Source organism: Brevibacterium metallidurans (assembly GCF_037101285.1).
Classification (GTDB): Bacteria; Actinomycetota; Actinomycetes; order Actinomycetales; family Brevibacteriaceae; genus Brevibacterium; species Brevibacterium metallidurans.
In genome coordinates, this window is the sequence record NZ_BAAAAF010000001.1 from 513326 (window position 1) to 569363 (window position 56038).

Genomic DNA, 56038 nt, shown 5'->3' on the forward strand with positions numbered 1-56038 from the left:
GGCGGTGCCCCCGGCCCCGGCCCCGATCGCCGAACCGGAGCCCTCGGAGACCGATCTTGAGGCCCTGACCTCGCGGTTCGCTGCTGCCGAGCGTCCTGCACTCGTCGTCGGCGGGGACGGCTGGCACGGTGGGGAGGGTCGCGCGCTGCTCGCGGCGGCCGCCTCGGCGGGGATCCCCGTGTTCGCCGATTGGCGTGCCTACGACGCTGTGCCGCACACGGGTCCCGCGTGGGCGGACTGGCTCGGGTACGGTCGGGCGGATGCGGTGGCGACCGGGTTCGCCGATGCGGATCTCCTCGTCTTCGTCGGCGCCTCCCGCTCCGATGTCCTCAGCGACGGATATTCGAAGGGCTTCGACGCCGAGACCGTGCTCGTCTCCCTCGACCCTGAGGCCTCCCAGCACGCCGGGCGCATCGACCAGCAGATATTGGCCTCCCCGCGGACCTTCGCCCGCGCGTTCGCCGCCCTCGACGCCTCTGACCTGCGCGGATCACGCACCGATGCGTGGATGGCGGGGCGCGCGGACGCGCAGACCCGGTTCGCCGCGCACCGCGCCGATGCCTCGGTGAGTCCCCTCGCCGAGGCGGCGGCTGGCTCCCGTGCCGAGTCCCGAGCCGACGCCGGCGTGGACTCCTCTGTCGCCGAGGCGGCTGTCGGCGAGACTCGACCCGGCGTCGATCTCGGGGTGGCGTTCGGGATCCTCGACGACCGCCTCGGCGGGGAGGCGATCCTCACGTACGGGGCCGGCAACGCGACGATCTGGGGCCACCGATTCGTCCGGCACGAGACTCCTGCGAGCCTCGTCGGGGCGCGCAACGGGGCGATGGGTCTCGCGGTGCCCGCCGCGGTCGCCGCGTCGCTGGCCTTCCCGGAGCGTCGGGCGGTCGCGATCTGCGGTGACGGGGACTTCCTCATGAATGGGCAGGAACTCGCGACGGCGTTCGCCCACGGTGCGACGCCCCTGGTGATCGTCGTCGACAACGGCGTGTACGGGACGATCGTCCAGCATCAGATCAACCACTATCCCGGGCGGCCGTCGGGGACGCGGATGGTCAATCCGGACTTCGCGACGTGGATGTCGTCGTTCTCCGGGCCGCGGCGCAGCGCGGCTCCGGACGATGGCGTCGGACGCGCAACGAGCACCATCCCCGGTGGTGGGCCAGTCGTCGCCGGTGGTGGGCCAGTCGTCGCCGGTGGTGGGCCAGTCGTCGCCGGCGGTGAGCCGGTCGTCGCCGGCGGTGGGACGGTCGTCGGCCACGGCGAACGCGTCGAGCGGACGGAGGACTTCGCCGCCGCTCTCGACCGCGCACTCGCCGCCGATGGTCCCGCACTCATCCACGTCCTCATCGACCCCGAGACCATGCCGCCGGCACCCGACGAGACCGGCTGATCCCGGCGCTGCGCGGCTGATTCGACAGCAGCCGACCGCTGCGGGGCGACCCCCAGCAGCCGCTTCCTGAGCCGGCTCCACCCCACCCACTGACTTTCACCTCCGACCCACCTGCGACACCGCAACCGCGGCGCACGACACTCCCCACCGATTCCCCATCACCCAGACTCCCGCAGACTCCGAAAGGACCCACGATGACCGAGACTCCCGCTTCCCGGACCGGCGTCCCCACGCCGCGAGCAGACACCCCCGCCCCGGCGAACGGCTCCGCAGCCCCCACCTCTGCGAATGACGGGGGAAGCGCCACCTCAGCGATCGCCGATGTCTCCTCCCAGTCCACCAGCGACGCCTCCGCGCTGACCGACGCCGACGCCTCCTCCCGAACCGAACACGACGCCGACTCTCAGTCCGAGCGCGAGGCCGACTTCCTCGCCGACTGGGCCGTCCACTCCCGCTTCGGCGCGGTCGAGGGCACGAACGGAGTCGACAGACAGGCGGCGAGCATCGCCGACGGCGAGCAGCGGAAATGGTTCGCCCGGCTCCTCGAGGATCATGGCTTCACCGTGCACCGGGATGCGATCGGCAATCAGTTCGGCCTCCTCGAACTCGTGCCCGGGGCGCCGTACGTCCTCACCGGCTCGCACATGGATTCGCAGCCGACGGCGGGGCGCTTCGACGGGGCGTACGGGGTGATGGCGAGCGCGCACGCGTGCTTCACGATCGCCGATGAGCTGCGCGCCGACCCCTCGCAGGCGAGGTTCAACCTCGCCGTCGTCAACTGGTTCAACGAGGAGGGCTCGCGATTCAAGCCCTCGATGATGGGCAGCAACGTCTTCACCGGCAAGGCCGACCTCGAGGCAGCACTCGCGACGACCGACCCGCACGGCGTCACCGTCGCCGAGGCGCTCGACGCCCTCGGTGAGCGCGGTGACTTCACTGCCCCGGAGATCGCCTCGTACGCCGAGATCCACGTCCAGCAGGGCCGGAGCATGGAGGAGGAGGGCGTGACGATCGGCCTGGTCAATGCGACGTGGGCCGCGCACAAGTTCGAGTTCCGCGTCCACGGCGCGCAGGCGCACAGCGGGTCGACGCTCATGGCCGACCGTCGCGATGCGCTGCTCGGGGCGGCGAGGCTCGTCGTCGCGGCCCGTGACCTCGTCGACGAGTTCGAGCCCGGAGCGCTGCACACCGCGTGCGGTGAACTCAACGTCTACCCGAATTCGCCGGTCGTCGTCGCGAGCGAGGTCGAACTCCTTCTCGATCTCCGCTCCCCCAGCGCCGAGGTGATCGCCTCCGCCCATGCCTCCCTCATGGCCACGGTCGCCGAGGTCTCCGAGGAGGTCGGGGTCGACATCGAGATCACCGCCGAGCACAGCTGGGATCAGAACCCCTACGCCGAGGACGGCGTCGCGCTGGCCCGGGCGGTCGCCGATGACCTCGGGCTCACCTCGGCGACGGTGATGACGGTGGCCGGCCACGACTCGACGAACATGAAGGACACGGTGCCCACGGTCATGCTCTTCGTGCCGAGCGTCGGCGGGGTCTCGCACAACCTGGAGGAGTTCACGAAGGACGAGGACCTGCTCTCCGGCCTCCACCACCTCACCGAGGTGGTCCGACGGTTGGCGGGCGGGGCGCTCGCAGGGTGAGAGGCGCGGGGTGCTCAGTCCTTGCGAGGGTCAGTCGGTCAGCCGTCCCACGGGTTGAGCAGCGTCGCACCGGTGCGCTCGAAGTCAGCAGTGTTCCTCGTGACGAGCGTGAGCGAATGCTCGAGCGCCGTGGCCGCGATGAGACTGTCCATGTCAGGCATCGGATCGGGGACGTGAAGCTGCGACGCCCGCAATGCGACCGCCTCATCGATCGAGAGCACTCGTCCGGCGAAGGACTCCCGCACCTGGTGGTCGAACCAGTGGCGCAGCACAGCACCGGCCTGCGGGTCTTTGCGCTCCTTCAGTCGGACCCCGACATCGATCTCGAGCAGGGTGATCGCGCTGATCGCGAGATCGCGGATCCGCTGTGCGCTCAGCCAATCCGTCACCGGTGAGGGTCCCTTCCGGCGCGCATCGCTGATGATGTTCGTGTCGAGGAGGTACTTCACAGCGTCGGGACCCGCAAAGACGAACCTGAGCGCGCCGGCAGGTCAAGGTCGACGTCGTCGCCTTCGATGACGAGTCGTTCCCCCATGAGCTCATCTGCCGCGACCAGCTCGTCATAGTCATCGGCCGTGAGCAGCACGTGCGAACGTCGCCCGTGGTCGGTGATGATCACCGGCCCATCCTTCGCTGCGCGCTTCGCGGCCGAGACGTCGCGGTTGAATTCCCGACTCGACATCGTCGTCATCGCAGCCTCCACGTCTTGTACCTACTGTCACTACATTCTAGCGTCGGCGGTCCGATGCCGAAAGGTCGGCCACCGCGCGGTTCTCATCCGCCTGGTATGGATGCAAACACCGCATACGGATGAGAACCGCGCGGTGGATGTCCCAGAGCCGCACACTTGTCCGTTGCGTGGGGACATCGTGTTCGCGGTCGGTGGCACGCTCCGCACCGCGGCGCCCACCTCGTCGCCGGCGACTCATCGGCGGCCGACTCGCAGCAACCCCCGACTTCCGTGCTCGGGACGGCCTACCGCACGACTTCGCGGTGCGAGCCGTCGAGGCGCCTCGTCCACCCACGCGAGTCGAGGTGCTCGAGCAGAGGGATGACGACGCGCCGCGTCGTCCCCAGCGCCTGCCTGGCCTGGCTCGTCGTGAACGGCTGGTCGAGGCCGGCGAGCAGCCGCATCGCCTGGGCCGGGGTCCGCGGTGAGACGACGACACCGTCGCCGAGGCGCAGCACCCGTCCCGCCTTCTCGGCGACCGCGAGCTCCCGCGCTCCCAGGCGCAATGCCCGGAGGTCGTCGGCCTCGGGGGCATCGAACGGGTCGGCACCCAGACGCCGTTCGACCTCGGCGACACCCGCCTCCGCGGGACCGAGATCGGCCGTGTGACCGGGCGGGCGGACGACGCCGTCAGCGGTCTCGAGACCGGCACGACGGATCACCTCGGCGACGAGCGCGCCGATGCCGGTTCCGCTGCTCGGGGAACCGGAATCCCGAGCCGCCCCACCCGTGGCCAGCCGCGCAGTGTCGGCACCGGCCGACTGGCCACTCGATCGCACAGAGCCACTCGATCGCGCGGAACTGCCCGATCCTGAACTGCCACGACCGCGCCCGCCCGGCAGCGGCGGATCCGTCCGCCGCAGAGCCTCGACCACGGCTTTGATCGGCACACCTGCGGCCATCGGCTGCGCGGCCAGCTGCTTCGCCACGGTGTCCTGAGCCACGCTCACCCACGCTGCGAGCGCCGGCTCATGCACGAACCACCCGCCCAGCGTCGAAACCCCGGTAGGCAGCTCACCCGACACCGTCAGACCGAACCGGTCGAGAACCGCGCGCTCGACGGCTCCACGCCTGGCCACCTCGGCGAGGACATCCCCGGTCACCGGACGCGCAGCCAACGACTGAGCCCGCCTGGCACCATCGCCGCGGCGACGCAGTTCCGGCGGATCGAGGTCGAGGACGACGACCCCGGCGAAGACGTTGCGGCTGCCGGGATTGCGCAGCACGATCCGGTCGCCGATCTGCAGCGGCAGCGAGCGCTCGAGGGTCAGCCGGGCGTGCTCGGCGTCGAAGGGCCGCAGGCGCACGGGCACGGCGGCCGTGCCGATGTGGAGCATGAGCTCATGGACGCCGTCGTCGAGTCCCTCCCCCATCGTCCGGCGGACGTCGATCGTGTCGACGAGCGGCCACGCATCCGGGGTGATGAGCGCGTCACCTCGGTGGATGTCATCGGCGGAGACCTCGCGGAGGTTGACGGCCACACGTGCGGTCGGGGTGACCTCCGCGGCGGAGGACTCCCGGCTCTGCATCCCGCGGATCCCGGTGACGACGTCGACGGAGTCCCCGACGATGCCCACCCGGTCGCCGACCCTGAGGGTTCCCGCGGTGAGTGTGCCGGTGACGACGGTGCCCGCGCCGGTGATCGAGAACGCGCGGTCGATCCACAGCCGCACGCGCGCGTCGGCGTCCGGGGCGGGAGCTGCGGCGGTGACGGCGTCGAGGGTCGCGACGAGGTCGTCCATCCCCTCACCGGTGGTCGCGGAGACCGTGACGATCGGCGCCTCGGCGAGCGGTGTGCCCTGCAGCTCGGCTCTCACCTGGGCTTCCGTCTCAGCGAGGGTGTCGGGGGCGAGGTCGGCGCGGGTGATGACGACGAGTCCGCGGTCGATCCCGAGGGCCGTGATCGCGTCCCGGTGATCGCTCGACTGCGCCTGCCACCCCTTGTCCGCGGCGATGACGAAGCACACGATCGGCGCCGGCCCGACACCCGCGAGCATGTTGGCAAGGAACCGCTCGTGCCCGGGAACGTCGACGAACGCGAGTTCCCGCCCCGACGGCAGGGTCGTCCACGCGAACCCGAGATCGATCGTCAGCCCGCGCTTCCGCTCCTCCTCCCACCGATCCGGTTCCATCCCGGTCAGGGCTCTGACCAGGGTCGACTTCCCATGATCGACGTGCCCGGCCGTCGCGACGACGTACATCAGGCGCTTTCGCCGAGGTTGTCGTCCGACCCCGCGGACGCGTCGGTGGGTCCGGCGTCGGTGCGTGCAACTTCGGTGGGTGCGGCATCGGGTCGTCCGGCGCCGGGTTGCCGATCGCCCCCGCCGAGGCGGTCAGCGGCGGCCCGGATCGCCTCCGCAATGGCCGTATCGGACGACTCCGGCACGCAGCGGAGATCGATGAGGCACACGCCCTGGTGGACGCGGCCGACGACTGCCGGATCGCCGAGGCGCAGGGGTGCCGCGAACTCTGCGGGCAGTTCGAGCGCCCACCCGGGCAACGGCACGCCGGGGGCACCTCCGCCGCCGACGCGACCGTCGTGGGCCACGACCGTTCCGCCGACCGCCTCGGCGAGGGCATCGGTGCGTTCCCGCAGGTGAGCAGGGTCGATGTGGAGGGAGTCGTGGACGGGATTCGAGGCACAGGTGATCGTCGCCTCGAGCGCGGCGAGCGTGAGTTTGTCGGTGCGCATCGCCCGAGCGAGCGGGTGCCGCGCGATCCGCTGCACGGCCTCGGCCCGGCCGAGGATGAGCCCGGCCTGCGGTCCACCGAGGAGTTTGTCGCCGGAGACGATGACGACATCGGCCCCGGAGCGCAGGGCCGTGTCGATGTCGGGTTCGTACGGGAGGGCCGGGTCCGGGGTGAGAAGTCCGCTGCCGAGGTCGGCGATGAGCGGAAGCTCGTGTTCGTCGGCGAGCGCGCGGAGTTCGGCGAGATCGACCGCGGCGGTGAAGCCCTCGACGCGGAAGTTGCTCGTGTGGACCTTGACCAGGCTCGCGGTCGCCGGACCGATCGCCGCGGCATAGTCGTCGAGGTGGGTGCGGTTCGTCGTGCCGACCTCGCGGAGGACAGCGCCGGTGGTGACCATGAGATCGGGCAGCCGGAAGCCCGCCCCGATCTCGACGAGTTCGCCACGGCTGATGACGACCTCGGTGGGAGTCGCCGACGACGAATCGCCAGCACTGCCGCCGGCACTTGCCGTTCCGCCGCCGGGGACACCCGGCGAGCCGCCGCCCCCACTTCCCCGCAGTGCGGTGACCGCGAGCAGCAGCGCTGCCGCACCGTTGCCCACAATGAGCGCATCCTCGGCGGCGGGGCAGGCCCGCAGGAGCGCCTCCTTCGCGCCGATACCGCGCTTGCTCCGCTTCCCGGACTCGAGGTCCATCTCGACGTCGACATACCCGGCCGCCGCGACGACCGCGTCGACCGCCGCAGGTGAGAGCGGTGCGCGACCAAGGTTTGTGTGGACGATGATGCCCGTGGCGTTGAGCACCGGGGTCAGGGAGGAGGCCTGCCGGTCGGTCACGGCCGCGATGACGGTGGGGGTCACCTCGGCGACGGGGATCTCCCCTCTGCGTGCGCGGGACTGGGCGTCGGCGATGAGGGCACGGATCGTCGCCTCGCCGAGGCGGTCGCGGGCGTCGGCGACCTCGGGAAGGGCGAGGAGATAGTCGGTGCGCGGAATGGACCGGCGCGGATCGGTGTCGACCATGGCTGCCTCCTCCTGTGTGTCCCGGGACGTCTGTGCCGCTGGACGTCTGTGCCGGCGAGCGAGTGCGCCGACACGGACGCCCATGCCGGCAAGCACCCATGCCGACAAACATCCGTACCGGCAGGCATCCATGTCGGCCGAGCATGTGGCGGAGGCGGACGGGAATCGAACCCGCCAGACCGAGATGCTCGGTCTCACCGGTTTTGAAGACCGGGGGGCCCACCAGGACGCCAGACGCCTCCGGATCGAACTCTACCGCGTGGGGCGGACTCGATCGTTCACCGCCTGCGCCGAGGCAGGGCGCACTGCCGACTCGAACGACCCTCGTTCTGAGCCGAGTTCAGCGCAAGGGGCGTTGACTGAGGTGAGCGGCGGCAATAGCGTGGTCACCACGGCCGTGACCGCCCGGCGCGACCGCACTTGGCTCCCGCTACCCGAGGCAGGCCCGATGCGCGCAGAACTCTTCGTCCCTCCGCTCGCCTTCCACGCCGAAGGTCCCGTGTGGTGGCCCGACGACGGCTCACCCGTCGCGCATACGCTGCGCTATGTCGACATGCTCGCCGGCCGGATCCTCACCGTCGACCCCGACGCGTTCACCGTCGGCCCCGACGCGTTCGCCGCCGGCTCCCGTGACGCCTCCACCGAGGCGGCCCCCACCCCGGTCACGCCCGACATGGTCGCGGCCCTCGACGTCCCCGGGCCCGTCGCCGCATGCCTGCGCCCGCGCCGAGGAGGCGGCATCGCCGTCCTCACCGAGCACGGGCTCAGCGTCTCCGACGACCCGGCAGGCGGTGAGTGGACTCCCCTCGTCGAACTGCTCACCGATCCCGACATCCGCCTCAACGAGGGCGGCTGCGACCCGGCCGGTCGGTTCCTCGCCGGCACGATGCGCTACGACCAGCGCGAGAACGGGGCGACGCTCTTCCAGATCAGCGGCGACGGCGCCGTGTCGACCGTGTTCGACGACGTCACGATCTCCAACGGCATCGCCTGGTCGAGATCGGGCGACCGCGCCTACTACAACGACACCCCGACACGCAGCACTTGGGTCCTCGACTGGAGTGAGGACGCTGGGCTGTCGCAACCGCGCCGGCTCTTCACCCTCGACCCCGATGACCCGGCCGGCGGTCCCGACGGCCTGTGCCTCGACGCCGAGGACAATGTGTGGACCGCGATCTACGGCGGCTCCCGCGTCGAATGCCGTGACGTGGCCGGAACCCTTCTCGAGGTCGTCGACCTGCCCGTCACCAATGTCACTGCCTGCACCTTCGGGGGTCCTGACCTGCGCACCCTCTTCATCACGACGAGTCAGGAAGACCTCACCCCCGGCGCCCAACCCGAGGCCGGAGCTGTCTTCGCAGCCGAACCCGGAGTCACGGGAGTGCCGGTGACCCCGTTCGCCGGTTAGGACCCACCACGCTCAGCACCCCAGCGCCATCCCCACCGAAAGGACCATGATGAGAGCACTGACCATCGAACCGGGCACGAAGGACTCTCTCGCCGTCACCGAGGTGCCGGTCCCCGAACCTGCCGACGACGAACTCCTCGTCACCGGCCTCGCCATCGGGGTGTGCGGCACGGACCGCGAACTCAACGGCGGACTCTACGGCTGGGCCCCTCCCGGTGAGGACCTACTCGTCATCGGCCACGAGTCCCTCGGCCGGGTCGAGGCGGCCCCGGAAGGGTCGGGTTTCGCCGTCGGCGACCTCATCGCCGGGGTCGTCCGACGTCCCGATCCGGTGCCGTGTCCGGCATGCGCCCACGGCGAGTTCGACATGTGCCGCAACGGCGAATACACCGAACGCGGCATCAAGGAGCTCAACGGCTTCGGCTCCGAGCAGTGGGTCGTCAAGCAGGACTTCGCGATCAAGCTCGATCCCGCGCTGGGACAGACCGGTGTCCTCATGGAACCGACCTCGGTCGTCGCGAAGGCCTGGGACGAGGTGTTCAAGGTCGGTGGGCGCGCCTTCTTCGACCCGCAATCCGTCGTCATCGTCGGCGGCGGCACGATCGGCCTGCTTGCCGCCCTCCTCGGTGGGCAGCGCGGACTCGAGGTCCACGTCGTCAACTCCTCGCAGAAGGCGAACAAGGAGAAGCTCGTCACCGACCTCGGCGGGCATTTCCACGTCGGCGACCTGCCGCAGGTCCTCGCCGAGGTGCGCCCCGACATCGTCCTCGACACCACCGGAGATTCGGGAACGCTGGCCGACATCCTCGAATCAGTCATCCCCTACCAGGTCGTCTGCCTGCTCGGCATGCACGATCCGCAGGATCCCACCGGCCTCGACCTCGCGACGATCGGCAAGCAGATCGTCCTCGACAACGTCGCGATCGTCGGGTCCGTCAACGCGAACGTCCGCCACTGGCAGCAGGCCGCCGAGGCGCTCGCGGCCGCCGACGGACAGTGGCTGTCCTCGCTCATCACCCGCACCGTGCCGCTGACCAGGGCGCTCGAGGCCTTCGACCACGAGCGCGGGGACATCAAGGTCGTCATCGACCTCCAGGCCTGAGCGTCGGGCACCCGGCCCCATCCCGGGCGCCCGGCACAGGCCCGGGCGCCCCGCATCCCCCGAAGCCAACGGGTCACCCACCCCAGCCGACCCCTCAACCGCACCTTTGGAGCACCACCATGAACACCTCGGCGACATCCCCGTCCCAGAAGGACTGGTCGCTGCGCTGCCGCGCCATCCGGGCCCTCTACGCGCTCGTCGGCGTCATCCTCATCGGCCTCGGGGCGGCGATCCTCGAGACCGGCGGCGTCGGCGTCGACCCCTACACCGCGCTCAACATCGGCATCAGCGAGACGATCGGGTGGAGCCTGGGGGCGTATCAGCTGCTGAGCAACGCGATCCTCTTCATCCCCGTGCTCATCTTCGCCCGCAGCTACATCGGCGTCGGCACGCTCATCAACATGACGCTCACCGGGTTCTTCATCCAAGTGTTCGCGGGCCTGCTCGCACCGCTGGCCGTCGCTCCCGGCAACCATGCGATGGCCGCCCTGTTCTTCGCGATCGGCATCCTCGTCTTCGCGTTCGGGGCCAGCGGGTACATCTCCGCGGGCGTCGGCACCGCCCCCTACGATGCGATCGCGCCGATCATCGTCGACCGCACCGGGTGGAAGTACCAGCGTGTGCGCGTCCCCCAGGACCTCATCGTCCTCGTCGGCGCCCTCCTCGTCTCCGGGCCGGTGGGCGTGGGCACGATCATGACCGCGTTCTTCGTCGGCCCGCTCATCGCGTTCTTCTCCGCCCACATCAACGAACCCCTCGTCGACCGGCTGACGAAGGGCCTCGGGGCACCACCGCCCACCCTGACGCCGGAGCCCCCGGAGACCCGACGAAGCTGCTGTGAGCAGCCGTCCCCCGCGGACGGACGGCGATCCCGCTGGGGAAGAGCAGTCGTTCGCCGAGGTGGGGCCCGGTTCCGTGGAGTCCGTTCCCTCAGTCGATGCCGAGTCGGGCGAAGGCATTGCGGAAGATCGTCAGCTCACCGAGGCCGGGCAGCTTCTGCACGCGCTTGTCGAGCTTGTCGACCTCGTCGCTCTGGCCGCGGAAGAGGTAGGACATCACATGCTTGACCTCGGCGTCGTCCATCATGCCCGAGCCCACCGGCTTCCACAGCTTGCCCAGCGCGAGCTGCACGATCTTCTGCGCCCGCGGGTTGTCCTCGAGGCGCTCTCTGGCCTGGGTCGAGTAGAAGGCGACGTGGCGCGTCTCCTGCTTCGCGATCCGCTCGAGCAGCGGTGAGAGCACGGGGTGGTCCTGCATCGCCGCCATCCGCCGGTACCCTGCCGTGGCCGAGAGCTCGTTGGCCGCACCCCAGGCCATGTGCACGGCGATGAAGTCGGAGCCGACCATGTTCGCCACCAGCGACTGCTTGGCCGGTCCGAGCGCGAGCTTCCAGCCCAGGCCCGCGCGCTTGGCCTTGATCTCGTCGTAGTCGACGTGGATGCCGTGCTTCTGAAGCACCGCGGCGAGCGCCTCACCGTGCCAGAACTCCTCCCGGTTCCACATCGTCATGAACGCCGCCGGGGCGTCTTCGCGATGGGAAGGGGTGACGAGCAGCTCCCGGACGAAGCACGTCGTGTGGTATTCGACGTCGCACATGTACCGCACCGAGCGCAGCGTGTCCGCATCGAGGGGCATATCGTCGAAGAGGTCGAAATCGAGGTCGGACCATCTCACCGCCTCAGACGTCTCGGCATAGCCGTCGAAGTCAAACGCCATTCCCACTCCCCACTCGTACCGCGGACCCCAGCCCGCGCAGAACTCCACTGCTGCCGCCTCGGCGCCGTGCGCGCGCCCGGCGCCGCATGTGCCCCGTGACCCGGCGTCGCGCGCGCAGCGCCGCCCGCACTTGGACCACCGAGGGCTGCGGGTCCCCGGGCAGCAGACCGCCGATCTCGGCGTCGGAGGCTGTCAGCGCCCGCCGGTCGGCCCCGTCTGAGAAGAGACTCGCGAGAGCGGCCGTCTCCTCGGGATCGGGCACGCCGACGACCCGCAGCGGTGCCCACGGCCACCCGAGGTGGGCGCGGGCGAGAACGGCTTCGCGCCGCGATCGGGTGATGCGGGCCGCCGCCTCGGTGCGGAAGAACCGGACGATCTCATCGCGCCGGTCGACCACCTCGGTGAGGACGCGGGACGCCTCCCCGGTCAGCCGGGGCAGCAGTGCCCGCTCGGCGACCTGCAGCGCCCCTTCCTGGAGCGCCAGCCGGGCCATGTGACCTGCGGTGATGGGCTCCTTCACGGCACCCCCGAGCACCGGCGCGACGATCGGCAGGCCACGTTCGACCCAGACCCCGCGCAGCCTCGTCGACAGGGACCGCACCCGGGGAGCGGATCGGTCGAGTCCACTGGAGTCGAGGAGATCGCGCAGCGCCCGGGCCAGCCAGTAGCGTTCGTAGCCCCACGCGGTGACGAACGCGGTGATGCGCGCTTCGTTCGCCGTCCACGAGGCGAGCATCGCCCGGGTCTCCGCGAGGGCGGAGTTCTCCAGCCGCCAGAGGAACCCGAGGTCACGGGCCGTCTCAGCGGACAGGTCGAGGCTCGCGGCATCGACGACGATCCGCCCTCTGGCCTGCGCGAGGTAGCCCGGGACGTCGAAGTCGGTGACGAGCACCGTCGGATGGTCGGCGGCGGAGAACAGCCGCCCGTCGACATGCCCCGGCGGATGCTCGACATCGGTCGCCCTGCGTATCTCGCGCATCACCATTCGAGCACCTTCCATCGCCGCTTCAGGGCGAGTCCGTAGAGGCCGAGGTCAGGGGTGACGGCGATCGGTTCGCCGACGAGTTCGAGCCACGCCGCATCGGCCAGCGAATCCCCGTAGCCGGTCGACTTCCCCAGGTCCGCGCCGATCCCGCTCGCATACTTGCGCAGCCAGTTCGCGCGGGCCTCGTCGACGAGCGGCGGTGTTGCGAGGTAGCCGGAGAGGACTCCCGAGTCCGTGACGTCCATGCGGGTGGCGACCACCTCGTCGAAGAGGTCGGCAAGCGGTTCGACGAGGACTTCGAGGGCGCCGGTGACGAGGACCGTGCGGTGTCCGGCCGCGCGGTGTTCGTCGATGAGAGTGCGCGCCTGCGGGCGGATCGAGCTGCGGATGCGCTCACCGAGCCCGCCCGCGATGACCTCGCGCAGCTGCTCGATGCGGTACCCCCTGTACCGGCGATTGACCATGCGGATGAGCTCCGACCGGTCACGGGATTCGGCCCGCAGCAGGCCCGGGACGATCCCGGCGATGCCGGCCAGGGCGGCCGGCCAGCGGTGGGGCGGCTGGGTCGCGCGGACCACGGACGCGTACTGCCGGACGATGTTCGTCGAGATCACCGTGCCGTCGAGGTCGAAGACGGCGAGCGCATCCGGGGCCGGAGCGATCGGCGAGGGACCGGTCTGCCGGGCGGAGGTGCGGCTGCGCTTCCGGGCGTAGCTGCGGGTCAGCTCCGTCACGGCCGGCAGGTGGATGTCCTTGAAGTACCGCTCCCAGTCGATCTCGGTGACGTCGAAGCGACGCGGATGCCCAGGCGGCAGCTGCGCCTGCAGGGCCCGGGTCGCGGCGTCGTCGAAGACCATCTCCGTCTTCGTGTACGCACGGTAGAGGTCGGCGAACTGCCGCAGCGACCGCAGCCCCGAGTCGATGCGGCCCAGCCGCGCGGCCCACTGCCGGGTGCGGCGCGAGGAGGGCAGCCGGTCGACGATGCTGCGACCCGCCCGTGTGCTCAGCTCCTTGAGTCGGATCCGCTGTTCGATGAGCTCGGAGTTCGGGAAGCTCCACTCCGGCACTTCTGTGGGCTGGCCGTCGGGATCGGGCAGCGGTCGGTCGAGGAAGTACTCGCGCACGGTGCTCACCATGTGGTGGAACGGGAGCGGATTGCTCGTCCCGGACACGACATGGAAGTACTCCGCCCCCGCCTCGGCGGTGGTGGGTTCGCCCCTCACCGGACGATCACGGTCGACGAGGGCGAGGATGACGTTGACGACGAAGTCGACGGGAATGATGTCGAGCACGGTGTCCGCGTGGCCGGGGAACTCGGAGAGGCTGCCGTTCGCGTAGGCCATGATGAGCGGATCGGCGACCTTGAAGCCGTCGATCCATCCCGGCCGCGGGTGCCGCAGCGCGGATTCGATGATCGACGGGCGGACGAAGGAGACGCGGTGGCCGGTCTCGGCCCATTCCTCCTCGGCGACGCGTTCGGCCATCGCCTTGGTCAGCGTGTAGACATCCGTCCAGCCCAGCGATTCGGCGCGGGTGCGTCCGAAGTCGACGAGGCGGTCCTCGACGTGCTTCTGCCGAGCGGCCTCGGCGGCTGCGGCGACGGCCTTCGGGCCCATCCGCGAACTCTGCGCCCGGGCGCTGCGGAGGAAGGCACGGAGGTTCTCCGGGGTCCGCGATTCGGCTTCGACGCGCTCGCGCGCGAGCTTCGCGGCCGTGTGCTCGGCGCGGTGATCGACGGTGTGGGTCAGCCGGCGTTCGAGGGCCACGCCCTTCGAGATCCCGCCGACGTAGGCGGTGGAGACGTGGATGACGTGCGGGTCCTGGCCGGTCTCGAGCAGCGCCCGGTAGAGGTTCTCGACCCCGCCGACGTTCGTCTCGAAGGCCTCGTCGATGGGGGCATCGAACGACACGCTCGAGGCGGAGTGGATGACGGTGCCCACGGACTCCGGCAGCGGCGGCAGCGCGGAGAGATCACCTTCGAGGACCTCGACTCGCGACCGCACCGCCGCGGCGACGGCGTCCTCACCGGCCCGGGCGATCCAGGCGGCGAACACTGGTCTGGTCAGGAGCCTCTCCACCCGGTCACGTCCCGTCTGCGTCCCCCGGGGACGCACGAGAACGGTGACGGTGTCCTCCGGTCGGCTCTCGAGCAGAGCCTGGAGGACCGCCTGACCGAGGAATCCGGTCGCACCGGTGAGAAGAATGCGGCTCGGTGTCATCTGCTGCCTATCGGGTCGTGCGGAAACGGTTTCGGAGTCTGATTCGGAGCCGGTGCCGAATCGGATGGGACGGCGAAGGAAGTCATTGCCCGGTCACCTGCGAGTATGACCCGGGTCACTGTATGGTGACAAGTATGCATGCTGCTCTCATCACCGGCGGGACCGCCGGGATCGGCGCCGCGTTCGCGCGCGCCTTCGCCGCCCGGGGCGTCGACCTCGTCCTCGTCGCCCGCAACCGGGCCAGGCTCGAGGAGTTCGCGGAGGAGCTGCGCGCGAGCACGGGGATCGACGTCGAGACCATCGTCGCCGACCTCTCCGACCGTGCCGCGCAGGCCGAGGTGGCCGCCCGCATCGAGTCCCCCGGGTCGAGGCGCCCGATCGACATCCTTGTCAGCAACGCCGGATTCTCCGTCCGTTCGAGCCTGCTCGACCCCGACCTGCGGCAGCACGATCGCGGCTTCGAGGTCATGCAGCGGGCGATGCTCGTCCTCGGCGGTGCGGCCGCCCGCGCGATGAGCCTGCGCGGGCGCGGGTGGATCATCAACGTGTGCTCCGTGAGCGCCGGACTCACCCAGAGCAACTACACCGCGATCAAGGCGTGGGCGCAGAACTACTCCGAATCCCTGTCCGTGCAGACGGCCGGGACCGGGGTGCAGGTGACCGCGCTCGTGCCCGGATGGGTGCGCACCGAGTTCCATTCGCGCGCCGGCATCGCCGGCACCTCGATCCCCGATCTCCTCTGGCTCGACCCCGACGACCTCGTCGAGGAGTGTCTGCGCGACGTCGCGCGCGGGCGGACCGTGAGCGTCCCCCAGCTGCGCTGGAAGGTCATCGTCTCCGCCCTGCGCGCCGCTCCCCGCCCGATCATCCACCGCCTCTCGCACCTGCTCACCTCACGGCGGAACCGGGAGGGCTGACCCGTGGGCCTGCGTCTGCCCCTGCGGTCGGGACCGCTGAGATCGCTGCTGAGTTCACTGCTGAGATCAGCACGGAGTTCAGCACGGAGGATTTCCTTCGCCGAGGAGGCATCCGGATCCGCTGTCGGCTCCGAACAGCGGGTGATGACCTCCGAAACGTCCCATTCCCCGCAGCCGGTGTCGACGGCGAAGTACCGCTCCCGACCCCGTGCCCTGCTGCGCGCCCTCCTGCAGCGTGTCCTCTTCCGCGCCCTCGTCGTCTCGACGATCACTCCGACGGTGGTCACCGAACCGCGGGTCCGCGGTCTCAACGAGGGCTTCCTCGTCATCGCGAACCACACGTCGCATCTCGACGCGCCGCTCATCGCCCAGAGCCTGCCCCGCTCTCAGGCCCGCTTCCTCTCCACCGGGGTCGCCTTCGACTACTTCTTCACCGCCTGGCCTCGACGGCTCTTCGTCCGCAGTCTGTTCAACGCCTTCCCCGTGCACCGCGAAGGCCCCCGCGGCAGTTCGGACGTGCCCCGGGCGCTCCTGCGCGCCGGCGTGCCCGTCCTCCTTTTCCCCGAGGGCGGTCGGCAGCGGGACCGCGTCATCGCCGACTTCAAGGTCGGTGCGGTCAAACTCGCCGTCGATGCGGGAGTGCCCATCGTTCCCGCGGCCGTCGTCGGCGGATTCGAGGCGATGCCCAAGGGCGCCCGCTGGCCGGTGCCGGGTCGGCCCCCGGTGCGCGTCATCCTCGGCGAGCCCGTCATCCCCCGGCCTGGGGAATCGCTGCCTGCGCTCACCGCCCGCGTCCAGTGCCTCGTCGAGGATCTCTTCGACTCCGGGGCGGACGCCATCGGGGTGCCACGCCTGGCTCACCGGCACGAGCGGCTCGCCCCGGGCCAGGAGCCGCACACCTCCACCCGGGCTCCGGAACAGACCGCGCACCACCATCGCACGACCGTCCCGATCCCCCGACAGCATCGGCCGCGGACTCGGGACCGCCTCGGCGAGGATCGAGAGCACACCACGGATGAGAGGATGAGGAATTGAGCGCACCCCTGAGTGTCGACGAGGTCAGGCGGCACCGCTGGTGGGGCTGGGGCGCCGAGGGCGTCGAGTTCCGCTGGGAGACGAAGCCGGCGTTCGCGGCGATCGCGAAGGAGAAGGTCGGCCTCGACCTGTGGAATGCTCCGCGCCCGCGCACCCCGGATCTCGCCGAGGTCGAGGTTCCCGCGTCCCGGCTGCCCGCCCCGCTGCACAGCGCCCTCGCCGAGGCGGTCGGTGCGGACAATGTCAGCACCGACGACGAGCTGCGCGTCATCCATTCCTTCGGACGGTCCCTGCCCGACCTCTATCGGGTGCGCAACGGGATCATGCCCAGGCTCACCGATGTCGTCGTCCATCCCGGCAGTGAGGACGAGGTCGCAGCGGTCCTCGACATCGTCCTCGACCACGATCTCGTGCTCATTCCCTACGGCGGCGGCTCGTGCATCTCCGGATCGGTCACCCCGGATCCGGACGAGGAGCGGCCGATCGTCTCGCTCAACCTCGGGCGGATGCGTCGGGTCCTCGAGGTCGACGAGTACTCGGGCCTGGCCCGGGTCGAATCCGGTGCCTATGGCCCTGACCTCGAGGAACAGCTAAATGTCCGCGGATGGACGATGGGACACTTCCCGGACTCGTTCAGCTATTCGACGCTCGGCGGGTGGGCTGCGACCCGGTCGTCGGGAATGCAGTCGGACAAGTACGGCGACATCGAGGACATCGTGCGCGGGATGCGCGTCGTCCATCCGCGCGGGGTCGTCGTGAGCAAGCCGATCCCCGGTCGGGACTCGGGGCCCTCGGTCCACGAGATGATCCTCGGCAGCGAGGGCCGCCTCGGCATCATCACCGAATGCACGGTCCAGATCCACCGCAGGCCCGAGGTCAGGGAGGTCGTCGCGTACCTCTACCCGGATTGGGCGAGCGGGGTCGAGGCGATGCACGACATCGCACGCTCCGAGGTCAGCCCGACGTTCACCCGGCTCTCCGACGGGCCCGAAACGCGGTTCAGCCTCGCCATGGTCTCGCAGCCGACGACGGTGACGTCCAAGGTCAGCGCCCGGGGTCAGGATGCCCTGTTCGCGTATCTGCGCGCCCGCGGCTGGGACACCACGGAGGGGATGTGCCTGTCGTACGTCTGCTTCGAAGGGTCGAAGGAGCACGTGGGCCGGGAGCGGGCCGAGGTCAAGCGGATCGTCTCGGGCCGCGGGGGCATCAGCCTGGGAACGGGGCCGGGAGCGATCTACGATCAGAAGAAGTTCGACACCCCCTACCTGCGCGATTTCCTCCTCAAATACCGGGTCTTCGGCGACGTGTGCGAGACGGGGGTGACGTGGGCGAACCTCAAGGACATGCATGCGCGCGTCCACGAACGCTTCACGCAGGTGCGAAGGTCTCAGGGCGGCCCGGGCTTCATGTTCTGCCACATGTCGCACAGCTATCACGGCGGGGCGTGCCTCTACTTCACGTTCGCCGTGCCCTACACCGACGAGGACACCGCTCTTGCGGAGTGCCAGCAGGTCAAGGATGCCGTGCAGCAGGAGTTCATCGACTCCGGCGGCGGCCTGTCCCACCACCACGGGGTCGGCACCGAGCATCGTCCGTGGATCGTCGACGACATCAGCCCCGCCGGTGCGTTCCTGGTCGACTCGCTGTTCCGGGCAAGCGACCCGGGACGCAATCTCAACCCCGGAAAGATCGTCGCCGAGGTGGAGGCGCAGGCGACGATTCGGACCCAGTGAACTCGTCCACGGCGCCCTGCTAGACTCGCGCACATGGACACCTCGAGCGACGTCACGGAGTACCGCCTCACCGGTTTCGCGCACGGCGGCGGCTGTGCGTGCAAGATCCCCCCGGGCGAACTCGAGGACGCCGTCCGCGGCCTGACCGGGCAGACGAACCCCGAGGTCATCGTCGGTCTCGACGACGGGGACGACGCCTCGGCGGTGCGCATCCGCGAGGATCTTGCGGTCCTCTCCACGGCCGATTTCTTCACCCCCGTCGTCGACGACGCCTACGACTGGGGGCGGATCGCGGCGGCCAATGCGCTCTCCGACATCTACGCGATGGGTGGCACCCCGGTCACGGCGATCAACCTCGTCGGGTGGCCGCGCGAGGTGCTGCCGATGGAGCTGCTCACCGAGGTGCTGCGCGGGGGCCTCGACATCGCCGCCGAGGCGAACTGTCCGGTCGCCGGCGGGCACTCGATCGACGACCCCGAACCGAAGTACGGCATGGCGGTCACCGGGGTCGCGCATCCCGAGGCGATCATGCGCAACGATGCCGCGCAGCCGGGCCTGCCGATCACCCTGACGAAGCCGATCGGCGTCGGGGTCCTCAATAATCGGCACAAGCAGACCGGTGAAGTCTTCTCCGAGGCGATCGCGACGATGACGCAGCTCAACGCCGATGCCTCCCGGCAGGCCGTGGCCGCAGGGATCCGCGCGGCGACGGATGTCACGGGGTTCGGCCTGCTCGGGCACCTGTTCAAGATGTGCCGGGCTTCGGGGGTCGGTGCGGTCATCGATGCGGACGCGGTGCCCCGCCTCGGCGGGGTCGATGAGTCGATCACGGACGGCTACGTCTCCGGTGGGACCCGCCGGAACCTCGACTGGGTGCGCGCGCACCTGACCTCCGGCGACACCGTCACCGAGGCGGACCTCCTCCTGCTCGCGGACGCGCAGACCTCGGGCGGCCTCCTCGTCGTCGGCGAACTGCCCGGGTATCCCGTCATCGGCGAGACCGTCGCAGGTTCGGGGATCCGGGTGCGGTGAACACGGGCCGCGCCACGGGCACGGATCTGAGACGAACTGCGGAATCCGCACGCGAAATCAGAGGTGGATTCCAGGGACCGGCACTACTCTGATCGTCAGGAGAGCGACTCCCACATCGCACCGAGGAGAACCATGGCGAAGAAGCTCGTGACCCTGCCCAAGGACTTCAGGACGCACGGCGACGCGTATTCGCTCACCGAGTTGCAGGAGATCTTTCAACGGCGGTCCCTCGATGCCCGTGGCGGATACAGCAAGCAGGCGGCCCTCGCCTACTCGACTGTCGACCCCGAGGGCGTCTGCTGGCTGCTCGATCAGGGCGCAGACATCGAGGCCGAGAGCAGGTTCTACGCCTCACCCCTGGTCACGCGTGCCGCGGACGGGGACGCCGAGGTGGTCCGGCTGCTCGTGGAGCGAGGAGCGGATCCGATCAGAGCCGGAAGCAAACACACACCACTGATTGCTGCCGCGGCCAATCACCGCGCAGACGTCGTCGAGCTGCTTCTCGATGCCGGGGCCACCCTGACGGAGACGGACTCGCTGGGTTGGACGGCGCTCGATCTCGCTGCCATCCGCTCCGAGCCTGCGAAAGTGGAACGAGGACTGCCCGTCGTCAAGCTCCTGACCGCGCGCGGCGGGATCCTGAGCGACCGTGCGCAACCCTATCTGCGAAACGCGATGATGGCGCTGTACCGCTACGAGGCAGCCGGCAATGCTCGGATCGCAATGATCGACGCCATGACCGAACTGCTGGAGTTGCTCGACGTCGAACCGCCTGCGCGGCCGCGCATGCTCGCCGACGGTGAGGCGATCAGCGTCACCGCAGCGGGGTGGAAGAAGCAGTTCTCGGAGCTGTGGGGACTCCTCGTCCCGAACGTCGGCCCTGCCGCAAGTGTGCAGGGTGAGGTCATTCGGATCGCGGGGCGGATCGGTCACGAACTCCTGCACAACGGCGGAGGGAACTGGGATCGTGACTTCGCAGCGATGGGAACGGCGTTCGCGCGATACGTGCGGACCGGGGTGCCGCTTTCAGACGAGGATCTGCGAATCGTCGATGCCGCGCTCAACGAGGTCAGCGGCGGCGGAATCTCCGAGGAATCCGTCGACGCACTCACCGAGCAGAGCGTGGCTTGGGTCTTGGCGAATCCCGAGCGTACGGCTCTCGGCACGCCCGACTACCGGCGTTGAGTCAGGCAGGAACAGTCAGCTGAGAGTGTTCGCTCACCGAACCCGCGCCTCGATGCCGGTGATGATGAGATCGAGACCGGTGCGGTAGACCCGTTCGTTGCGTGCGGTGCCTGTCGGATGGTCGTCGATGAGGCCGGCGAGCGGAGAGTCGGGGGTGTCGGGAGCGAAGATCTCCGTCGGGGAGAGCGCGTCGATGGCGATCCCGAAGGCGAAGGCGTCGAGGACTTCGACGGTCGTCAGTATCTCGTCCTCGGGCAGTCCCGCCCGCCTGAGGCTGACGACGAGCGATTCGTAGAGGCGCAGGGTCTGCGGTTCCTGAATCGTCACCCCGAGGAGGTGGATGAGCACGCGCGGATGGTCGGCGTAGAGCCGCCACAGGGCACCGACTCCTGCCCGCAGGGTGTCCTGCCAGGCTCCCTCCGGCGGGGGCGCGAACGCGTACTCGCGGCTGAGGACCTCCCGCATCGCATGGACGATGCCCTCGCGGCCGTCGACGTGGTGGTAGAGCGAGGAGAGGCTGACGCCGAGCTTCTTCGCCAGCGGCTGGATCTTCAGCTCCTCACCGGCATCGATCATCGCGATGGCGGCGAGCGCGATCTTCTCTCGGCTCAGCAGCGGCGAGGACGGTCGGGCCATGGATGCTCACTCCTGTCTGCGGGTCGGCGGTGTCACCGGGGCGCCGGACGACGGCCCTGAAGGGACGACGGCCCCGAAGGATTGACACCGGCGGATGTAACCTGCACCATACTAGTTAACCGAAAAGTTTTCGGTAAACCGAGAGCGTCACCCATCGGCAAAGGGGCCACCATGAGTTCACGTCCATCATCACCGGTCGTCGCCGACGATCCGCGCGTACCGCTGGGGCTGCGCAACGGCGCGTCGATCTTCCTCGTCTCCCTCGCCGGGCTGATGATGGCCAATCTCGCTCCGCTCATCATGTCCGTGCTCGAAGACGTCGGCTTCGACGTCATCGCCTCGGGCAACATCCTCACGTGGGCGCTGCTCGCCTCGGCAGTCGTCGGCCTCGCCACCTCACGCTTCGCCTCCGGTGCCCACCGGCGCACGCTCGCCTCGATCGGCCTCGTCATCGCGATCGCCGGCTTCCTCGTCGCCGCCTTCGCCGGCTCCCCCGGTCTCGTCGTCACCGGGTTCATCGCCGGCGGGGCAGGCGTGGGCACGGCGATCTCCGCCTCGGGCGCGGCCATCGCCGCGGTGCGCAACCCCAACCGGGTGAGCGCGACGAGCGGCGTCGTCAACCGCCTCCTCGTCATGGTCGTCCTCGCGGTCATCCCGATCCTCGGCCTCGCCCAGATCACCGTCTTCGGGGCGCTCGCGCTGCTCGCAGCCATCAGCCTCGCCGTCACCGTGTGGCTGCCCGACACCCCTGACTACTCGACCGCCGAGATCGTCGCCGAAGCCCCGACCACAGCACCCACCCCGCGACGCGTCATCATCGCCGGCATCGGCATCCTCATCGTCTTCCCCGTCTGGGGCACGAGCGAGGACTCCGTGTGGACGCTCGCTCCCGTCCTCGGCGACGCCGTGGGGATGAGCGAGCAGAGCCTCGGGTTCGCCCTCAGCGCCGCGGCCGGAGTCGGGGCGGCGGCGATGCTCGTCGTCACCCTCCTCGGCACCCGGATCGGGCGGGCCGTGCCGCTGGCCATCGCCCTCTTCCTCGGCGGGGTGACGAAGATCTGGATCGGCATGACCACGGATGCGCAGACCCTGGGCATCCTCATCATCGTCGTCAACACGGTCTACGCGTTCGCGTTCGTCCTCTTCATCGCCACCGCCGCCGGCCTCGACGCACGCGGCAGCTGGTCGGGGCCGCTCATCGGCGCATACATCGTCGGCTCGAGCTTCGCCCCGATCATCGGGGCGTGGGTCATCGAATCCGTGGGGATTGCGAACTTCGGGCTCATCATGGGCATCGTCAGCTTCGTCGTCATCATCCCCACCGTGATGATCGCCCGCGTCTCGACGAGCGTCGAACGCACCCTCAGCCACCTCGGCGAGGACACCTCCGACCGGCCCGCCGTCGCAGACCCATCCGCCTCCGCCGACCGATCCGCCGCCGACTGACCGGCCGCCTCCCACCGAGCCGTCGCCTCCCACCGAACCGTCGCCTCGGCGAGGCACCACCCCAACCGCACCACGGAAGGACACCATGACCACCGTCTTCACCAACGCCACCGTCTTCACCGGGGATGAGCACGCCCCCCTCGCCGAGGCGGTCGCCGTCGACGGCGGACGCATCCTCGCCGTCGGGGACAGTGGGGCCGTCGCCGAGGTCGCCGGTGAGGGCGCCGAGGTGGTCGACCTCGACGGCGCACTCGTGTCCCCCGGATTCGTCGAGGCGCACACGCACCTGGCGATGTTCGGACAGGCCCTGGACAAGGTACAGCTGCGTGACGCCGCGACGCTGACGGAGATCCAGGACCGGCTGCGGCGGGCACGGGAGGCGAATCCGGAGGCGCCGTACCTCCTCGGCGCGTCCTGGATGTTCGAAGCGATCCCCGGCAGGGAGCCGACGGCGGCGATGATCGACGAGGTCATCGACGACATCCCGGTCGTCCTCGACTCGAACGACGTCCACTCGACGTGGGTGAACACGGCGGCGCTGACAGCGATGGGCATCGACGCGGACACCCCGAACCCGCCCGGCGGGACGATCGTGCGCGACGAAGCGGGCCAGGCGACCGGATTCCTGCTGGAGAACGCGGCGATCGAGTACGTGTGGTCCTACCTCGACGAGATCGTCACCGACGCCGACCGCGACCGGTTCCTCGACACGGCGTTCCGCGTCTACCTCGAGAACGGGGTGACCGCGGCGACGGATATGGCGCTCGGGGAGACGGAGCTCGCGACGTTCCTCAGGCTGCTCGAGCGCGACGGGCGACTGCCGTTCCCCGTCACCGCGCACTGGCTGCTGCGCCCGACCGGGGATCCGGAGGCCGATCTCGCCGCGGTCGCCCGGGCCGCCGAGGTGCGCGACCTCGTCGCCGAACTGCCGGGGGCCGAGTCGTTCCGGATCGTCGGGGTGAAGTTCATCCTCGACGGCGTCATCGATGCGTGCACGGCGGCCATGCGGGCACCGTATGCCGATGGGTCGAATGCCGAGCCGATCTGGTCGTTCGAGACCGCGGCACCGGTGGCGGTCGCCGCCGATGCCGAAGGGCTCCAGTTGGCGATGCACGCGATCGGCGACCGGTCGAGTGAGATCGCGCTCGATCTCGTCGAGGAGTGCATCCGAGTCAACGGGCCGCGGATCCGCACCCCGCGGATCGAGCACCTCGAATCGGTGACCGATGAGACGATTCGGCGGATGGCGGCGCTCGGCGTGGTCGCGTCGATGCAGCCGGTGCACTGCGATCCGGCGATCATGGGCAATTGGATGGCGATGCTCGGCGATGCGCGGGCCGAGACCGGGTTCCCGTGGCACAAGTTCCGGGCGGCCGGGGTGCCGATCGCGCTCGGCACGGATGCACCGACCGCGCCGCACGAGACGGCGCAGAACCTCTTCGTCGCGCTGACCACGCGGTCTGCCTTGGTGCCCGGCACCGCCTACTACCATCCCGAGCGGGCGTTCACTCCGGCGCAGGCCCTCGACGGGCTGACTCGGGCCGGCGCCGAGGCGGGCGGTTTCGCCGATGGTGTCGGTCGGATCGTGCCCGGCGGGCGGGCGAATCTCGTCATCGTCGACGTCGACCCCTTCACCGGGGCCCGCGACGAGCTGCTCGAGGCCACCGTGCTGACGACGATCGTCGACGGCGACGTGGTCTGGGAGGCCCCGGCCGCCCGGGGGTGACGTTCCGCGGCGCCAGCAGCCCTCATGTTCAGAGCGGTACGCATGCGAATCCTGGACGCTCAGTGTCGCATGCGAATCCTGGACGCTCAGTGTCGCACGCGAATCCTGGACGCTCGGTGTCGCACGCGAATCCTGGACGCTCGGTGTCGATCTCAGGCTCCAGAATCGGCACCCAGCGTCCTGGATTCGCGTGGCGGATCGGACCTACCAGCTCAGTTCGCCGGCGTGCCCTTCCGAAGCAGTTGCACGCACGAGGCGCCGAAGGACACGGCTGCCGCGGCTCCAGCAATCACGATGCCGCACACGAGAGAGAAGAAGCCCCACTCGCTCGACGCATCGAACGATGAGCCGAACGATGCATCGATGAACAGCGGCAACACTAACAATAAGGAGACCGCGACCCACGCGCTGATGCAGGTCACCGTCGCGAGGACCGAGGCACCTGAAACCGATGCCCAGATGCGCGCGAATGCCGTTGCCGAGACGAGGAGTGCGGCGAAGATCAGCGAATAGACGGCCCACCAGCTCAACGTCGCAGGTGTGAACTCGGAGAAGTCAGAGATGCGCTGTCCGATCAGACCGACGATGACGAAGCACACCAGCGCCGTCCCCGTTCCGGCCGACACAAGCCCCCATTGTCGTCTCATCTCCGACTCACCTTCACCTGTCGCTGTCGTTTGCCCCCGCGTGGTCCACCGGAGGGACCGAGAACGCCTGCTGAAGCCGACAATTCTACCGCCTCCTCGGCGAATAGGGCCGTCCGTCGGGGTGTCGCCACCGCTCCGACCGCTCCGTCCGCAGCCCTCATGCTCAGCGGCATGAACCACCCGTGGACGGGTGGTGTGTCGAGCTTGAGGTGGTGCGCGCGAAGTGAACCGTAGGACGTGCCGCCACACCGAGGACTACGCGCCCCGGGTGAGGCGTGCCCGTGGAGTGAGGGCGGGGAGGGTCCACGCGGAGCGCGGATGAGGCGCACCCGCCGAGTGACGGGCAGGGCACCGCCTTCCACGCCCACGAATCCTGGACGCTCGGTGTCGAAATCAAGCTCCAAAATCGGCACTCAGCGTCCAGGATTCGCGGGCCGAAGCGACCGACGACCGAACGGCCTCGCGCCCTACCAGCCGGTGGTGATCGAGTCGTCGATGATGCCTTGGGCTCGACGTTCGGCGAGGCGAGCGCGCTGCGGTTCGATGACGTGGCGCGGGTCCTTCGTCGACTCGATGCCGGCCTCGAGCACGCCGAAGCGCGTGTACGCCGAGGCGGCGGCCAGTGCCGTACCGCTGACGATCGACAGCGTCCGCAGCACAGCCCGCGTCTTCCAGCTGCGACCGGCCTTGTTCGCTGCCATCGTCGCAGCTCCCGAAGCCGCGAGACCCGCTGCCCCTGAGGCGGCTGCACCCTTGGCGGCATTCGACGAGGTGAGACCGGCGACTCCGGCGACGAGACTCGATGCCATTCCTGACGCTGCTCCCTTGGCCGCACCGAGCGCCTTGTCCCCAGCCCGTGAACCGAGCTTCTTCGCGAACACCCGGGCACCCACCTCGACGACGGCGGCCCCGATGGCCCCCGCGATGAGGAGCTTCTCGGCCCGGTGGAGCTTGTGCCCCGGCTCGCCGTCCTCCATGGGCTCGACCTCGACGGGATGCATGCGCTTCTTCATCCGCGACATCGCATACATGTCGCCGGCCGATCCCATGAGCGCGAGCAGGCGCGCCGGCTCGGCCTCCCGCACCGGCGAGAGCGCCATCGCCGCACCCCCGGCAGCCAGCGACGCCGAGGACACGAAGACATACGGCAGGCCGTTGCGTCCGGCGGCGTTCCACGTCGGCACCGCGGTGTCGCCGAGGAGGACCGCCGTATACGCGGCCAGCGGAGTCGCGAACAGCGCCGACTCGAGGGCCGCCGGCAGTTCGAGGGCATGGAGGAGCTTCCGGAACGGGCCGAGCGGGATGAGCTTCTCCCTGGTCAGCCGGTCGACTTCGATGACGGAGGTGATGCCAGCCCCGACGCCGAAACCCGAGAGGATCCACGTGCCGAGGCTCATCGGGGAGCTCACCTTAACCACGCGCATCATGTTGATGAAGCGCTCGGGGCGCCCGAGGTCCTTGACAAGTGCGGCACCGCCCACAGCGGTCGCCCCGATCGCGGTCAGCCGGGTGGCCGCCCGCATTCCGGGCCGGTCGCTCAGCTGGGCGCCGAGCCCGAGCAGCGTCGACCCACCGGCCAGCCCGCCGAGGAAGAGGTAGAGCGAGATCTCATGACCCCATGGCGGGGGTTTGACGATCGGGCGACCGTAGTAGGAGGTGAACTCGACGTCCTCGACCATCGGCATCTCGCGGCCGCCGTCGGCGCCCCGGTTCTGCCATCCGCCGGAACCGCCACGACCAGAGCCCGGACCGCCGGCACCCCCGCGACCACCTCGGCGACGCTTCTTCCGGCCGCCTTCGGGCTCAGGGGGACGGTAGGAATCGTATTCGGATGTGCTCATGAACGACGGCTCCCGAGGAAGGACAGGCCGGCCGCGGCGATCATACCGAGGGCGGCGATGCCGGCGGTGGCGAACATCGCGGGCAGATCCTTCGTCGCGACGCGCGGGTCCGGCGGCAGACCGTAGACCTCGGGTTCGTCGAGGAGGAGGAAGACCGAGCCGGTGCCGCCCACGCCGTCGTTGGGGTTCGCCCCGTAGAGGCGAGCCTCGGTGAGGCCCTTCGCGTGCAGTTGGGCGACGCGTTCGTGCGCTTGGGCGACCATGTCCTCGCGGTCGCCGAACTTGATCGACGTCGTCGGGCACGTCTGCGCGCACGCCGGGGTCTGCCCCTCGACGAGGCGGTCGTAGCAGAGCGTGCACTTGTTCGCCGTGTGCATGTTGGGCACATCGGCGGTGTCGAGCGGGTACTCCTCGCCGCCGCGGTCCGTGGGCGGACGGATCGTGCCGTCGTCACGGCGTTCGATGACTCCGAAGGGGCAGCCAGCCACGCACGTGCCGCAGCCGTTGCAGACATCGGCCTGGACGACGACCGTGTCGAACTCGGTGCGGAAGAGCGCGCCCGTGGGGCACACGTCGAGGCAGCCGGCATGCGTGCAGTGCTTGCACACGTCCGAGGACATCAGCCAACGGAAGTCCGCGGTGTCCGGCGGGGTCGTGTCGACGCCGTCGAAGTCGACCGGGTCGAGGGCACCGGGGGCGAGGAGGTCGACGTCGAGCTGCGGCGTCGACGGCAGACCGGCAGCACCCGCGCCGCCCGCCGCACCCGCGGCGACCGGCTGCGGCCCGGACGTCTCATCCGTGCGGGGACGCACCGAGGGCATGCCGAGGCTGACGAGCTTGCGCCCGGACTCCCGGGCCGCTTCGATCTGCTCCTTGCCCTGTTCGATGAAGGCGACGTGGCGCCACGTGTTCGCCCCGAGCTCCCCGGTGTTGTCGTACGACATCCCGAGGATCTCGAAGTTCCCGTCCTGCGGGTTGTGGTTCCACTCCTTGCACGCGACCTCGCAGGCCTTGCAGCCGATGCAGATCGAGGTGTCGGTGAAGAATCCCTTGCGGTGATGCGTCGAGTCGTGCCAGTGGCCGTCCGCGACGGTGCCGCCATCCAGCGTCGGTGCCGCCATCAGTCGTCCTCCTCCTTCTCCTCAGCGCGCTCATCGTCGCGTCTGCGGACTCGCTTCTCGTACTCCCAGGCGTTCGCCGGCTGCTCGGGGTCCGGCGGCTGGTAGGGCTTGCCCTCGGCGTCGTAGCCGAAGTCGGGGTCCCCGTCGGTCGGGTCGCCGTCGACGGCGAAGTTCGCGTCGGCACGCTTCTTCGGCCGATCGTCCGTGCTGCCCGCCTGGGACTCGGAGCCGCCGACGGCATCCGGGCTGCCGGCAGACGCCGACGTCTCTTTGTCCGAGCCGCCGGTGGCATCGCCCTGCCCCTTCGCCGAGGCGGGACCGGAGCCTGCGCTCTCGTCCGCCCCAAACGTGCGGGCGGGGGCGACGCCGACGGCGGAGTCGCCTCCGCGTTCGTTGTGTCCGCCCGTGGATGCCGGGGAACCGGCGGCGGCCGCCTCGTCGACGACCTCCGGGGGAACGGTGACGAGCTCGTTGCCCGATTCGGGGCTCAGTCCGGCCTCACGCTGGAACTTCTCGACGAAGTCGACGAGTTCGGGTCCGCGCGGCCGCCTGCCCGCCATCGCCGTACCGGCGACGTACTTGCCGTTCTGGATGAACACGTTCGGATCCATCGTCACGCCGAGGAGGTCGTTGGCCGAATCTCCGTCGACCCACGCCCCGTCGCCGCCGACGCCCCAGTGGTAGGGCAGGCCGATCTGATGGACCCACCGTCCGCCGATCCGCAGCGGGGTCATCCGCTCCGTGATGAGCACGCGGGCCTCGATCGCCGCACGCGGGGAGACGAGGGTCGCCCACCCATAGGGTTCGAGGCCGAGCTCCTCGGCCAGCTGCGGGGAGACCTCGCAGAACATCTCCGGCTGGAGTTCGGAGAGGTAGGACAGCCACCTCGACATGCCGCCGGCCGTGTGGTGTTCGGTGAGCCGGTAGGTCGTGAACACGTACGGGTAGACCTCGGAGCCGGGGAAGCCGGCACCGGGCGCGGAGAGGTTGTCCTCACGGCGCATGACCTTGCGCAGCGGGTTGTTCTGCTGCAGGTAGAGCGGGTTGTCGACCGTCGACTCCTGCGGTTCGTAGTGCGTGGGCAGGGGCCCGTCGACCATGCCGCTGGGGGCGAAGAGCCAGCCTTTGCCGTCGGCCTGCATGATGAACGGGTCATCGCCGTCGAGCTGGCTGGGACCGCCGAAGGGCACATCCGAGTGCGCCGACGGCGGCAGGTTGACAGGGAAGTCGGGAACGTCGGGTCCGACCCAGCGGCCTGCGTCCTCGTCCCACGACATGAGCCGCTTCCGCTCCGACCACGGCTTGCCCTCGGGGTCGGCGGAGGCGCGGTTGTAGAGGATCCTGCGGTTCGCCGGCCACGCCCACGCCCATTCGAGGGCCATCTCGTCCTGTTCGGTGCGCGGTTTGCGCCGGGCGGCCATATTCACCCCGCCGGCGTAGATGCCCGCGTAGATCCAGCAGCCGCCGGCGGTTGTGCCGTCGTCGGTCATCTGGTTGAAGTTCTCCAGCGGCTGGCCGTCGCGCTCACCGCCGATGAAGTACCCGTTGATCTCCTTGAGCACGGCTTCGGGGTCGACCTCGCCGTCGTCGTCGAGCGGGTAGTCCCAGGTGAGGTCGAGCAGCGGACGGTCGCGTGGGTCCTCGGAGTCGGCCAGCTTCTCCCGCACCCGCTTGCCGAGTTCGAAGAAGAACTCGAGTTCGCTCTGCGCATCGCCTGGCGGGTTGACGGCTTTGTGCCGCCATTGGACGAGCCGCTGGGTCTGGGTGAAGGTGCCGGCCTTCTCTGTGTGGTTGGCCGCGGGCAGGAAGAACATCTCGGTCTCGATGTCCTCGGTCCTCATCTCGCCGGTGGCGATCTCCGGGCCGTCCTTCCACCATGTGGCGGATTCGATGAGGCTGAAGTCGCGGACGACCATCCACTTGAGGTGGCTCATCGCCATGCGCTGCATGCGGCCGTTCGCCGATCCCACGGCCGGGTTCTGGCCGAGGATGAAGTAGCCGTCGACGCCGTCGTTGAGCATCCGCACCTGGGTCTGATAGGTCCCGTGGGCGCCGTTGATCCGGGGCAGGTAGTCGTAGGCGAAGTTGTTCTCCGGCGTCGCCGCATCGCCCCACCAGGCCTTGAGCAGGTTGGTCGCGTAGCTGCGTCCGTTGGCCCAATAGCCTTTGTGGGTCTCGGGTGTGCCGACGGCGGCGACGTAGTCGTCGAACGTGTCGTGGACGCCGGCGCTGGGCATCGGCAGGTAGCCGGGCAGGAGGTTGAACAGCGTCGGAATGTCCGTCGACCCCTGGATCGTCGCGTGCCCGCGCAGCGCCATGATGCCGCCGCCGGGGCGGCCCATGTTGCCGAGCAGGAGCTGGAGGATCGAGGCGGTGCGGATGAACTGCGCCCCGAGGGAGTGCTGCGTCCAGCCGACCGCGTACGCGAAGCACGTGGTCCGTTCCCGGCCCGAGTTCTCGGTGATCGAGGACAGCAGGTACTCGAAGTCGGATTCCGAGATGCCGCAGTTCTCGGCGACCATCTCGGGCGTGTACCGCGAGTAGTGGCGGGCGAGGATCTGGAAGACGCTGCGCGGGTCCTTAAGCGTCGGGTCCCGGCGGGCGACACCTGCCTCGTCCGTCTGGTAGGCCCAGGAGGAGTTGTCGTACGAGTTCGTCTCCGGGTCGTAGCCGGAGAAGAGTCCGTCGAGGTCCTCGGGGTCGAGGTAGTTGTCGCTGATGAGGTTCGTCGCGTTCGTGTACGAACGCACGTACTCCTCGAAGTAGAGACCGCCTGAGATGACCCGGTTGATGAGCGCGCCGAGGAGGACGATGTCCGAGCCCGCCCGAATCGGGACGTGCTTGTCGGCCACCGCCGTGGTCCGGGTGAAGCGCGGGTCGACGTGGATGACACGGGCACCCCGAGCCTTGGCCTCAGTCACCCATTGGAAGCCCACCGGGTGGCATTCGGCCATGTTGGAGCCCTGGATGACGATGCAGTCGGCGTTCGCCATGTCCTGCACCGGCTGGGTGGCGCCGCCGCGCCCGAACGAGGTTCCCAGACTGGGAACCGTGGCGGAGTGTCATATGCGGGCCTGGTTCTCGATCTGTATCGCCCCTGCCGCGGTGAAGAGCTTCTTCGCGAAGTAGTTCTCCTCGTTGTCGATGGTCGCCCCGCCGAGGCTGGCGATGCCCATCGTACGACGCAGGGGATGGCCTTTGTCGTCGAAGTCCTCCCAGTGGTTGCGGCGGGCTTCGATGAAGCGGTCGGCGATCATGTCGATCGCCGTGCTCAGGTCGAGCTTCTGCCAGTCCGCGGCCTTCGGGGCACGGTAGAGGACCTCGGTCTGTCGTGAGGGGTTGTTGACGAGCTGTTCGCTCGCCGAGCCCTTCGGGCACAGCCGCCCGCGCGAGATCGGCGAGTCCGGGTCGCCCTCGATGCCGACGACCTTGTCGTCCTTGACGAAGACCCGCTGACCGCAGCCGACAGCGCAGTACGGACACACCGACTGCACGACCTTGTCGGCCGTCGTCGTCCGCGGCACCGTGTTGCGTGTCTGCTCCGACACCACGGACTCACCGCGTCCGGACGGATCGGACGAACGGAACTGCCGGAGTACCGGCCACTCGAGGAAGCTGAACCGAGCCATGGCGTCATCCTACCCCCGGGCCCTCTACGGCGTGTAGTGAAGAATGCCTATACTTTCCTTGCCACGAGGATGCCGTCGTCGAGGTCGACCGGAGTCCCATCGGGGCCGGTGACCGACCGGGTGCGGGTCTCGCCGAGGTCGAGCTCCCACACGCCGGTTCCGCCGGATTCCAGCAGAACGAAGTCCGCCTCAGGGGTGCTGAAGTCGAACCCGTCATGACTGTGCCCGCCGTCGTGGGAACGGCCGTCTGCCCCGTGCTCATGAACGTCTGCGCCGTCGTGGCCTGCCGCCCAGGGCGGGACTCCGGCGTGGGAGATGAGCACGAGGCGTCCGCCGGGGGCGACCAGTTCGCCGAGGCGGGTGAGGAGTTCGTCCCGGGTCTCAGGCAGCCGGGTGTGGAGGAAGCATCCGGTGACGAGGTCAAAGCCGCCTCGGCGGGGTCGGGAATCGGCACCTGCGTCGTCTGCCCAGTCGGCGAGGTTCGCGACGGTAAAGTCGGCGCGGATGCCGGTGCGCTCGGCCGCGGTCCGGGCGCGCGCAATCGCGGTCTCGGAGAGGTCGATGCCCTTCGCCTGCCAGCCGCGGCCGGCGAGCCAGAGGACGTCGGCGCCTTCGCCGCAGCCGACGTCGAGGCTGCGGCCGGGTGCGAGGTCGAGCTCGGTGACGACGGCGACGAGGGCGGCGTTGGGGTTGCCCGACCACACCGCCTCGGCGCCGGAGTAGTGCTCCTCCCATTCCGCGACCGAACCGGGCACGGAATGGTCAGGGGCGGATCCGGACCGGGTCCACGCGGCGGGGGCGTTGTCGGCCGACGGTCCGGCCGGCCCGTCGGTCACTGCTCGGGTGCGCTCTCGGCGGCGCCGTCCCCGGCTTCGCGCTGGGCGATCTCGGCGCGCACAGCGTCCATGTCGAGGTCTTTGACCGCGGTGATGACCTGCTCGAGCTGCGGGGCGGCGAGCGCACCGGGCTGGGCGAAGACGACGATGCCGTCGCGGAAGGCGACGAGCGTGGGAATCGAGGTGATCGCGAAGAGACCGGCGAGCTGCTGCTGGGCTTCTGTGTCGATCTTGCCGAAGGCGATGTCGGGGTAGGTCTCGGAGGCCTGTTCGAAGACGGGGGCGAACTGTCGGCACGGACCGCACCAGGCGGCCCAGAAGTCGAGGAGGACGATGGAGTTGTCGTTGACGGTGGTCTCGAAGTTGTCCTGGGTGATCTCGATCGTAGACATCCGGGCAGTCTAAACCCGGTTCATGAGCACTGTCTGCACGTTCTCACGGGCGCGGGCGACGAATCCGCATTCCGACAGGGTGCACTGCTCCCAGCACGGCTCACTGCTCCACTTCGACGGGCTTGAGGGCGACACCGGAGGCGAACTGGGTGGCGACGACCGCGGTGATCGCCCCGGCGAGCATGATCGCTGCGAGGACGACGATCTGGAACTGGGCGGCCTCGAGCGGTGGCGCTCCGGCGAAGAGCGCGCCGACGAAGGCCCCGGGCAGGGTGACGAGTCCGGTGTTCTTCGTCTGGTCGAGATTGGGCAGCAGGGCCTCGCGCACCGCGGTCTGCCGCAGTCGCCGGTTCGCCCGCCGAGGCGGCGCGCCGAGCGCCAGCCACGCTTCGACCTCTCCCCAGCCGGAGCGGAGGTCGGAGGCGAAGCGGCGCATCGACAGGGTGGCCACGGTCATCGAGTTGCCGGAGACGATGCCGGCGATCGCGATGACCCGTTCGAACCGGAGGTCGACGAGGCCGAGGACGAGGACGAGTCCGATCGTCACGAGCGTGCCGATGACGACGCCGAGGACGGCTCCCAGCGGTCCGCGCGGCAGTGCGCGTGCACGGCGCAGGGAGGTCACCGAGGCGGTGGTGAGCATGAGGCCGATGAACGCCGCGACCGACCACCAGGCGTTGAGCGCCCCGGCCAGGAGCAGCGCGACGAGGGTGAGTTGGACGACGGCACGGAGGATCGCAACGACGGGCAGCCACCCGAGCCCCACCTCGGCGATGCGGAGGATGACGATCGTCAGCGCCACGAGGACGGCGATGCCGGCCAGGAAGGGGAGAACCTCGGTGAGCGTCACCGTCTCAGTGTAGGAACAGCCTCCCTGCGTCGAAGAATTTCCCGGTCGCCCCGCCGCTGCGGCCGTGACTCTGTTAGGCTGGAGGCATCGCTACATTTCCCTCTTCTCTCTTCTCATACGCGTCGTGCGTCGACGCCTCCCCCAGATCTTCGTCGGACCTGCGGTTCATTCGCGCGTCTTCCGACGGAAAACTCACACCTCATGGCCGGACGATGTGCGGCATCCGCCGACCGTTCTCCGGTCCCCTGTGTGTGAACAGCCGGATCCGTCTCGGATCCGACCATCAAGACCGCTCCGGCGGTCGCAGTTGAATAAGGATACAAAGAATATGACCACAGGTACCGTGAAATGGTTCAACGCGGAAAAGGGCTACGGATTCATTCAGCCTGACGACGGTTCGGCCGATGTCTTCACGCACTACTCCGCCATCGAATCGACCGGTTACCGCGAGCTCGTCGAGGGACAGAACGTCGAATTCGAGTCCGAGATGGGACAGAAGGGCCTCCAGGCCACGACCGTTCGCCCCCTCTGAGCTCCACGCCCAGAGACTTCATCGTCCCGGTTGACGCGCGCTGAGCGCTGACCGGGTCGCATCGAAACGCATCGGCCGGTGACAGCTTCGCTGCTGTCACCGGCCGATTCGCGTCTGCCCCCGGGTCATCACCGGGTGCGGATTCCGCACGGACCCCGGTCAGGCGGTTCGAGCGGTGCTACGCTCATGCACAGGATTCGGTATGCCATTGGAGCCCAGGAGGTGGCCGGTGCGATATGAACGGCTCAACGCCGTCCTCGAACTCCTCGCCGAGAACGACCACATGAGCGTGAGCGAACTCGCCGACAGGCTCGCCGTGTCCGCAGCGACCGTGCGCCGCGACCTCGACCATCTCTCCGCCCAGCAGCTGCTCACCCGCACCCGCGGCGGCGCCGTGTCCTCGGGGGTCGCCGATCTGCCGATCAAGTACAAGTCCGCGCAGCATGCGAACGAGAAGGAGCGGATCGGCATGCTCAGCGCCTCGCTCGTCAAGCCGGGCATGACGGTGGGCATGAACGGCGGGACCACGGTGAGCGAGACGGCGCAGGCCATCGCGCAGCGTGCCGACCTCATCCATCACACGTACGACTCCCGCCTCACCGTCGTGACGAACGCGGTGAACATCGCCAATCTGCTCACCGTTCGCCAGCACATCAAGCTCGTCGTCGCCGGCGGGGTCGCCCGTCCCCAGTCGAACGAGCTCATCGGCCCGATCGCCTACGACGTCATCTCGCAGCTCAACCTCGACCTCGTCTTCCTCGGCGTCGACGGCATCGCCACCGGCTACGGGGCGACGACGCATGACGAAGGGGAGGCGAGCATCAACGGCGTCCTGGCCTCCCGGGCCAAGCACGTCGTCGTCGTGGCCGACAGTTCGAAGATCGGACGGACCGCGTTCGTGCGCATCTGTCCGATCGAGGCCATCGACGTCCTCGTCACCGATGAGGACGCCGATCCCGATGCGATCGCCGAACTCACCGCGGCCGGCGTCGAAGTCCTCCTCGCGTGATCCCCTGGCACTGCGGACCCCGGAATCGGTAGCGTAGGAGACCCGACCCCCAGACCCGCAGGCGGTGCCTCCATGTCCGACGTCCCCACCACTGTCGTCTTCGATCTCGGCCAGGTCCTCGTCGGCTGGGACCAGACCGGTCCCCTCTCCGACCGGATGAGCCGGGAGGAATGGGAGGAGTTCGCCCAAGCCTCCGACTTCGCCTCCCTCAACGTCTCCGCCGACAACGGGTCCACCATCGCCGAGGTGGTCGCCCGGGCCGCCGAAACCGACCCTGCGTACGGGGAGATCGTCGCCGCTTACTACGAGAACTTCCCCCGTTCCCTCACCGGACCCATCCCGGGCATGGCTGAGATCGTCGCCGAGCTCAAGGGTGCCGGGGTTCGGCTGCTGGGGCTGTCGAACTGGTCGGCCGAGACCATCCACCACGCTCCCGTCGCCGCCCCGGCGATCGGCGAACTCGAGGACATCGTCGTCTCCGGTCGCGAGAAGCTCATCAAACCCGATCCCGCGATCTTCGCACTCCTCCTCGACCGCTTCGACCTCGATCCGGGCCGCACGGTCTTCGTCGACGATCTGCCGGTCAACGTCGAGGCAGCCAGGGAGCTCGGGCTCATCGGGATCGTCTTCACCGGGGCGGCGGACCTGCGGACCGAGCTCGACCGCCTCGGCGTGCTTCCGGCCTGAGCGGCACCGGCCGCGGGCCTGCCTTCACTCGTTCTCGAGCGACATCCGGTCCCGGTCGTAGGTGATCGTCGAGTAGCCGTGCGGGATGGGAGTGCCGAACTCGTCGACGCCGATGAAGACGAGCTTGTCGATGCTGAGGATGACTCTGCGGGTGATCATGTTCCGCACCTTCGCCCGCATGGTCAGCGAGGTGCGGCCGAAGTGGGTGGCGAGCAGACCCATCTCGATGATGTCGCCTTCCCGGGCCGAGGATTCGAAGTCGATCTCGGAGATGAGCTTCGTGACGACCCGGTGGTTGCCGAGTTGGACGATCGCGTAGATCGCCGCCTCCTCGTCGACCCAGCGCAGCAGGCTGCCGCCGAAGAGCGTGCCGTTGGCGTTGAGGTCCTCGGGCCGCACCCATTTGCGGGTGTAGAAGTTCATGCCGCCCGGGGTCCGCGGGCCGCCGGGCGGTGTTGCCGTGCTCGCAGTCGGATTCTGGCCGGTGAGTGTCGTCTCGCTCATGCGGCCAGAGTAGCGAGCGGATGTTTCGCGGTCTTTTCCGGAATGTGTCCGTCAGCCGAATGCCCCGAAAGGCCCTCCCGCACACAGGTTCCCGAGGCCCGTCATTCGAGGGCTTTGCGCGCAGCGAAGAGAGCGAGCCTGCGCGGCATCACACCGGCTGCGGCCACCATGGCGCGGTTGGAGAAGCCGGAGATGACCGACCGCGGCTGGCGGTGGTCGAGCGCGGAGAACGCGACGGACACGACCTTCTCGGGTGTCTCGAAGCTGATGGGTTGGGAGAAGTCGCCGCCGGCGACGGCGAAGAACTCCGTGCTCGTCGGACCGGGGCTGAGCGCGAGGACACGCAGCCCGCTCTCGCGCACCTCCTCGGCGATCGCCTCGGTGAGGGAGAGGACATAGGCCTTCGTCGCCCCGTACGCGGCCATGCCCGGGGTCGGCTGGTAGGCCGCAGCGGAGGCGACGTTGACGAGGACACCGCGGCCGGCAGTGAGCAGCTGCGGCAGCAGGGACCGGGTGAGCTCGGTCAGCGCCACGATGTTGAGGGAGAGCATCTCGCCGAGGCGGTCCGGCTCGGTGTCGACGAAGGGCGCGGTGATGCCGAAGCCCGCGTTGTTGACGAGCGAGTCGACGGCGATGCCATGGGTCTCAAGATCGCCGAGGAGATCCCTCACGCCTCCAGTGGCGCCGAGATCATGGGTGAACACGTACACCGTGATGCGGTGGGTGGTCTCGAGGTCGCGGGCGAGCGCCTCGAGCCGGTCCCGGCGACGGGCGACGAGGACGAGGTTCGCCCCGCGAGCGGCGAACTGCCGCGCGAACTCGGCGCCGAGGCCTGAGCTCGCCCCGGTGACGAGCGCCGTGGTTCCGCGGTGATCGAGCGGTGCGCGCCTCATCGGGCCGCCCCTGCGTCCGCTGCCCGACCGTCGACATCGGCGAGGACGCGGTCGGCGAGCGCTTCGGCGGACGCCGGATTCTGTCCCGTGTAGAGGCTGCCGTCGACGACGACATGGGGGCGCAGCGGCACGATGCCCTTCTCATAGTGGATGCCTGCGTCCTTGACGGCGTCCTCGAGCAGCCACTTCGCCTTCCAGGCGAACGGGTTGAGTCGTTCCTCGACATTGGACAGTCCGGTCATCGTCCGTCCGGCGAAGGCGTTCGTGCCGTCGTCGTTCGTCGCGGCGAGAACGGCGACCGGGGCATGGCAGAGCAGGGCGAGCGGTCTGCCCGAGGCGAGTCTGTGCTTGAGCAGCTCCCCGGAGACCGGGTCGAACGCGAGGTCCTCCATGGGCCCGTGTCCGCCGGGGTAGAAGACGACGTCGTAGTCGGCCTCGTCGACGGAGTCGAGGGCGACCGGGTGGTCGAGGACGTCCGCGATCGAGTCGAGGTAGTCCCGGATCTCCTGGCGCTTCTTCGGCCTGCCGCCGGCGACGCCGAGGCTGAGCTCGTCGAGGGTCGGGGCGACACCGCCCGGGGTGGCCACGGTGATGTCCCATCCGGCCTCGGAGAAGACGCGGTGGGGTTCGGCGACCTCCTCGGCCCAGTAGCCGGTGGGGTGGACCGAGCCGTCTTTGATCGTCCAGCCGGTGACTGCGGTGATGACGAAGAGAACCGAGGTCATGGGAGAGCCTTCCGGTCAGGGCGGGGCCGGCGACCTCCGCGGTCGACCGGCTTGATAAAGTTAACGGTGTCTACAACGTATGGGGGAACCACAGCAGTGTCAACGCCGACGACCGAGAAGCCACGTCATCACCACGGCAATCTCCGCGCCGCACTCGTGACAGCGGGAATCGAGATGCTCGAAGAGGGAGAGCCGTTCTCGCTGCGCGCCGTCGCCCGCAGGGTCGGAGTCTCGCAGGCCGCACCCTATCGCCACTTCGGCAGCAAGCAGGACATCGAAGCCGCAATGGCCGAGCATGGTTTCCGCGAACTGCAGACCGCCCTGCGCGAAGTCATCGACGCGGCTGAGGCAGGGCGGGTTCCGCTCGTCGATCTCGCGCTGACCTACATCCACTTCGCCGAGGAGCATCCCGCGCTCTACGCGCTCATGTTCGGCTCCGAGCTCGCCGATGACGAGGAGCGCCGTGCGGCGTGCGCGCAGGTCTTCGCACTCATCGAGGAGGTCGCCGCCGCGACGCACCCCGACCGGGACGCCCATGGGATGGCGACCGCAGGCTGGGCGCTGGCCCATGGCATGGCGACGCTCCACCTCGAGGGCACCCTGGGTCGCAACGACGACGACTTCGACGCCCGCGTCCGCGCTACCTTCGCCGCCGTCGCCGCCGACTGAACGCCCCGCACCTCAGGTCCACTGCACCCACGTTCATCGAACGCGCCGGGGATCCGCCTCGACCACCTCGGCGCACAGAGGGAATGGTTCCGAATCGCGCGCTGTTAACATCGTTAACATAAGGCCATCGACAGCTGCCGCGCCTGCGGCTGGGAAGGACACACCGTGCAGACCATCCTCGGAGCCGGCGGACCCATCGCCGATGAGCTCGCCCGCGAGCTCCACCGGAACTTCACAACCGACATCCGCCTCGTCAGCCGCAGGCCCAAGCAGGTCAACGGCACCGATGAGCTCGTCGCCGCCGACCTCATGGATCCAGCCTCGACCGAGCGCGCCGTCGCGGGAAGTTCGATCGCCTACCTCACCGTGGGACTGCCGATGGATTCGGCGCTGTGGGAGGAGAGGTTCCCGGTGATGATGCGCAATGTCATCGACGCGTGCAAGGCCCAGGGCACGAAACTCGTCTTCTTCGACAACACGTACATGTATCCGGGCACGCCTGCCCCGCAGACCGAGTCGACGGGATTCGCTCCCGGCGGGCGGAAGGGCCGGGTGCGCGCGGAGATCGTCACGATGCTGCTCGAGGAGATGGCCGCTGGGACGATCGAGGCGCTCATCGGTCGGGCACCGGAGTTCTACGGGCCGGGGAAGACGAAGAGCTGGTCGAACATGCTCGTCTTCGACCGGATCAGGGCGGGCAAGCGCCCGCTCGTGCCGGTGAGTGCGACGACGAAGCGCTCGCTCATCTGGACCCCGGATGCCTCGCGGGCGCTCGCGCTCCTCAGCAACACTCCCGACGCGTACGGGCAGACGTGGCATCTGCCGATCGATGAGAACCGACAGACCTACCGGCAGCTCATCGGAATCGCCTCGGCGATCACCGGGCGCAGGATCGGGTACACGGTGCTGCCCCTGTGGGTGTTCAAGCTCGGTGCCAGGTTCAATCCGATGCTCGCCGAGGCGGCCGAACTCCTTCCCCGGTACCGCGGGGACAACATCTTCGACACGTCGAAGTTCGCCGCCCGCTTCCCCGACTTCGCCGTGACGACGTACCGAGAGGGCGAGGAGGCGATCTTCGCTCAGAGTGACAGCGCGTAGGGCGGCTCAGCCCCGCCCCGCCAAGGCGTCCTGCTGGGCCACGGTCTCCTCCCGTAGGGCCCGGACGACTGCGGCGACGGCAGGGCGACGGAGGGAATCGGGGCGGAGCACCATCCAGTACGGCAGCCTCTCCGTGAGCTCATCGGGCAGGAGCCTGACGAGGTCGGGATGGCGGTCGGCCATGAAGCACGGCAGGAAGCCGATGCCCGCTCCGGCACGGGTCGCCTCGACGTGGACGAACACGTTCGTCGAGGTCAGCCCGTCTCTCATGGCGGGGACGAGGCGGCGGGGCGCATCGAGGTCGTCGACGTGGAGCATCGCGTCGACGAAGTAGACGAGCTGATGGTCCATGAGCTCCGCGACGGTGCTCGGAGTGCCGTTGGTCTCGAGGTAATCCGTCGATGCGTACATGCCCAGGGCGTATTCGCCCAGGCGCAGCGCTTCGGCACGGTGGACCTGGGGTTCGCCGACGACGATCTCGATGTCGAGGCCCGACCGCTGCTGGAGGGCCTGGCGCGTGACGGTGATGATCTCGACGCTCAGCCCCGGATGCTGCCTGCGCAGCTTCGCGACCGCCGCGGAGGCGATATAGGCGCTGAAACCGTCCGTCGCCGACATCCGCACCACTCCGGTGATCGGGTCGGGTGCCTGGCCCGATTCGCCGAGGCTGTCGACAGCCGACTCGACCTGTTCGGCCACGCGGACGGCGGCGGTGCCGAGTTCGGTGAGCTCCCAGCCCTCGGCGGCACGGGAGAGCACGCGCCCGCCGAGGGACTTCTCGAGCGCTGCGATGCGGCGGGAGATCGTCGTGTGGTTGACCTTGAGTGCCCGCGCGGCAGTGGAGAACTTCCCGGTCCGGGAGACAGTGAGCAGGACGAGCAGGTCGTTGGGCATCGTGTCCATGACTGTCATCGTACGCAGGGCCCGGTCGCGGGTACCCTGCGGCTGCAGGCACGGGTCTGCGCTCAGGCGTCGGCGGAACCTTCGCGGTAGATCTTCGACCGGGTGATCCGCCCGTCGAGGAGGTCGAAGATCGCCACGAGGGAGGCAGTCCGGTCCCGACCGCCGTGCGTCCAGGTCTCCGTCAGTTCGACGGCGACCACGTCTCCGCCGTCGATGAGGCGGCGGAAGGTCAGCTGCGGGGTGATCGACTCCATCGCGGTGGCGAAGAACTCCCGCAGCTCGCCGGCCGGCACCGTGTAGTCCCCGGTCGTCCACTGCGCATCGGGCGCGAAGTCGGCGAGCAGTGCGTCGACGTCGTGGGCATTGAAGGCGTCGATGTGACGCATGACGAGCTCTTCCGTCCGACACATGTTCATCCATCTTCCATCGCAGCGCACACACAGCACCGATTGCCGTCGGGGTCCTCGAGCACCCAGTACGACGGTGCCGCCGAGTCGCTGACCAGCCCGTCGGCGGGCTGAGGTTGAGCCTACCTGAGCCGGCCGGAGTCGATCGTGCCCTTACTCGCTCAGTCGCCGAGGGGGTAGGCGACATCGCAGATGAGCTCATCGTCGCCGATCTCGTCCGGTTCCGCCAGATACACCTCGCGGCACGACAGTGGCGAACGGCTGCGACCGGCAACCTCTGGAGAGCACGCCACCGCATCGTAGGCGGCCATGATCGCAGGGTAGTCCCACTGTGCCTTGGTGATCGTCGTATACGCCTCGGTGTGCGCCGGTTCCGTGCGAATCCCGACCTCGTCGCTCGCCTGGACGTCCTCGGGAACGCCGAGCACGACCTCGATCGGGCCGTCCTGTGCCTCGTTGACGGGGCCGTGGAAGATCACGGTCAACGGTCCGGTCGGCACTGTCTCACCGAGGTGGGACCGGAAGGCGGCCTTCGCCTCGGCGATGAAGGCATCGGTCTGGTCGCCGTGGAGCCTGCGCTGGATCGAAAGCAAGCGGCGGGCTGGAACGTCTCGGGTGCTGATGGTGAACATGGCGGAGGTGTCCTCTCTCAGGAGCGATTGCACATACCGGATGACGACTCTCCGCCCCTGATGATCGCGTTCGATGCCCGCGAGCATCTCATCCAGTCTGCGACATGCACGGTCGGCACCGGATTCAGATGCGGTGTCGGAATGCAGGTCGGCCAGGACGGATTCGATCGCGCCGAGGCTGAAGTCGGCGCTTCGCAGCAGGTGCACGAGTCGCCCAGTGGCGACCTGTGCAGGTGAGTATCGGCGGTAACCGGAGAAGGCGTCGATATGGTGCGGGCGCAGCAGACCGCTGCGGTCGTAGAGTCGCAGCGCTTTGGGGCTCAGCCGCGTGCGCGCGGCGAACTCCCCGATCGTCAGGAAACGGTCTGTCTGTGCCATGATCCGATCCTCATCCTTGCCCTTCGGTCAAGGTCAAGCCCCAGGTCACCGGAACCCGCCGGGTCCGAACAACCGCCCCCACGGACGCCCCTGCTCTACTGCGGCATGTTGACGAACCGGGACTTTGCGCCCTGGAAGGCCACGGCGATGTCGCCGGTCGGTCCGGCACGGTGCTTGGCGACGATGATGTCGGCCTCGCCGGCGCGTTCGTGCTCCTTGTCGTACATGTCCTCACGGTGGATGAGGAGAACCATGTCGGCATCCTGCTCGATCGACCCGGACTCGCGGAGGTCGGAGATCATGGGGCGCTTGTCGGTGCGCTGCTCGCTGCCGCGGTTGAGCTGCGAGAGCGCGATGACCGGGACTTCGAGTTCCTTCGCGAGCAGCTTGAGCGAGCGGGAGAACTCGGAGACCTCCTGCTGACGGGATTCGACGCGCTTGCCCGAGCTCATGAGCTGGAGGTAGTCGACGCAGACCATCTTGAGGTCGTGCTGCTGCTTGAGCCGACGGCACTTCGCACGGATCTCGGTCAGCGCCATGTTCGGAGAGTCGTCGACGAAGAGCGGCGAGTCGTTGATCCGCGCTTCGGTCGCGGCGAGGTTCGTCCAGTCGTGGGGGCTGAGCTCGCCGCGGCGGAGGTTCTGCAAGGGGATCTCCGACTCGGCCGAGAGCAGACGCATGACGAGTTCGTTCTTGCCCATCTCGAGGGAGAAGAAGACAGCGGCCTGCTTGTGGTGGATGGCCGCAGAGCGGATGAAATCCAGGGCCAGGGTCGACTTGCCGACACCGGGACGGGCGGCGATGACGATCATCTGCCCGGGATGGAGGCCGTTGGTGAGCTGGTCGAACTCGGTGAAGCCGGTCGGCACCCCCGCGGTCTGACCGTCGGTGTCGCCGTTGCGTTCGATCTCGGCGGCGACCTCGCCGAGGATCTCGGAGAGGATGACGTAGTCCTCCGTCGTGTGCTTCTCCGTAACCCGGTAGATCTCGGCCTGCGCGTTGTTGACGACGTCGTCCGTGTCGCCTTCGGCGTCGTAGCCCATCTGCACGATCCGGGTGCCCGCTTCGACGAGGCGGCGCAGCACGGCGCGTTCGCGCACGATCGTCGCATAGTAGGCGGCGTTCGCCGCGGTCGGGACCGAGGCGATGAGCGTGTGCAGGTAGGCGGGACCGCCGACGCGGGAGAGGTCGCCGGTCTTCGTCAGATAGTTCGCGACCGTCACGGAGTCCGCGGGCTCACCCCGGGAGTAGAGGTCGAGGATCGCCTCGTAGATCGTCTCGTGGGCGGGACGGTAGAAGTCGTCACCGGACATCGACTCGACGCAGTCGGCGATCGCGTCCTTCGACAGCAGCATCGCACCGAGCACGCTCTCCTCGGCTTCGACGTCCTGCGGAGGGGTCCGCAGACCGTCGAACTCATGATCTGTCGTCACTCCCACGACTTCCTCCTCCTTCTCCTGCGACCCCGACCCGGGCGCAGTGCCATCCAACTCTACCCGCGCCCGACTCGGGATCGACAGCGATCCTCGTCACCGCCTCGGCGAGGGATCCGAATCGGTCCGGACCACATGGTCCGGACCGATTCGCGTCGCTTGGGCGACCCCGCCGAGGCGGCCCTCAGACCCGGGCGCGCCCGGCGGTGGCCACCGAAGCGAGAATCGGCTTCGCAACCTGGAGGCCGAGTCTGATGAGCACGATACCGACGACCACTGACGCGAGGATGGTGAGGAACGTGACGGGCTCGAAGACGATCGCGGCACCGGCCAGCGGCAGGACGAGGAGGAGGCCGAGGCCGCCGGCGAGCAGCGTCACCCAGAGCACGGGTCCGAGAACCGCCCTGACCAGGGCGGCGTGCATCGTGTCCACGTCCATGCCGGCCGCGTAGAGGTCGGCGAAGGTGTCGGCGCGATCGTAGATGTCGGCGACTTGGTTGATGAGCGCGGAGACCCCGATGAGGACGATCGAGATGCCCAGGACGAGGAGGATGCCGGTGAACATGTCGGAGAAGAAGACCGCGACCGCGTCGGGGACGTCGAGGGTGGGATCCTCGGCGGCGTCGATGCCCATCTGCATGAGCGCGATCCCGGATCCGCCGACGGCGGCGACGAAGGCCGTCATCGCCAGGCCCGAGACCCGCCGCCAGAACCGCTTGGGCTCATCGGAGACGAGCCGGGCCGCGATGAGCCGCTGCGGAGTCTTCGCCCGATTTCCGGACAGGTGCGCGAACCAGCGCATGAGCAGTCCGCCGAGGAGGTCGACGACGATGATCCCCACGAGGAACACAGCGAGGACGGCGGAGATGACGACCGCGAGGTCGGCGTTCGCAGACTTCGCGACGAGGATGCCGACGGGCAGGATGAGGATCGCGACGGCCACCGCGATGACCCTGCCCAGCGGGAACTTCCGGCTCAGCGACTTCGTCCGCACACCCAGCGGGGAGACCGCGACCTTGCGCAGACCCACGAGGGCGGAGAGGACGCAGACGAGGATGAGGAAGAGGACGACGCCGGCGAGCAGCAGCGGGGGCATGAGCATGTTCGCATACCCGATCGGCTGTCCGAGGAAGTGGATGAGGCTGACGGGCAGCGCGAGGAGCAGGTAGCCGCCGACGCCGAGGACGATCCCGCAGACCGCGGGGACGAGGGGTTCGGCGACGGCGAGCGCGACGATCTCCGAGCGCCTGGCCCCGAGCAGCGACATCGTCGAGAGCCGCTCATCCTGCCGCCTCGCCGAGAGCGTCGCAGACGCCGAGGCCAGGGTGCTCGCCGGGATGACGAGGAGCACCGTGCCGAAGGCGGCGAAGAACTTGTAGAGCCCGTCGATGCCCTCCTCCCGGGGGCCGCCGGTCGGCGGGATCTGGAAGAACATCCAGGCGCCGGCGGCCACCGTGAGGAAGAGCGTGGCACACGCGAAGAACGAACTCATCACGAGCAGCGAACTCGGTGCAGTGACGGTCTTGCGACCGAGGACGATGGGGAGGATCTTCGTGGGTGCGGACATGACGGGCTCCTAGAGGGGAGGATTCCTCACGCGGTGACCGCGGTGACGCGGCGGACGAGAGGTCGGGTGAACTGCAGTCCCAGCCACACCATCGCGACACCGCCGACGAGGACGGAGCCGACGACCATGATCGTCATCGGATCGCCGAGGTCGCCCGCCGAAGCCATGGCGGCTGCGAGCAGTCCGCCGAGGACGAGGGAGACGAGGGTGACGAGCACGATGGGCGACATGACGGCGCGGACAGTGACCTTGTGCATCATCGACGGCGACATGCCTGCCGCGTGGAGCTCGCGGTAGGTCGAGGCGCGGTCGAGGATGTCGGCGGCCTGGTTGATCGTCGCGGAGACGACGATGAGGACGAAGGCGATCGAGAGGGTGAGGACGAGGCCGGTGAAGACGTCGTCGCCGGTGTACTGGAGCGGTCCGAGGGCGTCGAGCTCAGCCTGGGACAGACCCTTCTCGCTGCCGCGCATCATCGACGCTCCCGTGCCGCCGACGACGGCGATGAACGTGATGAGGGCGAGGCCGGCGACGCGACGCCAGTACTGGGCCGGGGCGTCGGCGATCATCGCCGCCGAGAGCATTCCGGCGGGACGACCGGCGATGCGGCCGCTGATCCAGGCGTGGATGCGCAGGATGAGCACACCGAGGACGTTGATGAGCAGGAGGGCCACACCGATGGTGACGATGCTCGCGATGACGGCGGTCATCCGCGAGAGCCCGTCGCTGAGCGAGAAGGCGAGCGCGCCGGCGGTGCCGAGTCCGAGGACGACGACGGTGATGATGCGTCCGAGGGGGAACTTCCGGCCCAGCGAGCGGGTGCGCACGCCGAGCGGGGAGACGACGACCTTGCGCAGGCCGACGAGCGCGGCGAGCAGGCAGATGAGGAGGAGTCCGACGACGACGGCTGCGAGCAGCCAGATCGGCATGATCAGCGCCGAGTAGCCCAGGGGCTGACCGGCGAAGACGATGAAGCTGAGCGGGTAGGCCAGGGCGAAGTAGCCGACGATGCCGGCGAGGATGCCTGCGGCGGCGGGGATGAAGGGTTCGGCGACGGCGACGAGCCTGACCGTGCCCTTGGAGGCGCCGAGGAGGGAGAGCGTCGAGAGGCGCTCGTCCTGTCGGCGGGCGCTCAGCTTCGCCGAGGCGACGCCGAGGCTGACGGCGGGAACGACGAGGAACACCGTAGCCAGGGTCGCGAGCATGCGGTAGAGGTCGGCCACCTCGGCGTAGCGGGGAACCTCAGGCCGGTCGGTGAACGCCCACGCTCCGGCGGCGACGGTGAGGAAGATGGTCGAGCAGGCGAAGAACGCGATCGCGACGAGGCGGGCGGTCGTCGAGGTGAAGGTCTGTTTGGACAGGACGACGGAGAGGACATTCATGGTCGGCATCACCCGTTGTTCGTCGCGTACTGCATCGCGGAGTCGGAGACGATGCGACCGTCGGCGAGGCGCACGACGCGTGAGCAGCGGGCCGCGACGTTCTCATCGTGGGTGACGACGACGAGGGTCGAGCCGCGGCCGGTCGTCGAGGCGAGGAGCTCGGAGAGGACCTCGGAGGACGTACGGGAGTCGAGGGCGCCGGTGGGTTCGTCGGCGAAGGTGACGACGGGCTGGGTGACCTGGGAGCGGGCGATGGCCACACGCTGCGCCTGGCCGCCGGAGAGCTGACCGATCCGCTTGCCCAGGTGCTCGCCGAGGCCGAGGCGCTGCAGCCAGGCGCGGGCGTGCTTGGTCGCATCCGACCGGTTCATCCCGGCGAGCATCGCGGCGAGCGCGACGTTGTCCTCGGCGGTGAGCTCGGGCAGAAGGAGTCCCTGCTGGAAGACGAAGCCGAAGACCTCGCGGCGCAGGGCGGTGCGACCGGCCTCCTTGAGGGAGGTGATCTCCGCGGCGGCGCTGCGATCGGTCGGCAGGAGGCGGATCTGACCGTCATCGGGACGGAGGATGCCGGCGAGGCAGTGGAGCAGCGTCGTCTTGCCCGAACCCGAGGGTCCCATGATGGCAAGCGACTCGCCGAGGCCGATGGTGAGGTCGACGCCGGCCAGGGCGTAGGTCTGGTTGTAGTGCTTGGTGACATTCGAGGCGGTGAGGATCGCCGGCATCTGTGATGTGTTCATATCTCAATGGTTTCGCGGATCGTTCACAGCGACCATGCAGTCCTCCCACGACTGCCGCGAGGAAAACCCGACACTCGCGGCGGGGGAACCGCAGGCACTGTGACGTGCGTCTATACCGGGAACCGGCAGCGGCCGATCAGGGGTCGAATTCGGCCGATGCAGCGCCTCGGCGGGACCGAGCCATTGACAGGCAAGTGACTGCTTGCCTATGGTGGTGGTGTGGCAGATCTCTTCAAGGCGCTCGCCGATCCGACGAGGAGGACGATCCTCGACGAGCTCGCCGACCGCGACGACCAGACCCTGTTCGAGATCTGCTCGCGCCTGGTCAACAAGCACGGGCTCGGCCTGTCCCGGCAGGCGGTGTCCCAGCATCTCGAGGTCCTCGAGTCCGCCGGGCTCGTCGTGACCAGGCGGGAAGGACGATACAAGTTCCATCGGCTCGATCCCGAACCTCTCCGGACCGCGTTCGACCGCTGGACCGGAGGTTCGATCTCCCAACACCCGAGCACGCAGCACCCGACCACCCAACACGCGAATACTCAGCACCCAAGCGAAGAAGGAGACCCATCATGAAGGCTCAGTGGATCAGCATCCCGGTCGAGGACCAGGCGCGCGCACTCGAGTTCTACCGCGACAAACTCGGTTTCGAGCTCAAGCACGACGTCCCGGTCGGCGACGCCCGGTGGCTCACGGTCGTCTCGCCCGAGGCGCCCGACGGCGTCGAGGTCGTCCTCGAGCCGATGGGCCATCCCGCCGCCCGCGACTACACCGCCGCGCTCAAGGCCGACGGCATCCCGATCAACCAGTTCGCCGTCGACGACGTCGCCGCGGAGTACGAGAGGCTCTCGGGTCTCGGCGTATCATTCACCCAGAAGCCCCTCGAGATGGGGCCGATCACCACCGCCGTCCTCGACGACACGGTGGGCAATCTCGTCCAGCTCATCCACCAGGAGGAATGACCGCACCCGCAGTGTGTCCGCCGCCGGCCGGGCCGACGGGCGCCGGTCCGGCGGCACCGACATGAACAGGATCATCGACTATCTGCGGGGCACACTGCGGCTCGAACCCTCCGATGACGATCGCGGTGCGCCGATCCGCGTCGGCCTCGGGGTGGCGATCCCCTCGCTCGTCCTCCTTCTCCTCGGGCAGCAGGAGTTCATCATCTACGCGGTCTTCGGCGCGTTCTGCGGCATGTACGGTCGCGGCGAGCCCCACCAGCTGCGTCTGATCCACCAACTCCAGGCCGGTCTGCTCCTGCTGTCCGGTGTCGTCATCGGCGTCATGCTCGCGATGCTGGATACGCCCGTGTGGGGGCTGATCACGATCGAGGCGTTCTTCGCCGGTCTCGGGTCGGTCATCGCCGACCGGGCTCGGCTGCGACCGGGCGGACCGTTCTTCGCGATCTTCGCCCTCGGCGCCTGCGCCTCCGTCGAACCGCTCGCCCCGCCGTGGGTGCCGATCGCCATCAGCGCTGGTGCCGCGGCGTTCGCGATCGTCATCGGCTTCCTCGGCTGGTTCCGCACCAGGGCTTGGCAGCCGGGGTCACGGCGGGCGATCACCCCGCTGCGCGGTCCCCATGCCCTGCCGATGATCAGGCACGCGGCCACGTATGCGGTGGCGGTCGCCTCGGCGGGGATCATCGGCACCCTCATCGGACTCGATCATGCGTACTGGGCGATGGCCTCGGCGGCCGTGCCGCTGGCCGCGGCGGAGCTGCCCGGCCGCATCGCCCGCGGTGTCCATCGGGTGCTCGGGACGTTCTCGGGCCTCGTCGTCACCGCGCTCATCCTCTGGCCGAACCCGTCATCGGTGTGGCTGGCGATCCCGGTCATCCTCCTGCAGTTCCCCACCGAGTACCTCATGATGCGCAACTACGGGTTCGCGCTGACCTTCTTCACGCCGATGATCCTGCTCATGACCCAGCTCGCGCACCCGATCCCGCGGTCGACGCTCATCATCGACCGTGGGGTCGAAACGCTGCTCGGGGCCGCCGTCGGCATCGCCGTCGTCCTCGTCGTCGGCTGGCTCGGGAAGCGTCGGAGCGCGAAGACGACTGCGGGCCTCAGGGCAGGAGGACGATGACGGTGTGGAGGAGGATGCCGACGAGGGCGCCGATGACGGTGCCGTTGATGCGGATGTACTGGAGGTCGCGGCCGACGTAGAGCTCGATGCGTTCCGCGGCCTCCTTCGCGTCCCAGCGTTCGATGGTGTCGGAGATGACGCTGGCGATCTCGGGGCCGAAGCTCTCGGCGAGGTCGCCTGCCGTCGTTGCGACGCGGTCGTCGATCTTCGCGGCGAAGGCGGTGTCGGTCTGGAGGCGTTCGGCGAATTCGCCGATGAGGTCGGCGATGCGGTCGCGCACCTCGCCGTCGGGTTCGATGATCGCCTCGCGCAGGAGCTGCTTGAGCGAAGTCCAGATCTCGAGCACGGAGTCGACGACGCCGTCCTGGGTGAGCAGGTCGTTGATGATCTCCTCGGCCTTGTCCGCGAGCGGGGTGTCGGTCTCGAGGTCGGTGGAGAGGTCGACGAGCCACGCGTCCAGGGCTTGCCGGGCCTTGTGGTACGGGTTGTCGCGGACGTCGACGAGCCAGCCGAGGATCTCCCGCTGGAGACGGTTGGCGAGCTGATCGTTGACGAAGTCGGGCACCCACGACGGGGCGCGGTTGTGGACGATCTCGTCGATGACCTGGGGGTTGTCGCTCAGCCACGTGTACGCCTCGGCGACGACGAGGTCGACGAGCTTGTGGTGGGCGCCGTCGAGGACGATCTGGCGCAGCAGTTTGCCGAGCACCGGGGACTTCTTCGTCGCCACCAGGCGAGGGATGATGACGTTCTTCGTCAGGGCGACGATCGAGGCGTCGTCGATGCGGTCGAGGACGTATTCGAGACCGGCCGCCGCCCGGTCGACGACGAGGTCGCGGTTGGCGGATTTGCTCAGCCATTCGCCTGCCCGCCGGGAGACGCCGACGGAGCGGATCTTCGTCGACACCGCCTCGGCGTGAAGGAAGTTCGTCGCGACGAACGCGGAGAGGCTGGCACCGAGGGCGTCCTTCTTGCGGGGGATGATCGCGGTGTGCGGGATCGGCAGGCCGAGGGGGTGGCGGAAGAGGGCGGTGACGGCGAACCAGTCGGCGATCGCCCCGATCATCGCGGCCTCGGAGCCGCGGGCGACGAAGCCCCACACGCCGCTGAGGTCGGTGAAGAGGTTCGTGGCGAGGAAGATCAGGGTGGCGAGGATGAGCAGGGAGAGCGCGAGCGTGCGCATCCTCTTCAGCCCCCGCGCCCGCTCCTGGTCCTCGGGCGTGAGTTCGCTCGGCCCGCCGAAGCGCGGCACGGATGCTTGCGTCGAAATCGTCATTCTTACCCCCTGGGCACTGACTCTAGCGAACCGCGGCCAGCGTTGGATGCCGACCGGCTGGGGCGAGGCTGGGAACCTCGGTTGCCGGCGCCGTCATCCCGCAGCCGGGAGCGCCGAACCCGTGCACTCTGAGACAAGCCGCACTGCCGCAGAGCACCCCTTGCATGAGCTGTCCCCGACAGCCCGAGTGTGGTCCAATGAGGGCAGGGCAATACCAAGGAGGTCGACATGGCACAGGAATTCTCCGTCGGTGATCACGTCGGGTGGAACTCGGAAGCCGGTGAGGTCTCCGGACACATCATCCGCGTCCACACCTCGGATTTCGACTACAAGGGCTACACGCACCGGGCCTCGCCTGACGATCCCCAGTACGAGATCAGGAGCGACAAGACCGACCACATCGCTGCGCACAAGGGCAGCGCACTGCACCTCCTCGGCGAATGAACGACTCCGCCCCAGTCACCGACGCCGGCACCGACCCCGCGAGCGACCCTGCGTTCCTCACGATCGGCCATTCGAACCGCAGCCTCGAGGAGTTCCTCGACCTCCTCACCGACTCCGGCGCCGAGGTGGTCATCGACGTCCGCAAACTGCCCGGATCGAGAGCGAATCCCCAGTTCAACGCCGATGTCCTCGCACCCGCACTGGCAGGGAGGGGGATCGAGCTGCGCCGCCTTGAGGGGCTCACGGGTAGGCGGACGGTCAGTCGAGACGTTCCGTTCGATGTCAACGCGTGGTGGGAGAACCGCAGTTTCCACAACTACGCCGACCACGCTCTGACCGAGGAGTTCGCCCTCGATATCGACGTGCTTCTGACCTGGGGCGACGCACAGCGATGCGCGGTGATGTGTTCGGAGGCGGTGTGGTGGCGCTGCCATCGGCGCATCATCGCCGACTACCTCCTCGCCCGCGACCGGCCCGTCCGACATGTGCTGGGGAAGGGTCAGACCGCCGAGGCGGTGCTCAGCTCCGGTGCCGTCGTCGACGCGGATTCTGAACCGGTCCGCATCACCTACCCGAAGCGGTAGACCGCGGCGCGACGGCGGGGATTGACGAGGGTCGGTCGAAGCATCGGCGGGGGTGCCCAGGGGCCGTCAAGTCGCATCTGGGCCATCGGGTCGCGTACATGGCCGATGGAACGCGCTTGAGTGGTGGATCCGACTCGGATTCAGCGCCGGTAGCGAGTCGGATCCACCACTTTGGCGCAGGCCACCCGCCGCACGAACCCGCGCCACAGCCCTCAGTTCGAGAACACCCCGACGACGAGGTTGATGGCCGTGGCGAGGATGACGGCGTTGAAGACGTAGGACAGGAGGCTGTGGCGGAGGACGACCGCGCGGATCTGAGTGTCGGACACGCTCGTGTCGGTGACGCCGAAGGTCATGCCCACTGCGTAGCCGAAGTAGAGGAAGTCCTTGTAGTCAGGCACCCGATCGGAGTTGAAGTCGATACCGCCGGGCGTCCCGTCCCCGAAGTACATGTAGGCGTAGCGGGCGCTGTAGAGGATCTGCAGTCCCGCCCACGACATGAAGACACCGACGAGCGCGATCGCGGCCTCCCAGTTGCCCGCCTGCGAGCCGCCGACGACCTGGAGGAGGACGATGCCGCCGAGGCCGCACAGCTGCGCGATCGTGATGACGACCTCGTCGAGGACCGGGTTGAAGTCCTCACGGCTCGCGTTCGCCTTCGTCTCATCCGACGACATCGGCCACAGGGCGGCAGTGCCCACGAGCACGAAGAACGTCGTCGCCGAGGCGATGCCGACGAGGAACCCATCGCCGGTGGTCGTGAACGCACCGACGATGCCGCCGATGATGAATCCGACGATGATGGACGCGACGAGCCGTCCGGTGGCGCTGATCATGAGCTTCTTCATGGGGTCACGGCTCCAATCGATGCAGACGGCAGTTCCGACAACCGAGGTTTCGACAACACTCTGCCACACCCGGAACCGTTCTCACCCCGTTCGCCGAAAGGAAACTGCGCCAGCTGCAGACCCCCGCCTTCCCGGCCGCTGACCCGGCCGGCCCAAGCGCTGACCTCTGCCAACCCCACCGACCCGTGAATGCGCGGACGCCGGGTGCTCATGATGAGCACCCGGCGTCCGCAGCCGGCTGGGGTCTGTATCAGGCCTTGCCGATGACGTCGAACTTGGCGTTCGCGGTGATCGAGTCGTTGACGCGCACGACAGCGGTGTAGCTGCCGGGGGTCTTCACGTGACCGGTGAGGGCCACCTGACGACGATCGAAGTCGTGTCCGGTCGCGGTGTGCAGCGCTTCGGCGACGAGGGCGGGCGTGACGGCGCCGAAGAGGCGACCGTTCTTTCCGGCCTTGAGCTCGATGCGAGCCTTCGTCGACTCGAGCTGATCCTTGACGGCCACGGCTTCGTCGTGGTCGGCGATCTGCTTGGCCTGGCGGGCCTTGCGCAGCGCGAGGATCTGCTTCTCCGCGCCGACGGTCCACGGGGTGGCCCAGCCGCGGGGGACGAGCAGGTTGCGCGCGTAGCCGGCGCGCACCTCGACGATGTCGCCGGCGGCGCCGAGGCCGTCAACTTCCTGGTTGAGAATCACTTTGCGATTAGGCATGTCTGTTCTCCTCCGATCAGCGAGCAGAGCTCGAGTAGGGCAGGAGTGCCATCTCGCGGGCGTTCTTCACAGCCTTCGCGATGACGCGCTGTTCCTGCACGGTCACGCCGGTGACGCGCCGTGCACGGATCTTGCCACGGTCAGAAATGAACTTGCGGAGCGTAGCGGTGTCCTTGTAGTTGATGTTGGCCGCTTCGCCCTTCTTGAGCGGATTCGCCTTCTTCTTGATAGGCTTCCGGATCTCTGGCTTTGCCATGAGTATCTCCTGTATGAGAAATGTCTAAAACGTGGTCAGAACGGCGGTTCGTCGGCGCCGGGGTTGCCCCAGCCGCCGTTGTCGTTCTGGGGAGAAGATGATGCCCACGGGTCATTGCCCTGGCCGTTGTTCCCCTGGCTGTAGCCGCCCTGGCGCTGTCCACCCTGCTGCTGGTTGCCCTGCTGCGGGTTGTTGCCCCATCCCGACGACTGCTGCTGGTAGCCGCCCTGCTGGCCGCCACCCTGGTAGCCGCCGGAGTTGCCGCCACCACCGGAGAAGCCTCCGCCGCCGCGTTCGTTCTTCGAGACCTGGGCGGTGGCACGGCGCAGGCTGGGGCCGACTTCGTCGACATCCAGCTCCATGACCGTGCGCTTCTCGCCTTCCTTGGTCTCGAACGAGCGCGACTTCAGTCGGCCCTGCACGATGACCCGAGTACCCCGCTGCAGCGATTCGGCGACGTTCTCTCCCATTTCCCGCCAGACCGAGCAGCGCAGGAAGAGGGTCTCCCCGTCCTTGAACTCGTTCGACTGACGGTCGAAGATACGCGGCGTCGAGGCCACGGTGAAGTTCGCGACCGCAGCACCGTTGGGTGTGAAGCGCAGTTCGGGATCGCTTGTCAGGTTCCCGACGACCGTGATGACTGTTTCGCCTGCCATTGAATGCTCCTGAAACGGGGTAGCGTGACGCTTACTTGGCGTCCGGGCGGAGGATCTTGGTCCGCAGCACCGACTCGTTGAGTCCGAGCTGACGATCGAGTTCCTTGGTCGTGGCCGGCTCCGCGTGGAAGTCCACCACGACGTAGTAGCCCTCGGACTTCTTCTGGATCTCGTAGGCGAAGCGCCGACGTCCCCAGATGTCCACGTTGTCGACGGTTCCGTTCTCTGCCGGGACAACCTTGATCAGGTTGTTCACGGTGTCAGCCAACGTCCGCTCTTCGAGTTCGCTGTCGAGAATGAGCATGAGCTCGTAATGACGCATGTGTCACCCACCTCCTCTGGTCTTCACGGCCATGGTCGTTCCATGGCAGGAGGGTAAATGCGTGCCCGTTCCGTCCCCCGCTAGGTCCGCGAAATGGGAACAGACCTCACTATTCTACGGGAGAGCGCCCCGGACTGTCATGTCGGAATCGGGTGCCCTTGACCACGGTGTCCGTCGTCATTCCCTCGCCGAGGCGGTCGCCGGCTCACCGTCGCCCGTTCCGTCGCGCGTCCCGTCCTCCGCGGGGCGCAGCTGCCCGCGGATGCGCCGACGGTGGAGGTTCTCCCCGGCGAAGACGAGCACCGTGATGAGTGCGAAGATCCGCAGCAGCGCGAAGAGCGCGATGAATGAGGGCTCGAGGCCCTTGTCGGCGTCGAGAGCGGTGATGTCGCCGAGTTGGATGGCCACGGCGAAGACCGCCTCGGCGAGCGCCCACGCGATGAGCACCCACCAGCGGGAGACGGCGAGGGCGAGGAACGGCAGGATCCACAGCGAATCCCACGGCATGAGGCCGGGGGCCAGCACGAGGCAGGCGCCGATGAGCAGGCACGCGGTGACGGCCGGGTCGAGGCCTTTGTCCCGCATCATGACCAGGGCGACGAGGACACCGGCGACGAGGAGCGCGCTGACGACGATCCACACGGTCGCCCACGTGCCGGCGTCGCCGATGCGGGCCATGAGGAGGATCGAGGCGAACGACCCGCCGTCGATCGCGTCGGAGTACCAGCGGGTGATCCGGCTGATCGCGGTGCCGTCGGCGACGAGGATGATCGCCGAGGTGATCGTCGCGGTGGCGATCATCATCTGCGGGTTCCGGCGCGCCAGGCGCCCGGGCGGGTTGAGGCCCGTGAGCACGAGGGCGGCAAGGACGAGGAGGGCGAGCGGATTCTCGAACGCGGCGATGGCCAGCAGGATGCCCGACAGCCAGGGTCGCGGTTCCACGGGGGGCGGGGCCACGAAGAGGACGACCGCCCAGAGCGCCAGGGCGAGCGCGAGGGGGTCGAGCGTCGATCCGAGCGTGAAGAGGATGACCGGGGAGGCGAAGACGGCGACGAGCCACGCCCGCTGCCGCGCGAGCAGGAGCAGGGCAACCCCGAGGGCGGCGACGCCTGCGACATTGAGTAGCAGGACGAAGGCCATGAACACCGACACGTCGTCGGTGATGAACCGGAACAGGTCGACGACGATCCCGTCGAGGACCGACAGCCCCGCCGCGCCCCCACGGGAGCGGCCGACGGCGTCGGGGTTGAATTGTCCGAGGAACGCCGTCGACAGGGGTCCCGCGCACATCCTCGCCGAGGCGGACGGACGTTCGTAGCCCGAGCTCAGGCACGGACCCTGGAGGGCGAGGGCGAGGAAGGTCGTGAC

Annotated in this window: 52 protein-coding genes, 1 tRNA gene and 2 pseudogenes (2 of these 55 cut by a window edge); 22 read left to right on the plus strand and 33 right to left on the minus strand. The window is 68.7% G+C overall.

Features of this window, described 5'->3' with window-relative positions; translation table 11 throughout:
- Both AACX88_RS02235 and AACX88_RS02240 read left to right on the plus strand, forming a co-directional pair.
- On the plus strand, positions 1-1390 hold the 3' portion of the coding sequence (locus AACX88_RS02235) for a thiamine pyrophosphate-binding protein (protein WP_339391469.1). The gene continues 506 nt to the left of window position 1, outside the view; only the last 1390 of its 1896 coding nucleotides appear in the window; the start codon falls outside the window, past its left edge; its stop codon occupies positions 1388-1390.
- A gap of 194 nt (positions 1391-1584) precedes the next feature.
- Positions 1585-3039, plus strand: a complete 1455-nt coding sequence (locus tag AACX88_RS02240) for a M20 family metallo-hydrolase (protein ID WP_339391470.1) — start codon at positions 1585-1587, stop codon at positions 3037-3039.
- Between the two features lie 38 nt (positions 3040-3077).
- Here the strand turns inward: AACX88_RS02240 and AACX88_RS02245 are convergent, their stop codons facing one another.
- The 5 genes from AACX88_RS02245 to AACX88_RS02265 form a co-directional block, all read right to left on the minus strand.
- Positions 3078-3488 carry a type II toxin-antitoxin system VapC family toxin gene (locus tag AACX88_RS02245; protein ID WP_339391471.1) on the minus strand — a complete coding sequence of 137 codons (411 nt, stop codon included), beginning with the start codon at positions 3486-3488 and terminating at the stop codon, positions 3078-3080.
- A complete protein-coding gene (locus AACX88_RS02250; RefSeq protein WP_339391472.1) occupies positions 3485-3730 on the minus strand; it encodes a type II toxin-antitoxin system Phd/YefM family antitoxin in 246 nt (81 codons plus the stop codon). The genes AACX88_RS02245 and AACX88_RS02250 overlap by 4 nt, the downstream gene beginning before the upstream one ends.
- Before the next feature lie 284 nt (positions 3731-4014).
- On the minus strand, positions 4015-5970 hold the full coding sequence (gene selB, locus AACX88_RS02255) for a selenocysteine-specific translation elongation factor (RefSeq protein WP_339391473.1): 1956 nt from the start codon (positions 5968-5970) through the stop codon (positions 4015-4017).
- Positions 5970-7481, minus strand: coding sequence for an L-seryl-tRNA(Sec) selenium transferase (selA, locus tag AACX88_RS02260; protein WP_339391474.1), 1512 nt, complete (start codon positions 7479-7481; stop codon positions 5970-5972). The genes selB and selA overlap by 1 nt, the downstream gene beginning before the upstream one ends.
- A 146-nt stretch (positions 7482-7627) precedes the next feature.
- A tRNA-Sec gene (locus tag AACX88_RS02265) sits at positions 7628-7723 on the minus strand.
- Positions 7724-7929: 206 nt separating this feature from the next.
- Here AACX88_RS02265 and AACX88_RS02270 point away from each other — a divergent pair.
- From AACX88_RS02270 to AACX88_RS17735, 3 genes and pseudogenes are all read left to right on the plus strand, one after another.
- Positions 7930-8889 (plus strand): SMP-30/gluconolactonase/LRE family protein, encoded by a 960-nt coding sequence (locus AACX88_RS02270; RefSeq protein ID WP_339391475.1) that lies wholly within the window; start codon positions 7930-7932, stop codon positions 8887-8889.
- 49 nt (positions 8890-8938) lie between these two features.
- A complete protein-coding gene (locus AACX88_RS02275; protein ID WP_339391476.1) occupies positions 8939-9991 on the plus strand; it encodes a glucose 1-dehydrogenase in 1053 nt (350 codons plus the stop codon).
- 119 nt (positions 9992-10110) lie between these two features.
- A pseudogene (locus AACX88_RS17735) lies at positions 10111-10668 on the plus strand (YczE/YyaS/YitT family protein); the annotation flags it as partial.
- 253 nt (positions 10669-10921) lie between these two features.
- Here the strand turns inward: AACX88_RS17735 and AACX88_RS02280 are convergent.
- From AACX88_RS02280 to AACX88_RS02290, 3 genes are read right to left on the minus strand one after another with little or no spacing between them, the layout of a single operon-like run.
- Positions 10922-11707, minus strand: coding sequence for a ferritin-like domain-containing protein (locus AACX88_RS02280; RefSeq protein ID WP_339391477.1), 786 nt, complete (start codon positions 11705-11707; stop codon positions 10922-10924).
- Positions 11697-12686, minus strand: coding sequence for a hypothetical protein (locus AACX88_RS02285; RefSeq protein ID WP_339391478.1), 990 nt, complete (start codon positions 12684-12686; stop codon positions 11697-11699). The genes AACX88_RS02280 and AACX88_RS02285 overlap by 11 nt, the downstream gene beginning before the upstream one ends.
- Positions 12686-14911 (minus strand): HAD-IB family hydrolase, encoded by a 2226-nt coding sequence (locus tag AACX88_RS02290; protein ID WP_339391479.1) that lies wholly within the window; start codon positions 14909-14911, stop codon positions 12686-12688. The genes AACX88_RS02285 and AACX88_RS02290 overlap by 1 nt, the downstream gene beginning before the upstream one ends.
- A gap of 134 nt (positions 14912-15045) precedes the next feature.
- On the opposite strand from AACX88_RS02290, the gene AACX88_RS02295 reads away from it, so the two are divergent.
- The 5 genes from AACX88_RS02295 (at position 15046) to AACX88_RS02315 (ending at position 20813) form a co-directional block, all read left to right on the plus strand.
- The gene (locus AACX88_RS02295) at positions 15046-15828 is read left to right on the plus strand and encodes an SDR family NAD(P)-dependent oxidoreductase (RefSeq protein ID WP_339391480.1); all 783 of its coding nucleotides are present in this window, start codon (positions 15046-15048) and stop codon (positions 15826-15828) included.
- Between the two features lie 144 nt (positions 15829-15972).
- The gene (locus AACX88_RS02300; RefSeq protein ID WP_339391481.1) at positions 15973-16863 is read left to right on the plus strand and encodes a lysophospholipid acyltransferase family protein; all 891 of its coding nucleotides are present in this window, start codon (positions 15973-15975) and stop codon (positions 16861-16863) included.
- The gene (locus AACX88_RS02305) at positions 16860-18596 is read left to right on the plus strand and encodes an FAD-binding oxidoreductase (RefSeq protein ID WP_339391482.1); all 1737 of its coding nucleotides are present in this window, start codon (positions 16860-16862) and stop codon (positions 18594-18596) included. Before AACX88_RS02300 ends, AACX88_RS02305 begins: the two co-directional genes overlap by 4 nt.
- Positions 18597-18629: 33 nt before the next feature.
- Positions 18630-19628 carry a selenide, water dikinase SelD gene (gene selD, locus AACX88_RS02310; protein WP_339391483.1) on the plus strand — a complete coding sequence of 333 codons (999 nt, stop codon included), beginning with the start codon at positions 18630-18632 and terminating at the stop codon, positions 19626-19628.
- Between the two features lie 132 nt (positions 19629-19760).
- A complete protein-coding gene (locus tag AACX88_RS02315; protein ID WP_339391484.1) occupies positions 19761-20813 on the plus strand; it encodes an ankyrin repeat domain-containing protein in 1053 nt (350 codons plus the stop codon).
- Positions 20814-20846: 33 nt separating this feature from the next.
- On the opposite strand, the gene AACX88_RS02320 is transcribed toward AACX88_RS02315, so the two are convergent.
- The gene (locus tag AACX88_RS02320) at positions 20847-21449 is read right to left on the minus strand and encodes a TetR/AcrR family transcriptional regulator (RefSeq protein WP_339391485.1); all 603 of its coding nucleotides are present in this window, start codon (positions 21447-21449) and stop codon (positions 20847-20849) included.
- A 171-nt stretch (positions 21450-21620) separates the two neighbouring features.
- Here AACX88_RS02320 and AACX88_RS02325 point away from each other — a divergent pair, with 171 nt between their 5' ends.
- Positions 21621-22895 (plus strand): MFS transporter, encoded by a 1275-nt coding sequence (locus AACX88_RS02325; protein ID WP_339391486.1) that lies wholly within the window; start codon positions 21621-21623, stop codon positions 22893-22895.
- Positions 22896-22980: 85 nt separating this feature from the next.
- Entirely contained in the window at positions 22981-24621 is a 1641-nt protein-coding gene (locus tag AACX88_RS02330) for an amidohydrolase (protein ID WP_339391487.1), read from the plus strand.
- Positions 24622-24833: 212 nt separating this feature from the next.
- On the opposite strand, the gene AACX88_RS02335 is transcribed toward AACX88_RS02330, so the two are convergent.
- The 7 genes and pseudogenes from AACX88_RS02335 to AACX88_RS02365 all read right to left on the minus strand — a co-directional run bounded on the left by AACX88_RS02335 (position 24834) and on the right by AACX88_RS02365 (position 33937).
- Positions 24834-25268 (minus strand): hypothetical protein, encoded by a 435-nt coding sequence (locus AACX88_RS02335; protein WP_339391488.1) that lies wholly within the window; start codon positions 25266-25268, stop codon positions 24834-24836.
- A 467-nt stretch (positions 25269-25735) separates the two neighbouring features.
- Positions 25736-27109 carry an NrfD/PsrC family molybdoenzyme membrane anchor subunit gene (gene nrfD, locus AACX88_RS02340; RefSeq protein WP_339391489.1) on the minus strand — a complete coding sequence of 458 codons (1374 nt, stop codon included), beginning with the start codon at positions 27107-27109 and terminating at the stop codon, positions 25736-25738.
- On the minus strand, positions 27106-28230 hold the full coding sequence (locus tag AACX88_RS02345) for a 4Fe-4S dicluster domain-containing protein (protein WP_339391490.1): 1125 nt from the start codon (positions 28228-28230) through the stop codon (positions 27106-27108). Before AACX88_RS02345 ends, nrfD begins: the two co-directional genes overlap by 4 nt.
- A 464-nt stretch (positions 28231-28694) precedes the next feature.
- Positions 28695-31859, minus strand: a pseudogene (fdnG, locus tag AACX88_RS02350) (formate dehydrogenase-N subunit alpha); the annotation flags it as partial.
- A gap of 47 nt (positions 31860-31906) precedes the next feature.
- The gene (locus AACX88_RS02355) at positions 31907-32695 is read right to left on the minus strand and encodes a class I SAM-dependent methyltransferase (protein WP_339391491.1); all 789 of its coding nucleotides are present in this window, start codon (positions 32693-32695) and stop codon (positions 31907-31909) included.
- A complete protein-coding gene (gene trxA / locus AACX88_RS02360) occupies positions 32692-33087 on the minus strand; it encodes a thioredoxin (protein ID WP_339391492.1) in 396 nt (131 codons plus the stop codon). The genes AACX88_RS02355 and trxA overlap by 4 nt, the downstream gene beginning before the upstream one ends.
- Before the next feature lie 100 nt (positions 33088-33187).
- The gene (locus AACX88_RS02365) at positions 33188-33937 is read right to left on the minus strand and encodes an ABC transporter permease (protein ID WP_339391493.1); all 750 of its coding nucleotides are present in this window, start codon (positions 33935-33937) and stop codon (positions 33188-33190) included.
- Between the two features lie 328 nt (positions 33938-34265).
- Here AACX88_RS02365 and AACX88_RS02370 point away from each other — a divergent pair, with 328 nt between their 5' ends.
- From AACX88_RS02370 to AACX88_RS02380, 3 genes are all read left to right on the plus strand, one after another.
- Complete coding sequence (locus AACX88_RS02370) at positions 34266-34469, plus strand: cold-shock protein (RefSeq protein WP_009376805.1); 204 nt, start codon at positions 34266-34268, stop codon at positions 34467-34469.
- Between the two features lie 229 nt (positions 34470-34698).
- The gene (locus AACX88_RS02375; RefSeq protein ID WP_339391494.1) at positions 34699-35478 is read left to right on the plus strand and encodes a DeoR/GlpR family DNA-binding transcription regulator; all 780 of its coding nucleotides are present in this window, start codon (positions 34699-34701) and stop codon (positions 35476-35478) included.
- A 72-nt stretch (positions 35479-35550) separates the two neighbouring features.
- A complete protein-coding gene (locus AACX88_RS02380; RefSeq protein ID WP_339391495.1) occupies positions 35551-36165 on the plus strand; it encodes an HAD family hydrolase in 615 nt (204 codons plus the stop codon).
- Between the two features lie 24 nt (positions 36166-36189).
- Here AACX88_RS02380 and AACX88_RS02385 read toward each other — a convergent pair whose 3' ends face one another.
- From AACX88_RS02385 to AACX88_RS02395, 3 genes are all read right to left on the minus strand, one after another.
- Positions 36190-36588 carry an acyl-CoA thioesterase gene (locus AACX88_RS02385; protein ID WP_339391546.1) on the minus strand — a complete coding sequence of 133 codons (399 nt, stop codon included), beginning with the start codon at positions 36586-36588 and terminating at the stop codon, positions 36190-36192.
- A 182-nt stretch (positions 36589-36770) separates the two neighbouring features.
- On the minus strand, positions 36771-37562 hold the full coding sequence (locus AACX88_RS02390) for an SDR family NAD(P)-dependent oxidoreductase (RefSeq protein WP_339391496.1): 792 nt from the start codon (positions 37560-37562) through the stop codon (positions 36771-36773).
- Positions 37559-38287, minus strand: coding sequence for a type 1 glutamine amidotransferase domain-containing protein (locus AACX88_RS02395; RefSeq protein WP_339391497.1), 729 nt, complete (start codon positions 38285-38287; stop codon positions 37559-37561). Before AACX88_RS02395 ends, AACX88_RS02390 begins: the two co-directional genes overlap by 4 nt.
- Positions 38288-38443: 156 nt before the next feature.
- Here AACX88_RS02395 and AACX88_RS02400 point away from each other — a divergent pair, with 156 nt between their 5' ends.
- Both AACX88_RS02400 and AACX88_RS02405 read left to right on the plus strand, forming a co-directional pair.
- Complete coding sequence (locus AACX88_RS02400; protein ID WP_339391498.1) at positions 38444-38956, plus strand: TetR/AcrR family transcriptional regulator; 513 nt, start codon at positions 38444-38446, stop codon at positions 38954-38956.
- A gap of 165 nt (positions 38957-39121) precedes the next feature.
- A complete protein-coding gene (locus AACX88_RS02405; protein ID WP_339391499.1) occupies positions 39122-40054 on the plus strand; it encodes an NAD-dependent epimerase/dehydratase family protein in 933 nt (310 codons plus the stop codon).
- A 6-nt stretch (positions 40055-40060) separates the two neighbouring features.
- Here AACX88_RS02405 and AACX88_RS02410 read toward each other — a convergent pair whose 3' ends face one another.
- The 7 genes from AACX88_RS02410 to AACX88_RS02440 all read right to left on the minus strand — a co-directional run bounded on the left by AACX88_RS02410 (position 40061) and on the right by AACX88_RS02440 (position 47493).
- Positions 40061-40957 carry a LysR family transcriptional regulator gene (locus tag AACX88_RS02410; protein ID WP_339391500.1) on the minus strand — a complete coding sequence of 299 codons (897 nt, stop codon included), beginning with the start codon at positions 40955-40957 and terminating at the stop codon, positions 40061-40063.
- Positions 40958-41019: 62 nt separating this feature from the next.
- Positions 41020-41343: a nuclear transport factor 2 family protein gene (locus AACX88_RS02415; RefSeq protein ID WP_339391501.1), complete on the minus strand. Its 324-nt coding sequence runs from the start codon at positions 41341-41343 to the stop codon at positions 41020-41022.
- A gap of 182 nt (positions 41344-41525) precedes the next feature.
- On the minus strand, positions 41526-42374 hold the full coding sequence (locus tag AACX88_RS02420) for a MerR family transcriptional regulator (RefSeq protein ID WP_339391502.1): 849 nt from the start codon (positions 42372-42374) through the stop codon (positions 41526-41528).
- 95 nt (positions 42375-42469) lie between these two features.
- Positions 42470-43807 (minus strand): replicative DNA helicase, encoded by a 1338-nt coding sequence (gene dnaB, locus AACX88_RS02425; RefSeq protein ID WP_339391547.1) that lies wholly within the window; start codon positions 43805-43807, stop codon positions 42470-42472.
- A gap of 184 nt (positions 43808-43991) precedes the next feature.
- Positions 43992-45374: an FtsX-like permease family protein gene (locus tag AACX88_RS02430; RefSeq protein WP_339391503.1), complete on the minus strand. Its 1383-nt coding sequence runs from the start codon at positions 45372-45374 to the stop codon at positions 43992-43994.
- A gap of 26 nt (positions 45375-45400) precedes the next feature.
- Positions 45401-46765, minus strand: a complete 1365-nt coding sequence (locus AACX88_RS02435) for an FtsX-like permease family protein (protein WP_339391504.1) — start codon at positions 46763-46765, stop codon at positions 45401-45403.
- Positions 46765-47493, minus strand: coding sequence for an ABC transporter ATP-binding protein (locus AACX88_RS02440; RefSeq protein WP_339391505.1), 729 nt, complete (start codon positions 47491-47493; stop codon positions 46765-46767). Before AACX88_RS02440 ends, AACX88_RS02435 begins: the two co-directional genes overlap by 1 nt.
- A gap of 219 nt (positions 47494-47712) precedes the next feature.
- Here AACX88_RS02440 and AACX88_RS02445 point away from each other — a divergent pair, with 219 nt between their 5' ends.
- The 3 genes from AACX88_RS02445 to AACX88_RS02455 are packed head-to-tail and all read left to right on the plus strand — an operon-like array spanning position 47713 to position 49575.
- Positions 47713-48066, plus strand: a complete 354-nt coding sequence (locus AACX88_RS02445) for an ArsR/SmtB family transcription factor (protein WP_339391506.1) — start codon at positions 47713-47715, stop codon at positions 48064-48066.
- The gene (locus AACX88_RS02450) at positions 48063-48452 is read left to right on the plus strand and encodes a VOC family protein (protein ID WP_339391507.1); all 390 of its coding nucleotides are present in this window, start codon (positions 48063-48065) and stop codon (positions 48450-48452) included. The genes AACX88_RS02445 and AACX88_RS02450 overlap by 4 nt, the downstream gene beginning before the upstream one ends.
- 13 nt (positions 48453-48465) lie before the next feature.
- Positions 48466-49575 (plus strand): FUSC family protein, encoded by a 1110-nt coding sequence (locus tag AACX88_RS02455; protein ID WP_339391508.1) that lies wholly within the window; start codon positions 48466-48468, stop codon positions 49573-49575.
- Here the strand turns inward: AACX88_RS02455 and AACX88_RS02460 are convergent.
- A complete protein-coding gene (locus tag AACX88_RS02460; RefSeq protein ID WP_339391509.1) occupies positions 49556-50851 on the minus strand; it encodes a DUF445 domain-containing protein in 1296 nt (431 codons plus the stop codon). The two genes, AACX88_RS02455 and AACX88_RS02460, sit on opposite strands and share 20 nt — an antisense overlap.
- A gap of 228 nt (positions 50852-51079) precedes the next feature.
- Between AACX88_RS02460 and AACX88_RS02465 the strand changes: the two genes are divergently transcribed.
- On the plus strand, positions 51080-51295 hold the full coding sequence (locus tag AACX88_RS02465) for a hypervirulence associated TUDOR domain-containing protein (protein WP_339391510.1): 216 nt from the start codon (positions 51080-51082) through the stop codon (positions 51293-51295).
- Positions 51292-51879, plus strand: coding sequence for a DUF488 domain-containing protein (locus AACX88_RS02470; RefSeq protein WP_339391511.1), 588 nt, complete (start codon positions 51292-51294; stop codon positions 51877-51879). Before AACX88_RS02465 ends, AACX88_RS02470 begins: the two co-directional genes overlap by 4 nt.
- 212 nt (positions 51880-52091) lie before the next feature.
- Here AACX88_RS02470 and AACX88_RS02475 read toward each other — a convergent pair whose 3' ends face one another.
- The 6 genes from AACX88_RS02475 to AACX88_RS02500 form a co-directional block, all read right to left on the minus strand.
- Positions 52092-52727: a DUF1345 domain-containing protein gene (locus AACX88_RS02475; RefSeq protein WP_339391512.1), complete on the minus strand. Its 636-nt coding sequence runs from the start codon at positions 52725-52727 to the stop codon at positions 52092-52094.
- Between the two features lie 250 nt (positions 52728-52977).
- Entirely contained in the window at positions 52978-53436 is a 459-nt protein-coding gene (gene rplI, locus AACX88_RS02480; RefSeq protein ID WP_339391513.1) for a 50S ribosomal protein L9, read from the minus strand.
- Positions 53437-53452: 16 nt separating this feature from the next.
- Positions 53453-53692, minus strand: a complete 240-nt coding sequence (gene rpsR / locus AACX88_RS02485; RefSeq protein WP_009376853.1) for a 30S ribosomal protein S18 — start codon at positions 53690-53692, stop codon at positions 53453-53455.
- Between the two features lie 35 nt (positions 53693-53727).
- Positions 53728-54348, minus strand: coding sequence for a single-stranded DNA-binding protein (locus AACX88_RS02490; protein ID WP_339391514.1), 621 nt, complete (start codon positions 54346-54348; stop codon positions 53728-53730).
- 31 nt (positions 54349-54379) lie between these two features.
- On the minus strand, positions 54380-54670 hold the full coding sequence (gene rpsF / locus AACX88_RS02495; protein WP_339391516.1) for a 30S ribosomal protein S6: 291 nt from the start codon (positions 54668-54670) through the stop codon (positions 54380-54382).
- A 177-nt stretch (positions 54671-54847) separates the two neighbouring features.
- Positions 54848-56038 carry the 3' portion of a hypothetical protein gene (locus tag AACX88_RS02500; protein WP_339391517.1) on the minus strand. Its footprint extends 126 nt past the window's final position, so 1191 of the gene's 1317 nt are visible here — the last part of the coding sequence; the start codon falls outside the window, past its right edge; its stop codon occupies positions 54848-54850.

Excerpts from the sequence above, each read along its gene's own strand:
- AACX88_RS02240 (WP_339391470.1), top strand. The coding sequence starts at position 1,585 with ATGACCGAGACTCCCGCTTCCCGGACCGGCGTCCCCACGCCGCGAGCA.
- AACX88_RS02250 (WP_339391472.1), bottom strand. The coding sequence starts at position 3,730 with ATGACGACGATGTCGAGTCGGGAATTCAACCGCGACGTCTCGGCCGCG.
- selB (WP_339391473.1), bottom strand. The coding sequence starts at position 5,970 with ATGTACGTCGTCGCGACGGCCGGGCACGTCGATCATGGGAAGTCGACC.
- selA (WP_339391474.1), bottom strand. The coding sequence starts at position 7,481 with ATGGTCGACACCGATCCGCGCCGGTCCATTCCGCGCACCGACTATCTC.
- AACX88_RS02270 (WP_339391475.1), top strand. The coding sequence starts at position 7,930 with ATGCGCGCAGAACTCTTCGTCCCTCCGCTCGCCTTCCACGCCGAAGGT.
- AACX88_RS02275 (WP_339391476.1), top strand. The coding sequence starts at position 8,939 with ATGAGAGCACTGACCATCGAACCGGGCACGAAGGACTCTCTCGCCGTC.
- AACX88_RS02280 (WP_339391477.1), bottom strand. The coding sequence starts at position 11,707 with ATGGCGTTTGACTTCGACGGCTATGCCGAGACGTCTGAGGCGGTGAGA.
- AACX88_RS02285 (WP_339391478.1), bottom strand. The coding sequence starts at position 12,686 with ATGCGCGAGATACGCAGGGCGACCGATGTCGAGCATCCGCCGGGGCAT.
- AACX88_RS02290 (WP_339391479.1), bottom strand. The coding sequence starts at position 14,911 with ATGACACCGAGCCGCATTCTTCTCACCGGTGCGACCGGATTCCTCGGT.
- AACX88_RS02295 (WP_339391480.1), top strand. The coding sequence starts at position 15,046 with ATGCATGCTGCTCTCATCACCGGCGGGACCGCCGGGATCGGCGCCGCG.
- AACX88_RS02300 (WP_339391481.1), top strand. The coding sequence starts at position 15,973 with ATGACCTCCGAAACGTCCCATTCCCCGCAGCCGGTGTCGACGGCGAAG.
- selD (WP_339391483.1), top strand. The coding sequence starts at position 18,630 with ATGGACACCTCGAGCGACGTCACGGAGTACCGCCTCACCGGTTTCGCG.
- AACX88_RS02315 (WP_339391484.1), top strand. The coding sequence starts at position 19,761 with ATGGCGAAGAAGCTCGTGACCCTGCCCAAGGACTTCAGGACGCACGGC.
- AACX88_RS02320 (WP_339391485.1), bottom strand. The coding sequence starts at position 21,449 with ATGGCCCGACCGTCCTCGCCGCTGCTGAGCCGAGAGAAGATCGCGCTC.
- AACX88_RS02325 (WP_339391486.1), top strand. The coding sequence starts at position 21,621 with ATGAGTTCACGTCCATCATCACCGGTCGTCGCCGACGATCCGCGCGTA.
- AACX88_RS02330 (WP_339391487.1), top strand. The coding sequence starts at position 22,981 with ATGACCACCGTCTTCACCAACGCCACCGTCTTCACCGGGGATGAGCAC.
- AACX88_RS02335 (WP_339391488.1), bottom strand. The coding sequence starts at position 25,268 with ATGAGACGACAATGGGGGCTTGTGTCGGCCGGAACGGGGACGGCGCTG.
- nrfD (WP_339391489.1), bottom strand. The coding sequence starts at position 27,109 with ATGAGCACATCCGAATACGATTCCTACCGTCCCCCTGAGCCCGAAGGC.
- AACX88_RS02345 (WP_339391490.1), bottom strand. The coding sequence starts at position 28,230 with ATGGCGGCACCGACGCTGGATGGCGGCACCGTCGCGGACGGCCACTGG.
- trxA (WP_339391492.1), bottom strand. The coding sequence starts at position 33,087 with ATGTCTACGATCGAGATCACCCAGGACAACTTCGAGACCACCGTCAAC.
- AACX88_RS02370 (WP_009376805.1), top strand. The coding sequence starts at position 34,266 with ATGACCACAGGTACCGTGAAATGGTTCAACGCGGAAAAGGGCTACGGA.
- AACX88_RS02380 (WP_339391495.1), top strand. The coding sequence starts at position 35,551 with ATGTCCGACGTCCCCACCACTGTCGTCTTCGATCTCGGCCAGGTCCTC.
- AACX88_RS02385 (WP_339391546.1), bottom strand. The coding sequence starts at position 36,588 with ATGAACTTCTACACCCGCAAATGGGTGCGGCCCGAGGACCTCAACGCC.
- AACX88_RS02390 (WP_339391496.1), bottom strand. The coding sequence starts at position 37,562 with ATGAGGCGCGCACCGCTCGATCACCGCGGAACCACGGCGCTCGTCACC.
- AACX88_RS02395 (WP_339391497.1), bottom strand. The coding sequence starts at position 38,287 with ATGACCTCGGTTCTCTTCGTCATCACCGCAGTCACCGGCTGGACGATC.
- AACX88_RS02410 (WP_339391500.1), bottom strand. The coding sequence starts at position 40,957 with ATGGACACGATGCCCAACGACCTGCTCGTCCTGCTCACTGTCTCCCGG.
- AACX88_RS02415 (WP_339391501.1), bottom strand. The coding sequence starts at position 41,343 with ATGCGTCACATCGACGCCTTCAATGCCCACGACGTCGACGCACTGCTC.
- AACX88_RS02420 (WP_339391502.1), bottom strand. The coding sequence starts at position 42,374 with ATGGCACAGACAGACCGTTTCCTGACGATCGGGGAGTTCGCCGCGCGC.
- AACX88_RS02430 (WP_339391503.1), bottom strand. The coding sequence starts at position 45,374 with ATGTCCGCACCCACGAAGATCCTCCCCATCGTCCTCGGTCGCAAGACC.
- AACX88_RS02435 (WP_339391504.1), bottom strand. The coding sequence starts at position 46,765 with ATGCCGACCATGAATGTCCTCTCCGTCGTCCTGTCCAAACAGACCTTC.
- AACX88_RS02440 (WP_339391505.1), bottom strand. The coding sequence starts at position 47,493 with ATGAACACATCACAGATGCCGGCGATCCTCACCGCCTCGAATGTCACC.
- AACX88_RS02450 (WP_339391507.1), top strand. The coding sequence starts at position 48,063 with ATGAAGGCTCAGTGGATCAGCATCCCGGTCGAGGACCAGGCGCGCGCA.
- AACX88_RS02460 (WP_339391509.1), bottom strand. The coding sequence starts at position 50,851 with ATGACGATTTCGACGCAAGCATCCGTGCCGCGCTTCGGCGGGCCGAGC.
- AACX88_RS02465 (WP_339391510.1), top strand. The coding sequence starts at position 51,080 with ATGGCACAGGAATTCTCCGTCGGTGATCACGTCGGGTGGAACTCGGAA.
- AACX88_RS02470 (WP_339391511.1), top strand. The coding sequence starts at position 51,292 with ATGAACGACTCCGCCCCAGTCACCGACGCCGGCACCGACCCCGCGAGC.
- AACX88_RS02475 (WP_339391512.1), bottom strand. The coding sequence starts at position 52,727 with ATGAAGAAGCTCATGATCAGCGCCACCGGACGGCTCGTCGCGTCCATC.
- rplI (WP_339391513.1), bottom strand. The coding sequence starts at position 53,436 with ATGCCTAATCGCAAAGTGATTCTCAACCAGGAAGTTGACGGCCTCGGC.
- rpsR (WP_009376853.1), bottom strand. The coding sequence starts at position 53,692 with ATGGCAAAGCCAGAGATCCGGAAGCCTATCAAGAAGAAGGCGAATCCG.
- AACX88_RS02490 (WP_339391514.1), bottom strand. The coding sequence starts at position 54,348 with ATGGCAGGCGAAACAGTCATCACGGTCGTCGGGAACCTGACAAGCGAT.
- rpsF (WP_339391516.1), bottom strand. The coding sequence starts at position 54,670 with ATGCGTCATTACGAGCTCATGCTCATTCTCGACAGCGAACTCGAAGAG.